The sequence below is a fragment of the Devosia indica genome (genome assembly GCF_003056405.1).
In the GTDB taxonomy this organism is placed as follows: domain Bacteria; phylum Pseudomonadota; class Alphaproteobacteria; order Rhizobiales; family Devosiaceae; genus Devosia; species Devosia indica.
Genome location: NZ_PYVZ01000017.1, coordinates 54195 through 105980, shown reverse-complemented (window position 1 = coordinate 105980; position 51786 = coordinate 54195). Strand labels below are relative to the sequence as shown.

Annotated in this window: 49 protein-coding genes (1 of these 49 cut by a window edge); 22 read left to right on the top strand and 27 right to left on the bottom strand. The window is 62.1% G+C overall.

All coding sequences use genetic code 11. From position 1 onward, the window contains the following. Nucleotides 1-200: 200 nt before the first annotated feature. Nucleotides 201-5681 (bottom strand): apolipoprotein A-IV repeat region-like domain-containing protein, encoded by a 5481-nt coding sequence (locus tag DDE76_RS15795; protein WP_104893910.1) that lies wholly within the window; start codon nucleotides 5679-5681, stop codon nucleotides 201-203. A 357-nt stretch (nucleotides 5682-6038) separates the two neighbouring features. Between DDE76_RS15795 and DDE76_RS15790 the strand changes: the two genes are divergently transcribed. After that, nucleotides 6039-6431, top strand: coding sequence for an Hpt domain-containing protein (locus tag DDE76_RS15790; RefSeq protein WP_104893911.1), 393 nt, complete (start codon nucleotides 6039-6041; stop codon nucleotides 6429-6431). Between the two features lie 49 nt (nucleotides 6432-6480). Here DDE76_RS15790 and DDE76_RS15785 read toward each other — a convergent pair whose 3' ends face one another. Next, nucleotides 6481-7137, bottom strand: coding sequence for an outer membrane protein (locus DDE76_RS15785; RefSeq protein WP_104893912.1), 657 nt, complete (start codon nucleotides 7135-7137; stop codon nucleotides 6481-6483). A gap of 219 nt (nucleotides 7138-7356) precedes the next feature. Here DDE76_RS15785 and DDE76_RS15780 point away from each other — a divergent pair, with 219 nt between their 5' ends. Beyond that, the gene (locus tag DDE76_RS15780) at nucleotides 7357-8493 is read left to right on the top strand and encodes an epoxide hydrolase family protein (RefSeq protein ID WP_104893913.1); all 1137 of its coding nucleotides are present in this window, start codon (nucleotides 7357-7359) and stop codon (nucleotides 8491-8493) included. Nucleotides 8494-8495: 2 nt separating this feature from the next. Here DDE76_RS15780 and DDE76_RS15775 read toward each other — a convergent pair whose 3' ends face one another. Beyond that, nucleotides 8496-9179, bottom strand: coding sequence for a helix-turn-helix transcriptional regulator (locus DDE76_RS15775; RefSeq protein ID WP_104893914.1), 684 nt, complete (start codon nucleotides 9177-9179; stop codon nucleotides 8496-8498). A gap of 172 nt (nucleotides 9180-9351) precedes the next feature. On the opposite strand from DDE76_RS15775, the gene DDE76_RS15770 reads away from it, so the two are divergent. The 10 genes from DDE76_RS15770 to DDE76_RS15725 all read left to right on the top strand — a co-directional run bounded on the left by DDE76_RS15770 (nucleotide 9352) and on the right by DDE76_RS15725 (nucleotide 19726). Then, nucleotides 9352-10956 carry a peptide chain release factor 3 gene (locus DDE76_RS15770; RefSeq protein WP_104893915.1) on the top strand — a complete coding sequence of 535 codons (1605 nt, stop codon included), beginning with the start codon at nucleotides 9352-9354 and terminating at the stop codon, nucleotides 10954-10956. After that, the gene (locus tag DDE76_RS15765) at nucleotides 10953-12122 is read left to right on the top strand and encodes a class I SAM-dependent methyltransferase (protein WP_104893916.1); all 1170 of its coding nucleotides are present in this window, start codon (nucleotides 10953-10955) and stop codon (nucleotides 12120-12122) included. Before DDE76_RS15770 ends, DDE76_RS15765 begins: the two co-directional genes overlap by 4 nt. Before the next feature lie 22 nt (nucleotides 12123-12144). Next, nucleotides 12145-12465: a 2Fe-2S iron-sulfur cluster-binding protein gene (locus DDE76_RS15760; RefSeq protein WP_104893917.1), complete on the top strand. Its 321-nt coding sequence runs from the start codon at nucleotides 12145-12147 to the stop codon at nucleotides 12463-12465. Between the two features lie 189 nt (nucleotides 12466-12654). Then, nucleotides 12655-14055, top strand: a complete 1401-nt coding sequence (cysG, locus tag DDE76_RS15755) for a siroheme synthase CysG (protein ID WP_104893918.1) — start codon at nucleotides 12655-12657, stop codon at nucleotides 14053-14055. A 2-nt stretch (nucleotides 14056-14057) separates the two neighbouring features. Next, nucleotides 14058-14381 carry a DUF2849 domain-containing protein gene (locus DDE76_RS15750; protein ID WP_245891983.1) on the top strand — a complete coding sequence of 108 codons (324 nt, stop codon included), beginning with the start codon at nucleotides 14058-14060 and terminating at the stop codon, nucleotides 14379-14381. After that, nucleotides 14368-16026 carry a nitrite/sulfite reductase gene (locus DDE76_RS15745; protein WP_104893920.1) on the top strand — a complete coding sequence of 553 codons (1659 nt, stop codon included), beginning with the start codon at nucleotides 14368-14370 and terminating at the stop codon, nucleotides 16024-16026. Before DDE76_RS15750 ends, DDE76_RS15745 begins: the two co-directional genes overlap by 14 nt. Further along, nucleotides 16013-17293, top strand: coding sequence for a phosphoadenylyl-sulfate reductase (locus DDE76_RS15740; protein WP_104893921.1), 1281 nt, complete (start codon nucleotides 16013-16015; stop codon nucleotides 17291-17293). The genes DDE76_RS15745 and DDE76_RS15740 overlap by 14 nt, the downstream gene beginning before the upstream one ends. A 155-nt stretch (nucleotides 17294-17448) precedes the next feature. Continuing rightward, nucleotides 17449-18474, top strand: a complete 1026-nt coding sequence (locus DDE76_RS15735; protein WP_104893922.1) for an NAD(P)/FAD-dependent oxidoreductase — start codon at nucleotides 17449-17451, stop codon at nucleotides 18472-18474. A gap of 78 nt (nucleotides 18475-18552) precedes the next feature. After that, on the top strand, nucleotides 18553-18873 hold the full coding sequence (locus DDE76_RS15730; RefSeq protein WP_104893923.1) for a 2Fe-2S iron-sulfur cluster-binding protein: 321 nt from the start codon (nucleotides 18553-18555) through the stop codon (nucleotides 18871-18873). A gap of 85 nt (nucleotides 18874-18958) precedes the next feature. Continuing rightward, nucleotides 18959-19726 carry an EAL domain-containing protein gene (locus DDE76_RS15725; RefSeq protein ID WP_104893924.1) on the top strand — a complete coding sequence of 256 codons (768 nt, stop codon included), beginning with the start codon at nucleotides 18959-18961 and terminating at the stop codon, nucleotides 19724-19726. Here the strand turns inward: DDE76_RS15725 and arsH are convergent. The 4 genes from arsH to DDE76_RS15705 are packed head-to-tail and all read right to left on the bottom strand — an operon-like array spanning nucleotide 19723 to nucleotide 23304. Beyond that, nucleotides 19723-20448 carry an arsenical resistance protein ArsH gene (arsH, locus tag DDE76_RS15720; RefSeq protein ID WP_104893925.1) on the bottom strand — a complete coding sequence of 242 codons (726 nt, stop codon included), beginning with the start codon at nucleotides 20446-20448 and terminating at the stop codon, nucleotides 19723-19725. The genes DDE76_RS15725 and arsH overlap by 4 nt on opposite strands. Beyond that, on the bottom strand, nucleotides 20445-20804 hold the full coding sequence (locus DDE76_RS15715) for an ArsR/SmtB family transcription factor (protein WP_104893926.1): 360 nt from the start codon (nucleotides 20802-20804) through the stop codon (nucleotides 20445-20447). Before DDE76_RS15715 ends, arsH begins: the two co-directional genes overlap by 4 nt. Nucleotides 20805-20836: 32 nt before the next feature. Beyond that, entirely contained in the window at nucleotides 20837-21856 is a 1020-nt protein-coding gene (locus DDE76_RS15710) for a YcjF family protein (RefSeq protein ID WP_104893927.1), read from the bottom strand. Beyond that, complete coding sequence (locus DDE76_RS15705) at nucleotides 21853-23304, bottom strand: YcjX family GTP-binding protein (RefSeq protein ID WP_104893928.1); 1452 nt, start codon at nucleotides 23302-23304, stop codon at nucleotides 21853-21855. The genes DDE76_RS15710 and DDE76_RS15705 overlap by 4 nt, the downstream gene beginning before the upstream one ends. Nucleotides 23305-23473: 169 nt before the next feature. On the opposite strand from DDE76_RS15705, the gene DDE76_RS15700 reads away from it, so the two are divergent. Next, entirely contained in the window at nucleotides 23474-25456 is a 1983-nt protein-coding gene (locus DDE76_RS15700; RefSeq protein WP_104893929.1) for a PhoX family protein, read from the top strand. A gap of 48 nt (nucleotides 25457-25504) precedes the next feature. Here DDE76_RS15700 and DDE76_RS15695 read toward each other — a convergent pair whose 3' ends face one another. Continuing rightward, on the bottom strand, nucleotides 25505-26416 hold the full coding sequence (locus tag DDE76_RS15695; RefSeq protein WP_104893930.1) for a homoserine O-succinyltransferase: 912 nt from the start codon (nucleotides 26414-26416) through the stop codon (nucleotides 25505-25507). A 72-nt stretch (nucleotides 26417-26488) separates the two neighbouring features. After that, nucleotides 26489-27355 (bottom strand): ATPase, encoded by an 867-nt coding sequence (locus DDE76_RS15690; RefSeq protein WP_104894990.1) that lies wholly within the window; start codon nucleotides 27353-27355, stop codon nucleotides 26489-26491. Nucleotides 27356-27601: 246 nt separating this feature from the next. On the opposite strand from DDE76_RS15690, the gene DDE76_RS15685 reads away from it, so the two are divergent. The 3 genes from DDE76_RS15685 (at nucleotide 27602) to DDE76_RS15675 (ending at nucleotide 33289) form a co-directional block, all read left to right on the top strand. Further along, entirely contained in the window at nucleotides 27602-29377 is a 1776-nt protein-coding gene (locus tag DDE76_RS15685; protein ID WP_158672417.1) for a flagellar hook protein FlgE, read from the top strand. 67 nt (nucleotides 29378-29444) lie between these two features. After that, nucleotides 29445-31292, top strand: a complete 1848-nt coding sequence (flgK, locus tag DDE76_RS15680; RefSeq protein WP_104893932.1) for a flagellar hook-associated protein FlgK — start codon at nucleotides 29445-29447, stop codon at nucleotides 31290-31292. A 14-nt stretch (nucleotides 31293-31306) separates the two neighbouring features. Continuing rightward, nucleotides 31307-33289: a hypothetical protein gene (locus DDE76_RS15675; protein WP_104893933.1), complete on the top strand. Its 1983-nt coding sequence runs from the start codon at nucleotides 31307-31309 to the stop codon at nucleotides 33287-33289. A 101-nt stretch (nucleotides 33290-33390) separates the two neighbouring features. On the opposite strand, the gene flaF is transcribed toward DDE76_RS15675, so the two are convergent. The 8 genes from flaF to DDE76_RS15635 form a co-directional block, all read right to left on the bottom strand. Then, nucleotides 33391-33765, bottom strand: a complete 375-nt coding sequence (gene flaF / locus DDE76_RS15670; RefSeq protein WP_104893934.1) for a flagellar biosynthesis regulator FlaF — start codon at nucleotides 33763-33765, stop codon at nucleotides 33391-33393. Next, entirely contained in the window at nucleotides 33716-34141 is a 426-nt protein-coding gene (gene flbT / locus DDE76_RS15665) for a flagellar biosynthesis repressor FlbT (RefSeq protein ID WP_104893935.1), read from the bottom strand. The genes flaF and flbT overlap by 50 nt, the downstream gene beginning before the upstream one ends. Before the next feature lie 114 nt (nucleotides 34142-34255). After that, nucleotides 34256-35866, bottom strand: coding sequence for a flagellin N-terminal helical domain-containing protein (locus DDE76_RS15660; RefSeq protein ID WP_104893936.1), 1611 nt, complete (start codon nucleotides 35864-35866; stop codon nucleotides 34256-34258). Nucleotides 35867-36054: 188 nt separating this feature from the next. Next, a complete protein-coding gene (locus tag DDE76_RS15655; protein ID WP_104893937.1) occupies nucleotides 36055-37578 on the bottom strand; it encodes a flagellin N-terminal helical domain-containing protein in 1524 nt (507 codons plus the stop codon). 213 nt (nucleotides 37579-37791) lie between these two features. Beyond that, nucleotides 37792-38142 carry a hypothetical protein gene (locus DDE76_RS15650; protein ID WP_104893938.1) on the bottom strand — a complete coding sequence of 117 codons (351 nt, stop codon included), beginning with the start codon at nucleotides 38140-38142 and terminating at the stop codon, nucleotides 37792-37794. 99 nt (nucleotides 38143-38241) lie between these two features. Further along, nucleotides 38242-38709 (bottom strand): flagellar protein FlgN, encoded by a 468-nt coding sequence (locus DDE76_RS15645; RefSeq protein WP_104893939.1) that lies wholly within the window; start codon nucleotides 38707-38709, stop codon nucleotides 38242-38244. Then, nucleotides 38706-39050 carry a rod-binding protein gene (locus tag DDE76_RS15640; RefSeq protein ID WP_104893940.1) on the bottom strand — a complete coding sequence of 115 codons (345 nt, stop codon included), beginning with the start codon at nucleotides 39048-39050 and terminating at the stop codon, nucleotides 38706-38708. The genes DDE76_RS15645 and DDE76_RS15640 overlap by 4 nt, the downstream gene beginning before the upstream one ends. Then, nucleotides 39050-40168 (bottom strand): flagellar basal body P-ring protein FlgI, encoded by a 1119-nt coding sequence (locus DDE76_RS15635; RefSeq protein ID WP_104893941.1) that lies wholly within the window; start codon nucleotides 40166-40168, stop codon nucleotides 39050-39052. The genes DDE76_RS15640 and DDE76_RS15635 overlap by 1 nt, the downstream gene beginning before the upstream one ends. Nucleotides 40169-40406: 238 nt before the next feature. Here DDE76_RS15635 and DDE76_RS15630 point away from each other — a divergent pair, with 238 nt between their 5' ends. Both DDE76_RS15630 and dksA read left to right on the top strand, forming a co-directional pair. Beyond that, the gene (locus DDE76_RS15630; RefSeq protein WP_157955854.1) at nucleotides 40407-40826 is read left to right on the top strand and encodes a flagellar assembly protein FliX; all 420 of its coding nucleotides are present in this window, start codon (nucleotides 40407-40409) and stop codon (nucleotides 40824-40826) included. A gap of 166 nt (nucleotides 40827-40992) precedes the next feature. Beyond that, a complete protein-coding gene (gene dksA / locus DDE76_RS15625) occupies nucleotides 40993-41409 on the top strand; it encodes an RNA polymerase-binding protein DksA (RefSeq protein WP_086469818.1) in 417 nt (138 codons plus the stop codon). 63 nt (nucleotides 41410-41472) lie between these two features. Here dksA and DDE76_RS15620 read toward each other — a convergent pair whose 3' ends face one another. From DDE76_RS15620 to DDE76_RS15605, 4 genes are all read right to left on the bottom strand, one after another. Continuing rightward, on the bottom strand, nucleotides 41473-41895 hold the full coding sequence (locus DDE76_RS15620; protein WP_104893943.1) for a YciI family protein: 423 nt from the start codon (nucleotides 41893-41895) through the stop codon (nucleotides 41473-41475). Between the two features lie 164 nt (nucleotides 41896-42059). After that, entirely contained in the window at nucleotides 42060-42473 is a 414-nt protein-coding gene (locus tag DDE76_RS15615; RefSeq protein WP_104893944.1) for a curlin, read from the bottom strand. Nucleotides 42474-42656: 183 nt separating this feature from the next. Then, nucleotides 42657-43037: a curli-like amyloid fiber formation chaperone CsgH gene (gene csgH / locus DDE76_RS15610; RefSeq protein ID WP_104893945.1), complete on the bottom strand. Its 381-nt coding sequence runs from the start codon at nucleotides 43035-43037 to the stop codon at nucleotides 42657-42659. A 59-nt stretch (nucleotides 43038-43096) separates the two neighbouring features. Next, nucleotides 43097-43531 carry a curlin gene (locus DDE76_RS15605; RefSeq protein WP_104893946.1) on the bottom strand — a complete coding sequence of 145 codons (435 nt, stop codon included), beginning with the start codon at nucleotides 43529-43531 and terminating at the stop codon, nucleotides 43097-43099. A gap of 363 nt (nucleotides 43532-43894) precedes the next feature. Here DDE76_RS15605 and DDE76_RS15600 point away from each other — a divergent pair, with 363 nt between their 5' ends. After that, on the top strand, nucleotides 43895-44206 hold the full coding sequence (locus tag DDE76_RS15600) for a DUF4168 domain-containing protein (RefSeq protein WP_157955853.1): 312 nt from the start codon (nucleotides 43895-43897) through the stop codon (nucleotides 44204-44206). Between the two features lie 47 nt (nucleotides 44207-44253). Here the strand turns inward: DDE76_RS15600 and DDE76_RS15595 are convergent, their stop codons facing one another. From DDE76_RS15595 to flgF, 6 genes are all read right to left on the bottom strand, one after another. Next, the gene (locus DDE76_RS15595; RefSeq protein ID WP_104893948.1) at nucleotides 44254-45747 is read right to left on the bottom strand and encodes a carboxypeptidase M32; all 1494 of its coding nucleotides are present in this window, start codon (nucleotides 45745-45747) and stop codon (nucleotides 44254-44256) included. A gap of 52 nt (nucleotides 45748-45799) precedes the next feature. After that, nucleotides 45800-45970 (bottom strand): glycine zipper domain-containing protein, encoded by a 171-nt coding sequence (locus tag DDE76_RS19790; protein WP_198650933.1) that lies wholly within the window; start codon nucleotides 45968-45970, stop codon nucleotides 45800-45802. A 228-nt stretch (nucleotides 45971-46198) separates the two neighbouring features. Further along, the gene (gene flgH / locus DDE76_RS15585) at nucleotides 46199-46945 is read right to left on the bottom strand and encodes a flagellar basal body L-ring protein FlgH (RefSeq protein WP_104893950.1); all 747 of its coding nucleotides are present in this window, start codon (nucleotides 46943-46945) and stop codon (nucleotides 46199-46201) included. A 16-nt stretch (nucleotides 46946-46961) separates the two neighbouring features. Next, nucleotides 46962-47909: a flagellar basal body P-ring formation chaperone FlgA gene (gene flgA / locus DDE76_RS15580; RefSeq protein ID WP_104893951.1), complete on the bottom strand. Its 948-nt coding sequence runs from the start codon at nucleotides 47907-47909 to the stop codon at nucleotides 46962-46964. Between the two features lie 11 nt (nucleotides 47910-47920). Further along, nucleotides 47921-48706 carry a flagellar basal-body rod protein FlgG gene (gene flgG / locus DDE76_RS15575; protein WP_104893952.1) on the bottom strand — a complete coding sequence of 262 codons (786 nt, stop codon included), beginning with the start codon at nucleotides 48704-48706 and terminating at the stop codon, nucleotides 47921-47923. 18 nt (nucleotides 48707-48724) lie between these two features. Next, entirely contained in the window at nucleotides 48725-49462 is a 738-nt protein-coding gene (flgF, locus tag DDE76_RS15570) for a flagellar basal-body rod protein FlgF (protein ID WP_104894991.1), read from the bottom strand. 286 nt (nucleotides 49463-49748) lie between these two features. On the opposite strand from flgF, the gene DDE76_RS15565 reads away from it, so the two are divergent. The 3 genes in view from DDE76_RS15565 to DDE76_RS15555 are tightly spaced (each overlapping or abutting the next) and all read left to right on the top strand, a layout consistent with a single transcriptional unit that may run on beyond the window. Continuing rightward, entirely contained in the window at nucleotides 49749-50246 is a 498-nt protein-coding gene (locus DDE76_RS15565; RefSeq protein WP_104893953.1) for a flagellar basal body-associated FliL family protein, read from the top strand. Then, nucleotides 50246-51436 carry a flagellar motor switch protein FliM gene (gene fliM / locus DDE76_RS15560; protein WP_104893954.1) on the top strand — a complete coding sequence of 397 codons (1191 nt, stop codon included), beginning with the start codon at nucleotides 50246-50248 and terminating at the stop codon, nucleotides 51434-51436. The genes DDE76_RS15565 and fliM overlap by 1 nt, the downstream gene beginning before the upstream one ends. Beyond that, a protein-coding gene (locus DDE76_RS15555) for a DUF6468 domain-containing protein (protein WP_104893955.1) crosses the window boundary here: on the top strand, nucleotides 51433-51786 show its 5' portion. 78 nt of this gene lie beyond the right edge of the window; the window shows 354 of its 432 coding nt (coding positions 1-354); its start codon is at nucleotides 51433-51435; the stop codon falls past the right edge of the window. The genes fliM and DDE76_RS15555 overlap by 4 nt, the downstream gene beginning before the upstream one ends.

The following is a 51786-nucleotide window of genomic DNA, read 5'->3' as shown; positions in this document are numbered from 1 at the left end:
GGGGCCATAATCGGACTTATGTGGTCTAAAGGTTGGAGCGACGAACAAGACCGCTAAGCGTGTGCCAAAGCTACACGTCTGCATTCGCCCACTACTGACGTAAAGCAGACAGTCCGATAACCACCCCAAATCTGCCTCTGACTCGAACAAAGGCCCCGGATTGCTCCGGGGCCTTTTGCATTTCCTGGCTCTCAACAGCCTCAGCCGAGGCGGCCGCTGGCGTGGGCGAGGGTGGTGTAGACCTTGCCCTTGTCCGAGAGCAGATATTCGCGGGTTTCGGCGGCCGGGTTGGGGCCGGCGGCGGCGCGTTTGAGGAGTTGTTCGAACTCGCTCATATAGGCCTGTGCGGTCCGGGCGAAGTCGGCGTCGCGCTGGATGCGCTTGCGCACTTCGTCATAGGTGCCCTGGCCGGTGAGCGTATAGATGCGGCGGGTGAACACATTGCTTTCGCCGGCCTGGTAGCGGGCCCAGGCTTCGCCCAGGGCCGCATCGTCGATGGCGCGGGCGATTTCCTCGCTGAGGCCGGACAGGGCCTGCGGGGCGGAGCCGCCGGCCTGCTTGGCCGAGGCGTTGCGCAGCACATCGCGCAGCCAGCCGCCGCCTTCGGCTTCGGTGGCTTGGCGCGGTGCAGGCGAGGGCGTAGGCGCAGGGGCGGCCTGTTGCGGCGCGGGCGCGGGAGCAGGGGCGGCCTGTTGCGGCGCGGGCGCGGGAGCAGGGGCAGCGGGTGCCGGGGCGGGCGCGGGCTGCTCGACAATAGCGGCCGGGCGGATCGGATCGACCAGCGTCTGGCGCGGGGCTTCGGCGCGATAGGTCTCACGCGGCGGCTCGGGCTGGCGCGGCGGTGGCTGATAGGCCGGGGGCTCGGGCGTACGCGGGGCCCGCTGGCTGGCGCGGCGGTCGGTCAGGTCGTGGCTGGCCGGTTGGCTGCGCACGATGGCGTTGAGCTCGGAGAGGGCCTCGATCTGCTCGGCCACGACGCGGCGCATGGCGGCGGCGCTGGCGCGGGTTTCCTCGGGCAGCTCGTTGACGCCACGGGCCAGTTCGGCGCGGGTGGATTCGAGCTCGGTACCCACTTCGCGGGCCGTTTCGCGCATGGCGCGGGCGGTGTCGGCAAAGCGCTGGGTGGCTTCTTCGATGGCGCGCTGCATTTCGGTGACCATGCGCTGCTGGGCTTCCTGCAGGGCCTGGTTGGCGCGGCGGCCTTCGCTGTCGGCGACCTCGTGGAACTCACCCAGCTTACCGGTGACTTCGCCGGTGGTCTCGTCCAGCGCGCGGCGAAGCTGCCCGGTATTGGAGGCAATGGCATTGCGCACCGAATTGGTCGAGTCCGAAATGGTGTCGGCCAGGGTGCTGGTGGTGGAGGTGAGAACGTCGGTCACGCTGCCCGCAGTCGAGGCGAGCACGTCGCTGACGCGGCTGGCATTCTCGTCCAGGGCCGAATTGACCCGGCCGGCATTTTCCTGGAGGGCCGAATTGACCTGGCTGGACTGTTCGCTGAGGGCCAGGCGCACCGACTGCGAGGTCTGGTTGAGCGCAGCGGCTGCGGCTTCGGCGGCGCGCTGAACGGCGTTGTCCATCTCCGAGACATTGCTCTGCAGCGTGGTCGAGAAGCGCTCGTTATTGGCATAGAGCGCATCGTTGACACTGTTGGCGTTCTGCTCAAGCGCCTGGGTGACGGTGGCCGTGGTCTGGCTCAGGGCGTCGGTGACCGCATGGGTGGTGCCGTTCAGGGCTTCGTCCATGGCGCGGCGGGCGCCGATCAGGCGGCGTTCGGTGTCGTTGACCGTATCGGCAATGGACTGGGCGAACAGGCGCATGCGGCCATCGATATCGTCGGCACGGGCGGCAAAGCTCTGCGCCAGCGCATCCATTGCGCCGCGCCGATCCTCGAGATTTTCCAGCGCATTGGAGCTGGAGGCGTCGAGCGTCTGTGCCGCCTGGGTGAGGCCGGACGCCTCGGCGTCGAGACGGCCAAGCATCGTGGAAAACTGCTCGACCATGCCGGCAATGGTGGCCTGCAGGGCGCCGACATGCTGGGTGACCATGGTGCCGGCCTGCTCGGTCTGGCCCATGGCTTCGCGCATGGTGTTGGAATAGTTCGCGGTCTGCTGGGCGACGCTGGTTTCCAGGCTCGCTAGATTGGCGGTCGAGGCGTCCAGCACGCGCTGCAGCAGCAGGTTGGAGTCGTTGAGCTTGTTGAGCGCGCTGGTGACGTCGTTCAGGATGCGCGACGTGGAGACCGACATGATCTCCTCGGCCTCGCGGGCGTTTTCGCCCAGGGCATCGCGCAGCAGATTGCCGTGGCTGGCCAGGGCGGTTTCCAGTTGCGCGGACTTCTCGGTGACCAGGTTGGCGAAGGCGTTGGTGTGCTGTTCGACGGACTGATTGATGGTGGTCAGGCGCCCTTCGATGGCGTCGGCGGCGCCAACGGCCTTTACCGAGACCAACTGGTCGATATTGCTGGCGGCCATGCGGATCTGTTCGAGCGCATTGCGCACCGCGGAGTCCATGCGGTTGGCGGTGTTTTCGACATCGGCCGAAATGGTGCTGGTGGCCGCGGTGATGCGGGTGGCGATGGTCTCCTCTATGCGGTCGGCGCCGGCCTCGAGATCGGCCATGGACTGGGTGATCGAGGTGCTGATCGAGGCGTTGAGCGCGGCCAGGCGCTCGGCCGTGATATCGGCGCGGGCGGTGATGGCCTCGGGCAGGGTGCCCAGGCGCTGGTCGACCATGTCGATGACCGCCTTGCGGGCCGAGGTAACGCCGGTCTCGATGAGTTCGGCGGCCTGGCGGGCGCTTTCGCCCACGGTTGCGCTGGCGCTTTCGATGCGGGCGGCAACGCCCTGCTCGGCATCGGAGATGCGGGCAATGGCATTGTCGAGACCGGCACCGAGGGTGTCATTGACCTCGGCAACCTTGCCCGAAACGCGCACCGACATGTCGTCGAGCCGGGTTTCCATGGTCGCGGTGACTTCGCGCAGCGAGCCGTCAATGCTGTCGCGGGCCTTGGCGCCATGCTGGTCGAGGGTTTCGGCCAGCTCGGCGGTATGCAGGCCGATGGTCTCGCCGATAGAGGCGGTGTGGGTCGAGAGCGTGTCGGACAGCGCCTGGGTGCGGGCGTTGAGCGCGTCGGAGAGCTGCTGGGTGCGGGTGTTGACCGCGCCTGCCATGTCCTGGGTGCGTTCGTCGAGGCGCGAGATGAGGCCTTCGGCACGCTCGTCGAGTTGCGCGGTGAAGGCACCGGTGCGCGCATCGAGACCGGAGTTGAGGGCCGTCGTGCGCTGATCGAGTTCGGTGGTAAGCGTGGCGGTACGCTGGTCGAGCTCGGTGGCTAGGGCGCTGGTGCGCTGGTCGAGCTCGGAGGTGAGGGTGCTCGTGCGTTCGTCCAGCCGGGATACCAGGGTGCCGGTGCGCTCGTCGATCTGGTTGGCAAAGTCGCCGGTGCGGGTTTCCAGCTCAAGCGATAGCGCATTGGTGCGCTCGGAGATGGTTTCGCTCAGGATCTGGGTGGTCTGGTTGAGCGTGGTCTCGAAGCGTTCGGTCTGCCCGGAAAGGGTTTCGGCCATGCGCTGGGTGCGGCCGGCAATGGCCTTGTCGAAGGCCTGAGTGCCGGTCGAGAGTGTCTCGCCCAGTTCCTGGGAGCGCAGGCGAATGGCCTCGTTGACCTCGGCGCCGCGGCGGGCCAGGGTCTGCTCGAGCTCACCAGTGCGCGCAATGATGGCGTCGCTGACCTCGATGGTGCGGCTCGAGAGCACTTCGTCGAGCTTGCCGGTGCGGCTGTCGAGCGCTTCGGTGAGGATTTCGGCGTGGCCGTCCAGGCTGTCGGAGATTTCCTGGGTGCGGTTGGTCAAGGTCTCGGTGATGGCCTTGGTCTTGGCGCCGATCACTTCGCTCATTTCGCGGGTGCGATCGGCGACGATATCGTTGAAACGGCCCGATTCCTCGTTCAGCGCCATTTCCAGAACGTTGGCACGAGCGGCGAAATTGACACCCTGCTGGTCAAGGCGCTGCACCAGGCTCTCGCCCTTGTCGCCGATGACATTGTCGAGGGCGTGGAGCTTTTCGTCGAGCAGGCCGGTGATTTCGGTCAGGCGGGTGTCGAACAGGCTGAGCGAATCCTGGCCCGCCGTGGACAGGGTTTCGCGCGCGCGCTCGGAGGTATCGTCCAAGGCGCCATTGATCTCGATGATGGCCGATTGCAGCCGGCTATCGAGCGCGTTGAGCTGGATCGATACGGATTCATCGAGCTGGCGGGTGAGAGTGGCCAGGAGCAATTCGGCCTCGGTGGCACGGCCGCTGATGTCGCCGGAGACGCGGGCACCAATCGACGCCAGGGCCTCGCTGACTTCCTCGCCGCGGGTGCGGAGCTGTTCGAGCAGCGAGGTGCCGCCATCGGTGAGGAGGTTGGAAAGGGCAGCGGTGCGTTCGTCCAGAGCCGTCGAGAGGTTGCCGGTGCCCGTTTCGATCAGGCCGGCAATGGTGCGGGTCCGGTCTTCAAAGGTACCGGTCAGGACCTGGGTGCGTTCTTCGAGTTGCTGGGTGCGCGAATCCATGGCCAGCGCAATGCTGTCGGCATGGTGGTCGAGTGCCTGGCTGAGCTTGCTGATGCGGCTCTCAATGCCGGCATTGATCTCGGCGGCCCGCTCGTCAAGCGACTTGCCGATCGCGGCTGCGTTATCTTCAAAGCCGAGCGACAGGCGTCCAGTGCTCTCGTCGAGGGCGCCGAGGAAGTCGGACGTACGGTTATCGACCAGGGCAACAAAACCGTCGGCGCGTTCGGAGAAGCCGGTGGTCAGTGTATTGCCCGCAGTCTCGAGCGCGCGGGTGAGATTGCCGCCGCTTTCCACAATGGTGCCGGCAATGCGCTGGCTGATCATGTCGAGGTCGAAGACGAGGCCGGTGTGGCTCTCGGTAATGGCTTCGCGGACCCGCTCGGTATTGGTCAAGACGCTCTCGCGCTGGCTGGCCAGTTCGGCGATCAGAGCACGCATGCGCGACTCATTATCCGAATAGGTGCGTTCGAGCGCGGTGACCTCGTTGTGGATCATCACTTCAAGCTCGCCGGCGCGCGACAGGGCGCGCTCCAGGCCATCACCAAGCGCGTTGACTTCGCGGCGCACGGCCTGACCGACCGAGGCCACCTTGTCGGCAGCAGTCACTTCGGGTTCAGCCAGGCGAATGGCGGCCTGAGTAATGGAGGAGGCGGCATTGCGCAGGTCGGCGGCGCGGCGGAACAGGGTCGCCACGGCAAAAAAGCCCAGAACGGGCACGACCATGATGGCCAGGGTGGCGACAAATTCGATCGTGCCGGCAAAAGTGCCGAAATCGAGCATCTGCGTGCCGAAGCGCATCCAGGCAACGGTCGCAACAGCAGTGATCCAGAGCACCGAGAGCAGCAGGGCCAGCCAGGTCGGGGTGGCCGAGGACCGGCTCTGCAGGCTGTAGAGAAGCTTGGAGGCGGAGACGCGGTCGTCATTGGCCACGGTGCCGGCCTGCTGGGCAATGCGGTCGGCGGCGCGCAGCCGCTCGGAGCGCGCCGGGTCAGGCTTCTTTTCGGTCTTTTTTTCCTGAGCGGGCTGGGCCGGCGGATCCAGATTGAACACGGAGTCCTTGAGGGCATCCTCGACGGCCGAGAAGGCCAGCGCGGCCGGATCGTTCTGGGGTGTCGGATTTTTCGCCATACTCTTTACAACTCTCGCGTCGGCACAACAGCGTCACGGCGGACAATAGGAGTCGTCATGGCATAATGGCCCTTTCCGGGCCGGTCGCCAAACCGGAACAATTCGATGCAAATGCCCCGCATCGTCCCCACAAACCCTCGCCGCCGCGCGCTGGTTCAAAGCTCATTCATACATTCAATTTTATGCAAACCGAACGGTTTCTTACCCAAAGGTTAATTTTTGGGTGGGAAACGTTAAGGACTGGACGGCCAAACAAAGGCAAAGATGTGGCTTAAGCCCCTGTTCACGCCCTGGGCCTTAGGCTTGTGCACAAGGCAGGGGCCATGGCACCTGCCGGTGTAGGCAGGAGTAGCCAGAATGGCGCAAAGAGCGATTGCCGAGGAAGCGCTTCCTCAATCCCAGCATCGGCCGGTCCGGCCCGTCGATTTGGTGCATCTGGCCAAGCAGTGCCTGGGGGATGAAAATCTAGAACTGGAAGTGCTGCGCCTGTTCGACACGACGCTGTCCACTTATTTCGGCAGGCTCAAGCTCGCCACGGCCTATGACGACCTCGCCATCAACCTGCATTCGATCAAGGGGGCGTCCGCCGGTGTCGGTGCCTGGAGCGTTGCCGATCTGGCGCAGCGCCTTGAAAAAGATCTCGAGGGTGGCCGCCCGCTCCGTGCCGAGCAGATCGATGACCTGGGCATGGCGGTGGAGGAGGTGCGCGACTTTGTTGCGCGGATGCTGGCCAATAGTCCGGAAGATTGACCGGCACGCATAGCCTGGCGGAAGAGGGGGCGAACCCCCTCAGTTCCCATCAGAAGCGATAGCCGATACCGGCGCGCAGGGCGTGAGAGGTTGCGGCCACTCCCGGATAGACGACATCGAAGGTCATGTCGCGTGATCCAAGATCGGTGTAGCGGTATTCCGCCCGGCCGAACCAGCTTTCATTGAAGGCAATTTCGGCGCCGGCACCGACGGTCCAGCCGAAACGGACCGAAGAGTCGTGATATTCGACATTGGCCGGGCTGGTGGTCGAGCCGCCGGCATGGGCGACCGCGAGACCGGCGGTGCCATAGACATGGAAGCTATCCGTCGCCATACCCAACCGGGCGCGCAGCGAGCCCTGGAAATTCACATAGCCCCGGCAGGTCCAGGCCGGGTTGGTGCAGGCAATCGACTGGTCGAAGCTTGACCATTCGGCGTCGGCCTCCACGCCATAGACCAGACTTTCCTGATGCACATTATAGCCGGCGAACAAGCCGCCGATGAAACCATTGTCCTGCAGGGTGCCTTGACCCGGCACGTCGATACGCGTGCGTTGCCCGCCAATAGTGGCGCCGAGATACTGGCCGCCCCAACCGCCATCCGACATGGCGTAGTAAGGTTCGGGTTCGTAAGGCATAAACATGTCCGCAGCGAGCGCCGGCGACGCCAATAGCAATGCGGCAGCAGCCACCATGAGTTTGCGCATAAGTACCTCCTGCGTCTGAAACTAGTTGTCGGCGCTTATGCTTAATGCCGGCTTAATTTTGCCGCAGACGGGCTTTGGTCGGGCAAGGTGACCATGAGGGGTGCAGAGGCCGTCTCACCAGCATGCGATTGTCGGAAATCTTCAAGATGGCGGGCGGGGGCTTTCCTAGAACAGGCGCATGGCCAGACGACAAAGGCCGCCACCTGAGAGGACAGACCGATGAATGTAACGCCCTTCACTATTGCCATTGCCGAGTCCGCGATTGCCGATCTGCGCCAGCGTCTGACGCTGACCCGTTTTCCCGATGCCGTCAGCGACGACTGGAGCCAGGGGCAAAAGCCGAGCTTTGTACGGACGCTGACCGCGCAATGGCTCGAAGATTTCGACTGGCGCGCCTGGGAGCGCCGGATCAACGCCTATCCGCAATTCCTGACCGAGATCGACGGGCAGACCATTCACTTCCTGCATATCCGTTCCTCCGAACCCAATGCCATTCCGCTGATCCTGACCCATGGCTGGCCGTCCAGCTTCCTCGAGTTCATCTCGGTGATCGGGCCGCTGACCGACCCGAAGGCGCATGGCCGCGAAGGCGCGGCGTTTGATCTGGTCATTCCCAGCCTGCCCGGCTACGGATTTTCCACGCCCCTGGCCGGTCCGGGCTGGGATCCGATCCGCACGGCCAAGGCGTGGGACACATTGATGAAGGGGTTGGGCTATAAGCGCTATGGCGCTGCCGGCGGCGATGCCGGGGCCCTGGTGACCCGCGAGCTGGCCATTCTCAAACCCGAGGGCCTGCTGGGCGTGCATCTGCAGCAGGTGTTTGCCTTTCCCTCGGGCGCAGAGGGCGAGATGGACAGCCTCAGCCCGTTCGAGCTGGCCGGCTTTGCTAATCTCGAAAAGTTCCAGCAGTACAATGGCTATGCGGAAATTCAGTCCAAGCGTCCCGGCACGCTGGCCTATGGGCTGGTCGATTCGCCGGTGGCGCAACTGGCGTGGAATGCCGAGCTGGCCTTCGGGTTCGAAGGCGAGGCGGCCAACAGCTTCGACCGCGACCTGTTCCTGGCCAATACCTCGCTCTACTGGTTCACCTCGACCGGCAGCGGGCAGGGCAGCTTCTATCTTGAAGGGGCCAGGACCGGAGGCGGCTATCGCGAGATCCCCACCGATGTGCCGACGGCGGTGGTGTCCTTCCCCGGCGACTTCCGTTCTGTGCGCAGTTTTGTGGAACGCTCGTTCAGCCGCATTGAAAGCTGGACCGAAATGGAGAAAGGCGGGCATTTCGGGGCGCTCGATGCTCCCGAGGCCTTTGCAGGCGATGTCGCCGCTTTCTTCTCGAAGCTGACCGCTGTGGCCTGACCTCAGGTCCGATCCGAACTGGACGCCCGGGCAATCTGTCCGGGTGTCATGCCCATATAAGTCCTGAGGGAGCGGGTGAGGTGGGGCTGGTCGGCATAGCCGAGAGCCGCCGCTACCGCAGCGGGCGCATCGCCCTGCCGGAGCAAAACCAAAGCCTGCCGCGCCCGGGCAATCTGGTGATAGGTCTTCAACGTCAGCCCGGTCGTCTTGAGAAAATGCCGCTGCACCGTGCGCTCCGTGGCCGCCAGTGGCGCGCCATGGGTGATGGAGGCGACAAGAGTGTTTGACGTGACCGCTTCGCGCCTGAGCAGGCGGGAGACAAAATCTTCCACATTGTCGATGCGGGGAATTTCGAAGCTGTCGCTGTCGAGCAGGAAACGATCCGGTCCGGCAGTGTCGAGCACGACACCTTCGTCGCGCATGCGCTCACCGGGCAAGATCGGCATGAAGGCATATGGCTGAAAGGCTATCGAGAAATTCTCATCGCCTGGCTCGAAATCATAGGTCACCGGGCGCGTGGTCAGGCCGGTGCGGAGCACGGTCAGGCCATGGCGATTGCGGATGAAGGTGATGTCCCAGCACTGGTCGGGCAGGAATTGCAGACTGCCGGTCTGGGAGAAGATCGTGCGCGAGACCGATTGCACCAGCGGGTGGACGTCATTGCGCTGCTCCCGGGATGCATACACGGATCGTCCTCCGCAGTGGCGGGATGGGTCTTTCCATCACGATAGTGCGCACCCATGTTCTGCGCAACGGCCTCCGGGTCCCGTCATTTGACCGGGCAACGGCCATTCTCTATAGAGCAGGCCACTATGACGCGCGTGCCGATTGTCCGGCACCCCATGCCCAAAAGTTCCCATGTCGACACAGTCCCTTGCAATCGAGGCTGCGCCTCGGACCAATCTCGAACCGTTCCAGACCCGCCGGACCTTTGCGATCATTTCGCACCCGGACGCGGGCAAGACCACGCTGACCGAGCGCCTGCTGGCGGCGGCCGGGGCGATCCAGTCGGCCGGCATGGTGCGCGGCAAGGCCGGGGCACGTTCGACCCGTTCGGACTGGATGGAAATGGAGCAGCAGCGCGGCATTTCAATCACCTCGTCCGTGATGACGTTTGAATATGACGGGCTGACACTGAACCTGCTCGACACGCCGGGCCACTCGGACTTTTCCGAGGATACCTATCGCACGCTGACTGCGGTGGATGCCGCGATCATGGTGATCGACGCGGCCAAGGGCATTGAAAGCCAGACGCTGAAGCTGTTCGAAGTGTGCCGGCTGCGCGACATTCCGATCATCACCTTCATCAACAAGGTGGACCGCGAGGGCCTCAGCCCGCTCGAGCTGATCGACGAAATCCAGGGTAAGCTGGCGCTCGACCTGACGCCGGTATTGTGGCCGATCGGGCAGGGCGTGGACTTCGGCGGCTATATCGACCTCATCGAGAAGCGTGTGCTCAATCCACAGGGCAAGATCCTGGCCGAATACGAGGTGCTTGAGGACCTGCTTGAGGTCGAGGACCTGATCGACAATCCGGTGTTCATGAATGCACTGGAAACGCTGGAAATGGCGCAGGCCATGCTGCCGGGCTTCGATCTCAAGACCTTCCATGAAGGGCATCTGAGCCCGGTGCTGTTCGGCTCGGCGCTCAAGGGCGTGTCGGTTGCCGAATTGCTGCGCACGCTGGGTGACTGGGGGCCAGAGCCACGGCCGCAGCCGGCCCTGCCGGCGCCCATTTCGCCTTCGGACAAGAAGGTGAGCGGGTTCGTTTTCAAGGTGCAGGCGAATATGGACGCCAATCACCGCGACCGCATTGCCTTTGTGCGGCTGTGCTCGGGCAAGTTCGAGCGCGGCATGCGCCTCAAGAATGTCCGCTCGGGCAAGGACATGGCCGTGTCCAATCCGATGTTCTTTTTCGGCAGCAATCGCGAGCTGGCCGAAGAAGCCGTTGCGGGCGACATTGTCGGCATTCCCAACCATGGCACGCTGTCGGTGGGCGATACGCTGACCGAGGGCGCCAATATCAATGTCACGGGCATTCCCAATTTTGCCCCGGAAATCATTCGCCGCGTCCGCCTCACCGATGCGATGAAGACCAAGCAGATGTCGAAGGCGCTGAACGATCTTGCGGAGGAGGGGGTGACCCAGGTCTTCCGCCGGATGATGGGGGCCGACTGGATCGTGGGCGTGGTCGGTCAATTGCAGCTCGAAGTGCTTTCGGCACGGGTGGCCAAGGAATATGGGGTGCCGATCACCTTTGAGAGCCTGGGCTTTGAAGTGGCCCGCTGGGTCGAGTGTGAAGACGCCGAGGAACTCAAGCGCTTCATCGCCGCCCAGAAGACCAACATGGTGGAAGACCGCAATGGCGCGCCGGTGTTCCTGGCGCAGAATGCCTGGTGGGCGGATCGGGCCAAGCAGGACTGGCCAAAAATCGAGTTCCTGACCACCAAGGAACGGCATTGAGCGCGCCCGCGCGTATCGCCGAATTTGTTGCGGCGCTGCGTGATGTCTTCGGAGACGGCTCGCTGATCCGGCTCAAATGCGGCGGTTATCATGGCGCGGAAGCCGAGCTGAAATCGGTCGAGGCGCGCAAGGTCTCGATCAAGGCCGGCGAGCGGCTGAGCTTTGTGTTTCGCTACAAGACGCGCGACATCACCAAGAATCTGACTTTGGACGAGGCTGCGGGCTTTCTTGAGCACGGGCTTGCTGCCGAATGGCGCTCCGCCCGATTGGAAGCGACCGGATTTGACCTGCAGTTTGAACGGCAGGGCGACAAGCAGCGGCTGAAGCGAACAGAGACCAGTGGGCGTGCAGCGCCCGAAGCCAGTCATGACCGGGCCAAGAACCGGCCGCTATCAGACACTTCTGCGGTGTGGCTGCATGCGCTGGGGATCACCGGCAAGGACGGCCAGGTGCGCAATGACGCGCAGGACAAGTTCCGCCAGATCAACAAGATGGTGGAAATCTTTGCGCCTCTGATTCAGGGGCTTAAGGCAGAGAATCCGACGATCCTCGATATGGGCGCGGGCAAGGGCTATCTGGATTTTGCGCTTTATGACCATCTGCAGGCGCAAGGGCGAAGCGCTGAGATCATTGGCGTCGAGCTGCGGCCGGCGCTGGTGTCAGCGGGCAACGCGCTGGCGCAAAAGAGTGGCTTTGCCGGTTTGCGGTTCGAGGCGGGGTCAATCCTCGACTATGACGCCTCTGGGGCCGATGCGGTGATTGCGCTGCATGCCTGCGACACGGCGACCGACGACGCGATCTTCCGGGGCATCGCGGCCGGGGCGGGGCTGATTGCCGTGGCGCCGTGCTGCCACAAGCAGATCCGACGCGAAATGAGCACTGGCGCGGCCGATGACCGGCTCGAGTTCCTGCTGCGCCATGGCACCTTCATGGAGAAGCAGGCCGAGATGGTAACGGACGGGTTGCGGGCGCTGCTGCTGGAGGCGCATGGCTACAGGACCAAGGTGTTCGAGTTCGTCTCCGACGCCCATACGCCCAAGAACAATCTGATCGTTGCACAAAAGGGCAAGGCAGCTTCCCGCCAGTCGGTGCTTGACCGGATCGCGGCGGTCAAGGCTATGTTCGGTATCGACAAACATTATCTCGAAGGCCTGCTCGGCCTTTGACCCGACGTTCTACAGGCACCCCATGACCAAGATCACCTATATCACCAACGATGGCGAACGCATTGAAACCGAAGGGGAAAATGGTTCGACCGTAATGGAAACGGCAATCATGAACGCGGTGCCGGGGATCGTGGCGGAATGCGGCGGGGCCTGCACCTGCGCGACCTGCCATGTCTATGTCGACGAAGCCTGGCGCGAGGTGGTCGGCGGCCCCTCGATGATGGAAGAGGACATGCTGGATTTCGCCTTCGACGTGCGGGAAAACAGCCGCCTCTCCTGCCAGATCAAGGTGCGGGACGAGATCGACGGCCTTGTGGTGCAGGTGCCAAGCCGCCAAGGCTGAGCGCGGCACTTAAGCAAAATTTTCGTGCATCGGGGCCGCAAGGGATTCTTTTGGCGGCTCACTGGACATGCGGCGCTTGGCTTTCCACGGCAGCCAAGTGCAGGGAAATATAAAAGCTATTGATTTTCAACGTCTTGTTGGACAAGCGCGTTTTGGACTATTTTGTTCCATCTCTCAGACAGGACGATTATGGGACTTCTCAACACATTTCCGTTGAGCTTCAAGGTCAGGGGCAAGCGCGTCATCATCGTCGGTGGCACCGACGAGGCCCTCAACAAAGTCCGGCTGGTTGCTAAGACGACTGCGTCGATAGAGATTTATTCCCGCCAGATCGAAGCCGATTTCTCCGCCTTTCCCGTCGCGGTCTTCGAGCGTGCGCTGCGCGTCGAGGACATTGCCGGGGCGGCGCTGGTGTTCGTGGCGGAGGTAGGCGCGGATGCCGAACTGGCCAAGGCCGAGGCGCGGCGGCTGAATATTCCGCTCAATGTCGTCGATGTTCCCGCTGAATGCGACTTCTACACCCCATCTATTGTCGATCGCGCGCCGCTGTCTGTTGCCATTTCGACAGAAGGTGATGCGCCGGTGCTGGCGCGGCTGGTGCGGGCGCAGATCGAAGCGCTGCTGGCGCCGGGGATCGGGAAAATCGCGAGTCTGGCCGGAGGGTTGCGGCATCGGGTTGAGAGCCTGATTCACGACGGCGCGGCGCGGCGGCGTTACTATGAGGCGCTGGTGTCATCGCCCGCTGTCGAACAGGCTGTGGCCGCCAGTCCCATTGCCGGGATTGCCGAGGCTGAAAAGCTCTTGTCCGCCCATGCGGCTGACAGGAGCGGGCAGGGTGTCGTATGGCTGATCGGCGCCGGACCGGGCGCCGAAGACTTGCTGACGCTGCGCGCGCAGCGGCTGTTGCAGCAGGCCGATGTGATCGTACATGACCAGCTTGTGCCGGCGGCCGTCGTCGAGATGGGCCGCCGCGACGCCGAGCAAATCTGCGTCGGCAAGGCGCGGGGACATCATTCCTTCTCACAGGCGCAGATCAATACCCTGATCGTCCGCCTTGCCGGTGAAGGCAAAAAGGTTGCGCGCCTCAAATCGGGCGACCCGATGGTGTTCGGGCGCGCGGGCGAGGAAATCGCTGCACTGCGCAAGGCGAGCATTGCCTATGAAATCGTGCCAGGTGTCAGTGCGGCCCTTGCTGCTGCGGCGGACAGCGCGACGCCGGTGACGCTGCGCAAGGTTTCGAGCGGCTTCGTGATGGCGACGGCGCATGGTGCCGATGACAGCGACCTGGCCCATTGGGCGGCCCTGTCGCAGTCAGGTCTTACATTGGCGCTTTACATGGGCAAGGCGATTGCCGCCGAAGTTGCCGGGCGGCTGGTGTCATTCGGGGCTGCGCCGGACCTGCCGGTGGGCATTGTGGTCAATGCCGGGCGCGCAAACCGCACGCTCTATGCGGCATCGCTGGGGCAATTGGCAGCAGGCGCGGTGGATTTTGTCGATGGACCGGCGGTCATTCTGGTTGGCCGGGCCGTGGCTGAAGGCGATTGGGCGGGCGCCGCCGATGCGGCCGCAAGCAGTTTCAAGGTAGCGTGACTATGAACATCCTGACAGGCAATGAACTGATTTCAGGGGCGACCGTCTATCTGGACGGGCATGGCAACTGGATCGAAGATCTGCAGGCAGCACGCCTGTTCTCCAAGGAGGACAAGGCCGAACTCGACAGCGCGATCGTCGCGACCAAGGCGACCGGCCGCGTGATCAGCGTGGAAGCTGAAGAGGTTGAGCAGGTGGACGGCACGATCGTGCCCAAGCGCCTGCGTGAACGCATTAGGGCGGCGGGCCCCACCGCTCCCCTGACTCTCAATGGGCAGGCGTATGATCGCCAGCACTTAGGTGAAGACGGGCATGTATCGATATGACGAATTCGACGCCGCTTTCGTAGCGGGTCGCACAGCACAATTTGCAGACCAGGTGAAACGCCGCCTTTCGGGCGAGCTTTCCGAGGACCAGTTCCGGCCGCTGCGGCTGATGAATGGGCTCTATCTGCAGCTCCACGCCTATATGCTGCGCATTGCCGTGCCCTATGGCACGCTGTCGTCCAGGCAGATGCGCAAACTGGCCCATATTGCGCGCACCTATGACCGTGGCTACGGTCACTTTACCACGCGGCAGAACATCCAGTTCAACTGGCCCAAGCTCAAGGACATTCCGGTGATCCTGGAGGAGCTGGCGAGCGTGGAAATGCACGCCATCCAGACCTCGGGCAATTGCATTCGCAATGTCACCACCGACCAGTTCGCGGGTGCCGCGGCCGACGAGATCATCGATCCGCGGCCGGTGGCCGAGATCATCCGCCAGTGGTCGAGCCTGCATCCCGAATTTTCCTATCTCCCGCGCAAATTCAAGATCGCCATGACGGGTTCGCCCAATGACCGGGCGGCGATCCGTTTCCACGACATCGGCCTGCAGGCGGCGGTGAATGGGGCCGGCGAAATCGGCTGGGAAGTCTGGGTCGGTGGCGGGCTGGGGCGTACGCCCATGGTGGCCAAGCTGATCAACAGCTTCGTGCCGAACGAGCATCTGCTGGCCTATCTCGAGTCCATCATGCGCGTTTACAACCGCTATGGCCGCCGGGATAACAAGTACAAAGCGCGCATTAAGATCCTCGTGCACGAAGAAGGCCTTGAGAGCATCAAGGGGCAGGTCGAGGCCGAGTTTGCCGAAGTGCGCGGCGGCGTGCTGACCCTGCCGGCCGAAGAACTCGACCGGATTACCGCCTATTTCGCGCCGCCAGACTTTGCCGACCGCTCGGGCGACAAGGTGGGTGTGGCTTATGAATCGATCGTCGACCCGGCCTATGGACGCTGGCTCGACAATAATCTACATCCGCATCGGGTGCCGGGCTATGCCTCGGTCACGATTTCACTCAAGCCCGTGGGTGGCGCGCCGGGCGATGCCACCGATACGCAGATCGACGTGGTCGCGGACCTGGCCGAGAAATACTCGTTCGACGAGTTGCGGGTGACCCATGAGCAGAACCTGGTTCTGCCCCATGTGGCCGTTGCTGATCTGCGGGCGGTGTTCGATGTTCTGGTCGCCAATGGTCTGGCGGAAGGCAACAACAATCTGATCACCGACATGATCTGCTGCCCGGGCCTGGATTTCTGCGCGCTGGCCAATGCCCGCTCGATCCCCATTGCACAGGAAATTTCCCACAAGTTTGCCGCGCCCGAGCGGCAGAAGGAAATCGGCGATCTCAAGATCAAGATCTCGGGCTGCATTAATGCCTGCGGGCATCACCATGTGGGCCATATCGGCATTCTGGGCGTCGAGAAGAAGGGGGGCGAGCTCTATCAGATCACGCTGGGCGGCGACGCCACGGAAGGCGCATCGGTGGGCAAGATCATCGGACCCGGCTTTGAGGCAGAGCAGGTGCCCGGCGCCATCGAGAAGCTGGTGGATTTCTACATTGCCAACCGCACCAGCGCGGATGAGCCGTTCCTGGATGCCTATCGGCGGCTGGGTGAGGCTCCGTTCAAGGAGGCGCTTTATGGCACAGTCTAGTCTGGCACCGGCGGCGGCGCCGGCCGCCCATGAGAAGCTGAAGGCGCTGGGGATACTGGCGCTCAACGGCATGTTCGATGAGATGGATGCAGTCAGCGTGCTGCGCTATGCCATCACCGAAGTGCTGCCGGGCGACATGGCGATTGTCTCGTCGTTTGGCGCGGATTCGGCGGTGCTGCTGCATATGGTGGCGCAGGTTGATCCGTCGCTGCCAGTCTATTTCCTTGAGACCGGCAAGCATTTCCCGGAAACGCTCAACTATGTCGAGACGCTCAAGACGCAGCTTGGCCTGCTCAATGTGCACGCCATTCACCCGAATGCGGATGATGTGAAGCGTTTCGACCCGAATGGCGATCTGTGGGAGACCGATCCGGATTCGTGCTGCCATATCCGCAAGACCGAGCCGCTTGAGCCGATCACCGAGCAGTATGGCGGCTGGGTGACCGGCCGGAAACGCTACCAGACTGCCGAGCGCGGGGTGTTGCCGCATTTCGAATTGACCAGCGATGACCGGATCAAGGTCAATCCGCTGGCCTATTTCTCCGATGCCGATGTCATCGAATATCGGCAGGCGCACAGCTTGCCCGAGCACCCGCTCTATGCCAAAGGCTACAAGTCCATTGGCTGCGCGCCTTGTACTTCGGCGGTGGCCGATGGTGAGGACCCGCGCGCCGGACGGTGGCGCGGCCTCAACAAGAAGGAGTGTGGCATCCACTACGATTTCAACGGAGCCATTGCCTCCCCGATGAGTGCCGCTACACGCCACACGCTCTGGAAGGACGGGGCCTTTATTGCCGACCCGTTCAAGGACTGGGCCGAAGGCACAGATCCGTCCGAGGCGCGCTATGTTCATGTGCCGATGGCCGAGTTCCTGGCCAATCGGGACGCCTATCTGGCCAATCCGCATCCGCTTGGGCTCAAAGTCTTGCCAGGGGACGCCATTGAAGAGGTTGCCGGAGATCTGACGCGCTTTGCCTCGGTTGCCATCAGCTTTCCTGCCTTTACCGATGGTCGTGGCCATTCCACGGCGCGCCTGCTGGTGGAGCGGCTGAATTATGCCGGGGAAATCAGGGCTGTAGGCGATGTCTTGCAGGATCAGATTCCGCATATGTGGCGCTGCGGCTTCAATGCGCTGGTGGTGACCCATGAGCCGACCCGTGAGGCGCTCAAGGAAAAGCGGCTGCCGGAAATGGCGCTGTTCTACCAGCCGGTGGGGCTTTCTGAAGTGCCCATGGGCACGCGCCCCTTCCTTCGTCGTGTCTCCTGAGATAAGTGGAGCGCATTAGTCGCCTTTGAGGCAAGAGCCGGGGCCGCTGGTGACAGCGGCGGTTCCCATGAGAGCAATGCGGGGCGGCGCGCCCCGATGGGACCGAAATTCCGGGGCTGCGACGCAGTACCGGTCTGAATGGACTTGAGACAAGCATGAGCACTGAAATCACCACCGATGTCGTTGTCATTGGCGCGGGCCCCTGCGGGCTGTTCGCGGCCTTCGAACTCGGGCTGCTCGACATCAAATGCCATTTCATCGACATTCTGGACCGGCCCGGCGGCCAGTGCGCCGAGCTCTATCCCGAAAAGCCGATCTATGACATTCCGGCGTTCCCGGTGGTGACCGGGCAGCAATTGACCGACAATCTGATGGCGCAAATCGCGCCGTTCTCGCCCGAGTTCCATTTCTCGCGCATGGTCAATTCCATCGAGAAACTGGAAGACGGCTCGTTCAAGCTCACGACCGATGCCGACGAGACCTTTTTCACCAAGGTGGTGGTGATCGCGGCTGGTGGCGGCTCGTTCCAGCCCAAGCGCCCGCCGGTGCCGGGCATCGAAGAATTTGAAAACAAGTCGGTGTTCTATGCTGTCCGCAAGATGGAAGATTTCCGCGATCAGGACGTGGTGATTGTCGGCGGTGGCGACTCGGCGCTGGACTGGACGCTGAACCTGGCGCCCATCGTGCGCACGCTGACCCTGGTGCACCGCCGCGATGCCTTCAAGGCGGCGCCGGCCTCGGTCAACAAGATGCGGGAACTGGTGGCGGACGGGAAGGTGAACTTCCAGCTTGGGCAGGTCGCCAAGCTCGATGGCGAGAATGGCATGATCAATCATGTCCACCTCACCACCGAGGCGGGGGATCTCTCGATCCCGGCCACGCGGCTGCTGCCGTTCTTCGGCCTGACCATGAAGCTGGGCCCGGTGGCCGATTGGGGCCTGGAGCTCAACGACAACACCATTGTGGTCGATACCGAAAAGTTCGAGACTTCCGTGCCCGGGATCTTTGCCATCGGCGACATCAATTATTACCCAGGCAAGCTCAAGCTGATCCTGTCCGGCTTCCATGAGGCGGCGCTGATGGCCCAGGCGGCCAAGGCCATCGTCTCGCCGGGTGAGCGCGTGGTGTTCCAATATACCACCAGCTCGACCAAGCTGCAGAAGAAGCTGGGCGTGGCCTAGGCCGAATTGCCCACGGGCCCCGCTCTTGCAGCGGGGCTTTTTGAGGGGTATGGACGCCCCGCTGTTGAGGAGCGCCCCATGAAGATCAATGTTACCGACCAGGCAGGCGAAGTGCACGAGCTCGAAGGGCTCGAGGGCTGGCGCGTGATGGAAGTCATTCGCGACTGGGGGCTCAACATCAAGGCCGAATGCGGCGGCGCGCTGAGCTGCGCCACCTGCCATTGCTATATCGACAGTGACTGGCTCGACGCCGTTGGTGCGCCAAGCGCGGAAGAAGAAGACATGCTCGACAGCGTGGGCGATGTGAAATCAAACTCGCGCCTGTCCTGCCAGATCCTGTGTTCGGACGAACTGGACGGCTTGAAGCTCACCCTGGCGCCGAGCGCCGCGAAGGATTAGATCCTTCAGGAGCAGAGATCCTTAAGGGCTAAGAAGGCAATATTGGCGTAGCGTCAATGTTGAAATCTTCTGAGCGCTTGAGAAAATGTCTGAATCCGGTTGTGTTGGATGCCGCAATGCCGACGCCAATGCGTTTGCACTTCCCTTTACCATGGCTTTTCAGCCCATTGTCGATGTCCCGGCCCAGCGCATCTGGGGCTACGAGGCGCTTGTGCGTGGCGTGGGTGGCGAGAGCGCACAGCAGGTGCTGAGCCACGTTACCGACGCCAATCGCTATGCGTTTGACCAGGCCTGTCGGGTCAAGGCCATCGAGCTGGCCGGTCGTCACATTGCTCAGGGAGACGCCAGGCTAAGCATCAATTTCATGCCCAATGCGGTGTATGAACCGAAGGCCTGCATTCGCGCCACCCTGGATGCTGCCAGCCGGATGCAGTTCGATCCGCGTCGATTGATGTTCGAATTTACCGAGAACGAGCACATGAGCGATGTGGCGCATGTCAGCAACATCGTGTCCGAATATCGCCGCATGGGCTTTACCACCGCGCTTGATGATTTCGGAGCCGGCTATGCCGGGCTCTCTTTGCTGGCACGCTTCCAGACCGACCTGATCAAGCTGGACATGGAACTGTTGCGCGACATCGACTCCAGTCCGGTCAAGCAGGCCATTGTCCGTGGCCTTGTGGCGATCGCCTCCGAGCTTGGCATCACCCTACTTGCGGAGGGGATAGAGACCGAGGCGGAGCTCGCGGTTCTCAGGCCCCTCGGCATCCACCTGTTCCAGGGCTACCACTTTGCGCGGCCGCAGGTGGAGACGTTCCAGAGCTTTGGCCAGTTGGGCGCCAGGACCCACTAGGTCGCGGCGCTCAGGTTTACGCGCTTGTTGAGAGCTTCTGCACTTTCAACGCGCTCAGAGTAGCGGTCGACCAGATAGTCCGCGCGGTCGCGGGTGAGCAGGGTGAATTTCATCAACTCCTCCATCACATCGACGATGCGGTCATAGAAGGATGAAGGCAGCATGCGCCCCTCGGCGTCGAACTGCTGAAAGGCCTTGGGCACCGAGGACTGGTTCGGAATGGTGATCATCCGCATCCAGCGCCCGAGTTGACGCAATTGGTTGACGGCATTGAAGCTCTGCGAGCCGCCGCTGACCTGCATCACGGCCAGGGTACGCCCCTGGGTCGGGCGGACCGAGCCGGAGTTGAGCGGGAGCCAGTCGATCTGGGATTTCATGACACCCGTCATCGCGCCATGGCGCTCGGGGGAACACCAGACCTGCCCTTCGGACCAGAGCGAGAGTGCGCGCAATTCCTGCACCTTGGGATGATCGGCCGTCGAGTCATCGGGCAAGGGCAATCCATTGGCATGGAAGATGCGCACTTCGGCTCCAAGGGCTTCGAGAATGCGGGCGGCTTCCTGGGTGGCGAAGCGGCTATAGGAGCGCTCGCGCAGGGAGCCGTAGAGCATCAGGATGCGCGGCTGGTGCGTTGACAGTTTCGGCGTCAGCAAGCGATCGGCTTCGGGCAGCATGAATTGGTCTGCTGCAAGGGCAGGCATGGTTTCGGCGAAATCGGTCATTCAACACACTGATCTGGTCTGGGGGATGAGGCTTGCGCCAGGAGTGCCGCCACCGGCGTACAGGCCTCGGTGCGGCCAGCGCAGCAATCTTCGAGCAGAAAGCCGACAAGCCCGCCGACGGCCTCGAAATTGGCCCGGTAGATCACGTGCCGGCCATCTCGCACGCCGCTGACCAAACCTGCACGGTCCAGCACCGACAGGTTCACCGATGTCGTGTTTTGCTTCTGGCCAAGCTGCTCACCGATGCGCCCCGCGGGGATTCCATCGGGTCCGGCGGCGACGAGCAATCTGAAAATGGCAATGCGCCCAGGGTGAGACAGGGCGGCGAAGGCCTCGATCGCATCGTTTGTATCCATATATCATGATATATTGATTTGAATGGTCCGGGTCAAGCCGATGGCTTGCTGGCATCGGTTGTGACCTTGACCAATTCCGGAATGAAGTCGCGCACGGAGGGCTGGGGCAGGGTTGCAAAGGGCAGGGGGCGGACGACGCGCATAGCGGCGATGCCGACGCGCACGGTCATCAGCCCGTTGACCACGCCTTCGCCCAGCCGGGCCGAGAGCTTGGCGGCAAGGCCCTGGCCCACGAGTTGTTCCACCACGCCATCGGTGAGAACGAGGCCGCCTGTGACGGCAAGATGGGCCAATATGGAACCGGCCAGCCGCCAGAAGCCGAACAGGCCCGGACGGGCGCCGTAAAGCGCGGCAATGGCCCCGGCGAGGCGGATGCTTTCATAGATGACGAAGGCGATGTCGATGAGCGCGCGCGGTGAGACGGCGGTGACCAGTGCGACGCGCCGGGCCGATGCTGCGACCAGGGCGCGCGAGCGTGCATCGAGCGGGGTCATCAGGCTGCGTTCGGCCAGGGCGATGACTTCGGTGCCATCGAACAGATCGCCAGCCTGGTCTTTGAGGCTTTCGCGGGCCCGGGCCAGATCGGGCCGGGCGGCATAGACGCCATTGAGATGATCGAGGACCGCGCCGGCGCGCTTGCGGTCGTTGTCGGCATGAGCGCGGGCGGCCTCAGCACGTACCGTGTCGAGGACGGACAGGCGCCGCAGGGCGGCCATTTCGCGAATTATCAGGGCGCCGACCGCCACAAGGAAGGCGCCGAGGATGCCGAGACCCGCCCAGCCCAGCCATTCGTGGCGCGCGAACAGGTCGCGGATCAGTCGGTCAGCCGCCAGGCCCAGCCCGGCCGACACCAGGATGCCCCCCGTGGTCCAGGCCAGGCGGCCCAGCCAGCCCATGCGGCGGGGTGCAGGCGCGACAAGATCAGGTTCAGACTCTGTCGAGAAAGCGACTTCGACGATCTCGGCGCGGTCGGGCGTGAAGGCGCGGGGCACGCGGGTGCGTCCGGCAGACGTTTCGTCCTTGGTGACGGGGTGGGCTACGGGGCGCTTCATGCCATCCAGTCTCCGATCAGGTAGTCGAGCGCCCGGTCGAGCCGGATATGGGGCAGGACGACATCGCCGGAGGCATTCCGCTCCAGCTTCTGGGGTGGGGTGAAGCGCAGGAAATTGAGAGCGACCGGACTGCCATTCTCAAAAAGTGAATCCGGTCGCGCCGGCAAGTCACCAGGAAACAAAGCGATTTCGGTCCTGCCGTCATAGCTGGTGCCGTCGAGAATTTCGCCGTCGAGCGGGGTGCCGACAAGCGTGGGCAGGGTATCGCCGCCTTCGCGAATGGTGCCCTCGCTGGTGGCGCGAATGCCCGCCATGGCGATGGACTTCGTCTCTGCCCCGGCAAAACTGGCACGCTTGCGGGCATTGGCAACCAGGCGATTGAGAATGGCTTCCAGCCGGTCATGGCTGGTGTGATGCACATGATCGGCCTTGGTCGCCGCAAACAGGATGCGGTCGATGCGGCGGGAGAAGGGGCGCAGGATCGGGTTGGCCTCGCCCTGGCGGAAACAGGCCAATACCGATGTCAGCGCCGTTTCCAGATCATTGACAGCGGCTGGGCCGGTATTGAGCGCGCGCAGGGTGTCGACCAGCACCACCTGCCGGTCGAGCCGAGCGAAGTGGTCGCGGAAGAAGGGCCGCACCACCTGGGCCTTATAGGCCTCGTAGCGGTTCTCCAGCATGGCGTGGAGGCTGCCGCTGCGCCTTGATCCGGCCAGAGGGGGCAGGGGAGCAAATGTCAGGGCCGGAGAGCCTTCGAGATCGCCCGGCAGCAAGAAACGTCCCGGCGGCAGGGTCGAAAGTGCACCGTGTTCACGGCTGCGCCGGAGATAGGCGGTGAAGGCGCTGGCCAGGCGCTCGGCGTCCGGGTCATTCGCGTCCTTGGAAATATCGGTCTGGTCCAACGCGGCGAGGAATTCTGCGGCCTCGTCTGCGTGGCCCGGCTGGCGGGCCCGCTCGAGGGCCTCAGCGCTCCATTCAGCAAAGCTGAGGCCAAGCAAGGGCAGGTCGAGCAGCCATTCGCCGGGATAATCCACAATGTCGAGATTGAGCGTGGCGGGGCCCGTCATGCCGGCCCACCATTTGGCGGACTGGAATTTCAGCACCAGGCGAAGCTGGGAAATGCGGCGTGTGCTCTCGGGCCAGACCGGGGGATTGGCCGAGAGCGCGGCCAGATGCTGCTCATAGGCAAAGCGGGGAATGGTGGCGTCGGGATATTCGGCCAGCCGCGCGCCAATGAAGCGGCCATCGGCCAGCGGCGCAAAACCGGGCAGGCGCCCTTGTGTCAGCAGGTTGTGCACCAAGGCGGTGATGAAGATGGTCTTGCCGGCACGACTGAGACCGGTGACTCCGAGCCGCAAGGTGGGCGTCAACACGCCCGTCGCGGTATCGGCCAGATTGGACAGGGCAATGCCCAGTTCGTCGGTAATGGTGGTCGGCGGCTGCGGCAAAGAACATGTCCCCGTGTCCTGGCAAGGTAGGGTCTGGTGCAGCGAATGCAAGGACCCTCAAGGTGTCATCCAACTGTCTTGAAGATGTATCCGTTCCGTTAATTGGCTGGCCTATGGATCGGGAGGTGCCCCGGCCCGAACAGGGCCCGTTTTGCTGTGAGGAGCAAAGATGAACGAGAAACCGACTTTTCCCACCCAGGGTCTTGAGTCCGCTGAGTTCGACCCCACAAACCACTCTGCCAATCGCACGATGGGCGAGGTTATTGCCGCGCGGTTCTCGCGCCGCGGGTTTCTGCAGGGTTCTCTGGCCGTGTCGGCCATTGCCGCCACTGTCGGGCCAGCCGCTCTGTTGAGCGCCCCGCGCGCCGAAGCGCAGGAAGGTGGTTCGGTCTTTTCCTTCCCCGAAGTGACCGCCGGCGTCGACGCCGATCACCATGTTGCTGAAGGATATGATGCCCAGGTGCTGATCCGCTGGGGCGACCCGGTCGTCTCGGGCGCTCCGGAGTTCGATCCGAACAACCAGACAGCCGAAGCGCAGGCTGGCCAGTTTGGCTACAACAACGACTATGTGGGCTATATCCCGCTCGACGGTTCCGACGAGCATGGCCTGCTGGTCGTCAATCACGAATATACCAACCCTCACCTCATGTTCCCAGGCCTGGTGCAGGTCGTGGATGGGGCCGCCGTGCAGGGCGACCTCAGCGAAGAGCAGGTCAATATCGAGCTTGCCGCGCATGGCGGTTCGATCATCGAGATCGAAAAGGTCGACGGTGTCTGGCGCCGGGTGGCCGACAGCCAGTACAACCGTCGCATCACCGGCACGACGGAAACGCTGGTGACCGGCCCGGCCGCCGGCCACGACCGTCTCAAGACGAGCGCTGATGCAACCGGCACCAAGGTGCTTGGGACTCTCAACAATTGTGCGGGCGGCGTGACCCCTTGGGGCACATATCTGCTGGCCGAAGAAAACTTCCACGGCTATTTTGCCGGTGAGCTTGCCGCGGACCACAAGGAAGCGGCCAACTATGCCCGCCTCGGCGCGCCGGGTGGCTGGTACCAGTGGCACAATTTCCACGACCGTTTCGACGTCTCCAAGGAACCCAACGAGATGAACCGCTTCGGCTATATCGTCGAAGTGGACCCGATGGATCCAAATTCTGTGCCCAAGAAGCGCACCGCAATGGGCCGCTTCAAGCACGAGGGTGCTGAATCCATCGTCGCGCCGAATGGCCAGGTCGTGCTGTATTCCGGCGACGACGAGCGTTTCGACTATGTCTATAAGTTCGTAACTGCAGGCACCTACAACGCCGAAGATCGCGCTGCGAACATGGACCTGCTCGATGAGGGGACACTGTATGTCGCCCGCTTCGATGAAGACGGTTCCATGGAATGGATGCCGATGGTTCACGGCGTAGGCCCCCTGACGGCCGAAAACGGCTTTGAAAGCCAGGCCGATGTGGTGATCGAAACCCGCCGCGCTGCCGATCTGCTCGGTGCGACCAAGATGGACCGTCCGGAGGACATCCAGCCCAATGCCACCAATGGCAAGGTCTATGTGATGTTGACCAATAATTCCCGCCGTACGGAAGAAGACGTCAACGCAGCCAATCCGCGTGCAGCCAACGCTTTCGGACATATCATCGAGATCGCCGAAGCCGATGGTGACTTCGCGGCCACCTCCGGCACCTGGGAAATCCTGCTCAAATGCGGCGATCCTTCGATCGCCGAGGTCGGGGCGACTTTCTCCACCGATACCACTGAAAATGGCTGGTTCGGCATGCCGGACAACGCGGCCATCGACTCCGACGGGCGTCTCTGGGTATCGACGGACGGCAACAACCCCACCGATACCGGCCGAACCGATGGCTTGTGGGCCGTGGATACTGAGGGCGCTGCCCGTGGTACGTCGCGCCTGTTCTATCGCGTACCGGTGGGTGCAGAAATGTGTGGCCCGGTGTTCACCGACAATGGCGAATCCCTGTTCCTGGCGATCCAGCATCCCGCCGATGGTGGCGAGGACTGGGACGGCCATGCCCGCCCGTCATTCTACGAGGATCCGTCAACCCGCTGGCCCGATTTCCGCGACGACATGCCGGTGCGTCCCGCAGTCGTGGTGGTGACCAAGCAGGGCGGCGGCAAGATCGCGGTCTGATCCCGGCACGCAAGACGCATATGGAAAAGGGCCCCGCGGGGCCCTTTTCTACTTGCCGATCATGTCCAGCTCGAAGGGCGTGGTCTGGTAGATCTGGTTGATCCAGTTCTGGAACAGGAGATGGGCGTGGCTGCGCCAGCGGTTTTCCGGAACGGCGCTGGTGTCGCCATTGGGGAAGAGGTTCTCCGGCGGCGGCGTGTCGAGACCGGCGGCAACGTCCCGCTCATATTCATCGGCCAGCGAGCGGTTGTCATATTCGAGATGGTTGAGGAAATAGACGGCCCGCTCATTGCGGTCTCCCAGCATGCAGAGGCCAATCTGATCGTTGTCGATCAGCACTTCAAGCTCGTCGCCCAGGCTCTGTCGGTCGATGTCGTTGTAGCGCGAGACCGGGATCATCGGGCTGTCCGACATGCCGCGCAGGAAGGGTGAGCGAGGGCCGGTCACCTTGTGGCGGAAAACGCCGAAGGCCTTCTTGTCCATGCGATAGCGGCGGGCGCCATGGAAATGGTGCAGGGCCGCCTGGGCGCCCCAGCAGATGAACATGGTGTGATGCACATTGGTGCGCGTCCACTCCATGATCTCGAGCATTTCGGGCCAATAGCGCACTTCCTCGAAGGGCATGTTGGCGATGGGCGCGCCAGTAACGATGAAGCCGTCGAACTTGCGCTCCTTCACCTCCTCCCAGGTCTGGTAGAAGGTGTTGAGGTAGTCTTCCGGGGTGTTCTTGGACTGGTGGTCGGTCACCCGCACCAGGCTCAGATTGATCTGCAGTGGGGTGGCGCCGATCAGCCGGGCGAACTGGGTTTCGGTCCGCTCCTTGTTGGGCATCAGGTTGAGCAGGCCGAATTCGAGCGGGCGGATGTCCTGCCGCGCGGCGCGGCTGGAGTCCATGACATTGACGCCCTCTTCTTCAAGCGTCTTGCGAGCCGGCAGGTCGTCGGGAATTCTGATAGGCATGTCAGCCTCTTAGCGAGTTGCAATGAGAAAACGATTCAGGCTGGCGCACGGCGTCCACGGGGGCGCCGCGCGCTAGCGCATTCGCTTCTCGATTGCGGCGGCGATCAGATCGACAAATTCATCGCCATCACGCGCGGTGGCGAGATCGGAGGCCTCGACGACATAGCCGAAATTGTCGGCCAGCGCTTCATAGCGGGGCAGGCGATCATGCAGCAGGGCTTCGAAACCCCAGGCACCGAAACCGGCCGGATCGACATCGTCATCATTGAGTATGCCGTTGATCAGCTTGTACTCCCCCCACTTCTCGACGAGAAATTCGGGTCGATAATACATCGGCTTGGGTGACTTCTTGAAGCGCCTGACCAGTTCTGTGGCGTCCTTGCCGGTGCCGCGGATGAAGATCAGCGCGGTGTGGGCCGCAAGCGTCTTGATCACCGGGTCTTCCGGGTCGCTGGGATCAACGACCTCGATCAGCGAACCGCCGGTATCGGCGATGAAATCGTCATAGCCGTAGAGATCCTTGGCGCGATCGATGAAATAGGGCACGTCGCACAGCGCCGCGATCTCGGCCACGCGATGCTGCTCCTGGCGGCGCTGGTATTCAGCCAGCGGCAGCCCCCCCTGATCGACATTGCCCGGCGTGCCCAGATAGGTCGAGAGCGGATCGAGATTGTCGAAGGTGATGTTGGACGAGATGTAGATCGAGTCCGTGCGCAGAAGCTGGGCCAGGAAGGGCACCTTCATGGCTTCGCGCTTGAAATTGTCGACGATGAACTCGCCCATATAGCGCGTGCCGATGCGATAGTCGGCCGAGTAGTGGAACCAGTGATTGGCGCGCAGCATATTGGACAGCCGCGTCTTGCCTACGCCGGCCATGCCGAACACAGTCACCGCGCGCCGCGGGGCCTTCACAAACTCATCGACGCTGGAAAACAGCATAGTCAGACGCTCCGATGGCCGGAAGCGGCCAAACTGCATGGGTTGCGTTTAGCGCAAGCCAGCGGCGATCTCAAGCAACCGGCAAAATCTGCCGCCGGCTCGGACTCATTTGCCGCCTTGTCGCCATGATCTGGACCCGAAACCTGAAAAAAGCCAGCAAATTCAACGGTTGATCCAGTTGGCACCGGGTTTGCATTGAAGCTTGCGAGCGCGCCGTGCGGCGCAATGGGGATTACGGAGTTACAGATGGGTATCTATGGGGCTCTTTCCAGTGCGGTGACCGGCCTGCGGGCACAGTCGCATGCGCTGGAGAATATTTCGGGCAACATCGCCAATTCGCAGACCACTGGCTACAAGCGGATGGAGACGAGTTTTGTCGACCTTATCCCCGATGCGCCGCTGCGGTCGCAGGTGCCGGGTGCGGTGCTGGCCCAGTCGCGTGCCACCAACAATATCCAGGGCGATATTCAGACCAATTCGAACGAGACCTATATCGCGCTGAATTCGGCCGGTTTCTTCGTTGTGGAGCCCAAGGTTGGTCAGTCGGACGGCAATTCGGTGTTTGCCGGCTCGAACTATTTCACCCGTCGCGGCGATTTCGAAATCGACAAGGATGGTCTGCTGGTCAATGGGGCGGGCTATTACCTCAAGGGCCTGCCGATCGACCCGGCGACGGGCAATATTTCGGGTTCGGTGCCCGAGGTGATCGAGCTCTCGAACGCCTTCCTGCCGGCCAATGTGACGACAACGATCAACTACCAGTCCAACCTGCCGCAGCTTCCCAAGACGGCGAGCTACAATTCGACCGTTTACAACAGTGAGTTGCTGGGTGCGGAGAATTTCGGTGCTGCGGCCACGACTGCGGCTGCCAATGGCACGGTTGATCTGGGCGCCGGCGCCGGCGCTAACCTGGCCACAACCGTTTTTGCCGACGCGCAGGAAATGACGGTGACCGTCAATGGTGCTCCGGTGACGTTCAAGTTCTATGAATCGCCATCCGCGGCGCCGACAACCGGCGTGGGGATCAATCTCGATGCCCCCAAGACGGTTCAGGACGTGCTGGACGAGATGCAGGATGGTCTGCGCGACTTTGGTGGCGGCGCTGCGGCCTCAGCGACTGTGGGGTTGAATGGCAGCAACCAGCTCGCCATCTCGCTGGGGACGGACTACCACGCCTCGTTCTCGATCAGCGGCACAACGCCAGCCCTGGCAACCGCTCTCGGCCTGGGTGAACCGCAGGCCTCCTCTGCCCCGACCCTGGGCACGGTCAATACCATCTCGGCCGATGATGCCGATGATTTCGTGGCCAATTCGATCTCCGGCGGCGCCATCACCGTCTATGCCAGCAATGGTGCGCCGGTGAACGTACAATTGCGCTGGGCCAAGGTGGACAGTGCAGCATCCGGCGGGTCGGACCAGTGGAACCTGTTCTATCTCTCGGACAGCGCGGCCGTTGGCGGCTCGACCGCCTGGACCAATATCGGCCAGGATTACGACTTCAACAGCAATGGTTCGCTGGCCAATAGCGTGCCGCAGGCCACCATCAGCAATCTGCGCGTCAATGGCGTGCTGATCGGCGATGTGGTGTTGCAGCACGAGACCAATGGCGTGTCCCAGTTTGCCGACGTCAACGGCACCGTGACCGTCTCCACGCTCAACCAGAACGGTTATGGCGCGGGTGAATTCCTCTCGGTGGCCATTACCGACTCCGGCCGCGTGGTTGCCACCTATTCCAATGGTGAGCGCATCGAAATGGCGCAGGTGGTGACTGCCCAGTTCAATGGCGTCAACTCGCTCAAGCGTCTTGATGGCGGCGTCTATGAGGCCACATCGGAATCCGGTGAGCCGATCTTCGACCTGTCCGGTTCGGGCGTTATCGGCGGTGCGCTTGAAGCGTCCAATACCGACATTTCCGACGAGTTCACCAAGCTGATCATCACCCAGCAGGCCTATTCGGCCGGCACCCGCATCGTCTCGACTGCCGACGAGATGCTGCAGGAAGCCCTGAACATGATCCGCTAGGGCGGAAATTGAGTAAGGGTCCGGGGCAGGGTGTCCCGGACCTCAGTCCAGTTTGAGGGCCGCTTGCATGGGTCTGGTATCATCGCTTTCAAATGCCGTGTCGGGTCTGCGGACCAGCCAGGATTCGATCTCGATCCTGAGCCGCAACATCGCCAATTCCGGCACCCCCGGATATCACCGCCAGTCGCTGAACATTATCGACTACTCGTCGATCAACAGCACCTATGCGCGGACCGAAGGGGTCAATCGCGCCTTCAACCAGAGCCTGCAGACCTATTACAATCGCCAGGTATCGGACACCTCGATGTCCAATGTGATGGGCGACTATCTCAACAAGCTGCAGGGCTATCTGGGCAAGCCGGGTGATGCCGGTTCGCTCGATACGATGTTCGGCTCGTTCAGGAATTCGCTGCAGGCGCTGGCGACCAGCCCGGACGACTACCCGACCCGCGCCAATGTGGTGGCCGAAGCACAGGCCATGGCGCGGCAGCTCAATTCGCTCTCCAATTCGATCCAGCAGCTCCGGCAGGAGACCGAGACACGCATCTCCAACGATGTGTCCGAAGTCAACGCCATGCTCATCTCGCTCGATGAGGTGAACAACCGCATGCTCGACCTGGGCATGACCGATACCGCACGTGCCCAGCTCTATGACCAGCGCGACCGGCTCGTGGCCTCGGTCGCCGAAGTCATCGACGTGCAGGCCGAGTATCGCGCCGATGGCACGGTGGCCCTGATGACGCGGTCCGGTGTCGGCCTGCTCGACAACGGCTTTTCGACCTTCAAATTCACCACGGCCGGGGCGCTGTCGGCGACATCGCAGACCAATGTCGACACCGCGCAGAGCAAGGTCGGCAAGCTGACGCTGACCACGCCTTCGGGGCTCACGATTGATCTGGTGCAGCAGGGCGTGTTGCAGGGTGGTGAGCTGGCGGGCCTGGTCAACCTTCGTGACAAGATTCTCGTTGAGGCCCAGAACCAGCTCGACGAAATTGCGGCTGGCATGGCTGCGATCTTTTCCACGATCACCACGCCGGGCACGGCTGCCGATGATGGCACCGGTGCGACCGGGCTTTCGGCCGATATTTCGCATCTCAAGCCCGGCAATGACATCCTGCTCAACTACACCGTCAACGGGGCCGAGCAGCGGGTTCGCGTCATCAACAGCACCAATGGCGAAGACTTTGTCGACGCCAGCGGCCAGCGCGTGATCTCGGTGGATTTCGGCGATCCTCCGGACGCGACAGCCGTTGCCGCAGCACTGCAGGCGGAACTGCCGGGCCTGGCGATCACAAGCCCAAGCGCCGGCGTGTTGCAGGTGCTGGATGATGGTACGGGTGGCACGCGGGATGTGACGGCGCTGACCACGCGTGGCACGGCCAGCGGAACCCAGCAGGGTGAACTGGCCATGGCGCTGTTCGTCGACCAGGGCAATTCGGCCTTCACCGACAATCTCGATACCGATCCACCGCAGATCGTCGGCTTTGCCTCGCGCATTTCAGTCAATCCGGCCGTGATCTCGGATAACCGGCTGCTGGTGCAGTTCGATATCGACCAGACATTGGGCGATGCCGCACGGCCCGAATACATTCTGGATCAGCTTGGCTCGATGACCTTTGTGTCGGGCAGCACCCCGGCAGCCAATGCCGGGCGGCACCAGCTCAACGGCACGGTCGAACAACTGATCGAGCAGGTGCTGAACTATCAGGGTACCAGCATCGGCTCGGCGCTCAGTGCGCAGAGCAACCGGCAGCTCACGCTCGATACCATCACCACCCAGATGGAGAGCGAATATGGCGTCAATCTCGACGAGGAAATGGCGCGCCTGACCGAATTGCAGAGTGCCTATGCCGCCAATGCCCGTGTGGTTTCGGTGGTCAAGGAATTGCTCGACACCCTGTTTGCCTCGACCTGAGGGAGTAGCCTGACATGATCGTCAACAAGTCCATGTATCCGCTCACGACGGGTTTCTCCATCATCTCCAAGATGCAGGACAAGTTCGCGCAGTTGCAGATGCAGCTTGGTACAGGCGTCAAGGCGCAGACGCTTTCGGAAATGGGTCGCGACCTGCCGGTGTCGCTCTCGGTGCGCTCGCGCCTGACCACGATGGCCGGCTACAATGCCAGCATCGAGCAGGTCGATCTGCGCATGAGCTTTTACGATAATGCGCTGACGCGCCTGGACGAGATCGAGGGCGAGGCCCGCAATTCGGCGGTGCAGGGGCAATACGGCTCGAACAATATCAACATGGCGACCATCTCGGGCCTATCCAAGGCGCGGCTGGACGAAATGGTGACACTGCTCAATTCCGACATTGCCGGGCGCTATCTGTTTGGCGGCTCGACGACCGACAAGGCACCCTTGCCGACTACGACCGAACTGCTCGACGGCGCAGGGGGACGGGCCGGCTACAAGACCGTGGTCACCGAGCGCCAGATGGCCGATCTTGGCTCGGCCGGGCTGGGGCGGCTGGAAACGACGATCACCCCTGCCGTGCCGGCCCTGCAGACCGATCCGGTGACGGTCTCTTTGGCCGAGGATGGGGACCACCCATTCGGCTACAAGCTGTCCACCGTGTCCGCCATCGGCGCCAATATCGGCATTGCTTCTGACTTTGCGGCTTCGCCTGCCAATGTCGATTTCACGTTTCCGGGCGACCCGGGGACCGTGGAAGAGGGAGACAGTGTCACTCTCGGGTTCACCTTGCCCGATGGTACCGAAACCCAGATTACGCTCAAGGCTGTCAGCGCAGCCAACGCCACAGGCGCCACGGGGGAATTTGTCATCGGTGATGATCCGTTGACGGCGACCATCACCACGGCCACCAATTTCGACACTGCTCTCAAGGCCGCGTTGCAGGAGAGTGCAGAGAGCGAGCTGAAGGCCGCATCGACCTATGCGGCGGGACAGAACTTCTTCAACGCTGCCGGTGAGCCGGTATTGCGGGTCGAAGGGGCCGATCCATACACCTCGACCAGCCTGCGCGTGGCCACCTCCACCGACACGGTGATGTGGTATAGCGGCGAAACCGCTGCGGTTTCCGCCGTTGGCATGGGGCGCCTGACTGCGGCGCGTGCTGCCGAAACCGTGACGCTGACCGAGAACGTTCCGGTGTCCTCGGCGCATGGTTTCCAGATTTCGGCCGTGACCTCCGCTGTTGCCAATGCCGGCGCTTTGACGGCAACCCACACGCCCGGCGATCCGGCGTCGATGACTGTCGCCTTTGACGACACGTTTGCACTGACAGCAGGCGACAGTGTCACCGTGACCCTGACCGAGCCTGGCGGCAAGACGCGTGAGGTGACGCTGACGGCAGTTACCGGGCGCGCCGGGCCGGGACAGTTCACCATTGGCGCGGACGAGGCGGCCTCTGCCGAGAACTTCGAAAAGGCCATGATCCGCTCGGTGTCCGAAGCGGCGACTGCGGCAGAAGGCAATCCGCGCCAGTCGGTCACTGCGGCAGTCGAGGATTCGGGGCGGGTTGCCTATGGCATGCAGGCCAATGAAAGCGGCTATCTGCGCATGATCCGCTCGATGGCGGCGATGACGGTCGAGACCTATCCCGAAATCACCAATGCGGCAGACCCCAATTCGGTTGATCTAGACCCGGCCAAGGCGCGGTTCGACGCCATGGCGCGGCGGCAGCAGCTTGAGTTGTCGGAAGGGCGCAATTCGGAACGCGGCTCGATCGAGCTGATCACCATGGAGTTGGGTGTGGCCCGCGCCGCCCTGCAGGCTGCCGGTGAGCGGCACACCAATTACACCGCGCAGTTGGAGAACCTGCTGAGCGATGTGGAGACGGTCAGCAAGGAGGATGTGGCCATGGAGATCCTGGCGCAGCAGACCCGCCTCACCGCGAGCTATCAGATGACCTCGATGGTCAGCAAGTTGAGCCTGGTAAACTATCTGTAGTCTGAGGACGGGCCCGGCCCGTCTCCAATTCCTGGCATCTACCGACAAACGAAAAGCCCCGCATCGCTGCGGGGCTTTTCTACGATTAACGGTCCAGCGGCTTACATACCGCGCAGGCCCGCCGCAATCTGTCGGTTGAGCTGGACCAGAACCGTGAGGTGATCGGTCACGGATACGTCCTCATAGAGAATTTCGCGGGTCTGGTTCATCACGAACATGCCCAGATTGGCGATGTTCTGACGGATTTCCTGGGGCAGGGGGCTGTCATCCTGGGTGACGGCCGACATGAAGATAGTCCAGAGCTTGCGATTGAAGGTGAGGGCGGAGCGGAGTTCCTCGGTGGTCGAGATGTCCCACTCGTCCTTGACCTTCTGCAGGCCTGCCGCGGCCTTCATAAGCAGAGCGGATTCACGCTGGCGGGGATTTTCAACGACCTTCGCCGTCTGCTGGTACGCCTGGGCGCCGTGCTGATGCATGTTTGAGCAGGTCCTGTTCGTATTCAATAAGCCTTTGGGAGGCCTTGAGAGCCTTGTACAGGGACCCGGTTAATATCTCGTTATTGATTTGGTCCACAATCGGTAGAGAACTGGGCACTGCGGCCACAAAGTCTCTGGACATCTCATTGTAGGTTTCCGTCGCCCGCTCGGAGTCTTCGGCGATATACATCAGCTGCACGGCCAGATAGATGCGCTTGGCCGGCGTATTGGCGGTCTCGGATGTCAGGATATCCTTCTCGCGCAGGATCGGCGCATTGCCATCGATAAACAGGCGCGTGCGCTGGTCTGAATTGGTGATGATGCAGTTGCCCACCAACAATTTCTCGCCGGGCTTCAGTTCGACCTTCAGGGCCATGAGACCAATCTCCGCGGACTCGGGGAATACCTGAACTGTCTAGCCCCAGATTGCGGCGAAAACAACGAAGGCGGGCCCTTGGCCCGCCTTCTTAAGATCCGCTTGGTAAGCGATTTACTGCAGAAGCTGCAGGATCGACTGATCGGCCTGGCTGGCCAGCGAGAGCGAGTTCTGCGAAAGCTGCTGGCGGGTCTGCAGTGCCAGCAGGTTTGCGGCTTCAGTGTTCATGTCCGCCAGGGTCAGATTGCCGGCGCCGGTTTCGAGCGTGTTGATCATGGATTCGGTGAACGACTTGCGGTTCTGCACGATCGAGAGGTTCGAACCGAATGTCGAGGCCTGCGAACGGACTTCGTCCAGGGCGGCCTTAACATCGGTCAGGAGACCATCAATGGTGACGTCGCTGTCGAGCTGTTCTTCCTCAAGCTGGGTCGGCACGCCCAGATTAAAGGCGTTGATGGTTTCGCCATTCTCGGTCTGGATATCGATGGCCGATGTGCCGGTCTCGTTGAAGGTGATGGTCAGCTTGTCGCCGCGCAGCAGGTTGATGCCGTTGAAAGAGGCGTCGTCGGAAAGCTTGTCGAGCTGGTCACGCAGTTCGTTGAACTGATTTGTCAAACCGGCACGAACCGAGTTGCCCAGAATGGAGCCATTGCCAGTCGCGGTGCCATCGACGGCGCCGCCCGCAGTCGTGCCATCAACCGTCAGGTCCTGGGTCGACTGGTTCTCGATGCGCAGCTTGCCATTGTCATTGGATGCGCGAACCTTGCCGAAGAAATTGCCCGACTGCAGGTTGATCTCGGAAACGAGTTCGTCGACGGTCTTGGCGGTGTATTCCTTGGTCGTGGTCTGATCGGGGGCAGGATTGTTGAATCCGAAATCGGCAAGTGCGACCGCTGTACCGCCGACGCCGTTCGCTGCGGAACCGTTCGATAGAACGATGTTTGCGTCGCCATAGGGCTCGTCAGCGGGGCCGGTAAATGAGAGTGCGTTTGTGGCAGACAGTTCAACTTCAACACCAAGCGAACCCATATCGAATGCACCGTTCATAGCTTGAACGATCTCAGCACGGGTGGTTGCGGTAGCGTCTGTAACATCCAGTTCGAAAGTATCTGTGCCCACGGTGACAGCAATTTTGTCCGGATCAGCGTGGCCGCGCACCTGTACGGTCACAGCAGCTCCACCATTGACCTCGATGTCGAAGTCCAGGCCGTCACCTGCCTCGTCGAGGTCAAATGTCGCGTTCATCGCGTTGTCGAGTTCGGTGGTTGCGGTTGCGCCCTTGAGCAGATTGACTTCCTCGACATCGGTGCCGAAGGCGCCGCCGGTCAGGCTGAGCACCTTTGCATCGGCAGCGGTGTCATCAGTGACGCCGGTGGTCACATCTGCTGCATTCAGCGTGTAGGAGGCGGTCTGGAAGGACTTGTCCTGGCGTGCCTGGCGGAGCGTGGACTGCATCGATTCGAGCGTCTTGGTCATGGCCGAGAGGCCATTGTCCGCCGCTTCCAGGGTCTGGATGCCGTTGGCCATCGAATCGATCAGGGCGCCCAGATCGCTGGCGCGATTGGTCAGGCCCTTGGCGGTGAACCAGTTTGACGGGTTATCCAGGGCCGAATTGACCTTGTTGCCGGTGGCGAGACGATTCTGCGTCGTCGCCATCATGTCGGCTGTACCCTTGAGGGAGAGTAGGTTGGCCCGAACGGCCTTCGAAAGTGAGATATCCGCCATCTAATGCAATCCTTGCCTCAGGCCAGCTTGGCCCCTTGCCCAAAGTGTTAACCGCCTTTTCTTAAAGGGTCGTTAACCATGCGGATTGACGGCTTATAAACCATAATTTTTCGAGACTTTGCGGGCGAAACGCAAAAAGGGCGGGTCTTGCGACCCGCCCTTCGTGTTTTGTGCTGTAGCTGAACCGATTAACGGATGAGCTGCAGGATCGACTGATCGGCCTGGCTCGCCAGCGAGAGCGAATTCTGCGACAGGGACTGACGGGTCTGCAGAGCCAGCAGGTTCGCAGCTTCCGTGTTCATGTCGGCCAGGGTCAGGTTGCCGGCACCGTCTTCGAGGGTGTTGATCATCGAGTCGGTGAAGGTCTGGCGGTTCTGGACGATCGAGAGGTTCGAACCGAAGGTCGAAGCCTGCGAGCGGACATCGTTGAGGGCCGACTTCAGCTTGGCCAGTTCGGCGTCGATGTTGTCGTCGCTGTCCAGATCGGCTTCTTCGAGCGTGGTCGACACGCCCAGATTTGCCGAGTTGATGGTCTCGCCACCTTCGGTCTGGATATCGATCGAGGACGTACCAGTTTCGTTGAAGGTGATGGCCAGCTTGTCGCCGCGCAGCAGGTTGATACCGTTGAACGAAGCGTCATCGGCGAGCTTGTCGAGCTGGTCGCGCAGTTCGTTGAACTGATCGGCCAGGCCGGCGCGGACGGAGTTGCCGAGGATCGAGCCGGCACCGGTCGTGGTGCCATCGACAGCACCCAGAGCGGTCACGCCATCAACGTCGAGTTTCTGGGTGGACTGGTTCTCGATGCGCAGCTTGCCGTTGTCGTTCGACGCACGAATCTTGCCTGTGAGATCAGCGTTGACGTTGATCTCGCTGACGAGTTCGTCGACGGTCTTGATGTCGCCGCCATCGGCTGCGCCAGCGGTGCCGTTGATGGCAGCGGTGAGCCCCGTATTGGCCAAGGTCAGGCCGGTCGAGCTCGTGTCCGCGTCGGTCAGAACACCGATCGTGGTGTTCACGTCGGAGGTCGTGCCAGTAGAGTTCGAGGTGATGGTCAGGTTGTTGCCTGCGAACGAGACGGTCGCGCCGGTGATCTGATTCTGGATCAGCTCGGCATATTCTTCGGCATTCTCGATCTGGGCATCGCCGTCGCCGGCCGCGGCAATCGTGGTGGCGTTAATGGTAACGGTCTGCGCCGAACCGCCATCCACAGTAACGTCGAAGGTGATGCTGTCACCGGCATCCGCTTCGAAGGCAGCGCCGCCAAAGGTGATGCCGGCCGTACCCGCTGTTGCCTTGGTCAGGTTGATGTCAACAGCAGTGGTGCCGACGGCGCCGCCGGAGAACGAGATCTGGTCGCCAGTGCCCAGGCCAGTGGTCGGGACGGTGTAGGATGCGGTCTGGAAGGACTTGTCCTGACGGGCCTGACGCAGCGTCGACTGCATCGATTCCAGGGTCTTGGTCATGGCCGAAAGGCCATTGTCAGCGGCTTCAAGGGTCTTGACGCCGTTGGCCATGGAGTCCAGCAGCGAACCGAGATCGGAAGCGCGGTTGGTGAGGCCCTTGGCGGTGAACCAGCTGGAGGGATTGTCCAGAGCCGAGTTGACCTTGTTACCGGTCGCAAGACGGTTCTGGGTGGAGGCCATCATGTCGGCAGTGCCCTTGAGGGACAGCAGGTTCGAGCGGACGGCTTTCGAGAGAGAAATATCGGCCATTTTGGCAGGGTCCTTTTCTAGGATTACGCATACTAAGACGCCTCTCCTGAGGCAGGCCGATCCTCATCCGCCAGGCTATAAAGAAGCGTTAAGCGGATGCCGAAACTTTGGGCAAATACTTGTCGGGAATTTATCGATCAGAACGTAGAAAAGCCCCGGAAACCGGGGCCTTTCGCGTCTGGTCACGTCGGGAGGAAATAGGGAAATGTTAACTTAGGCGAGCAGATCCCGGAGCCGTGCCTGGAACTCCTGCGGGATCTCCGCAGTGCCGATGCGCCGGATCAGCTCTTCCATGGATTGCGGGGTCGGGGGCAGGGCTCCAGCAATGACGGCGGCGGCGAAATCGGCGGTGCGATTGCGCTCCGGTTCTGCCGGACGCTCCTGCTTCTGCTCGGGACGCTCGAAGGGCAGCTTGCCGTCCTTGTCGCCCGGCCTGGCGCTGGTGGGTGATTTCTGCGTGCTGTCTTGCAGCATTGTGCGCTCGCCCATGGCCGGGCGATAACGGTATTCGCTTAGATTTGCGGAGCCCGGAGAAACGGGCTCGACGGTGAGGCTCGCAACCATAACCTTGTCCCCCGAATGCACCTATTCGCGGAAACACTAAGTTCCGGCCCTTATCCTCACGTAACCATGGCGTTGCGCATTTTATTCAAATGCCACCGGTCAAAGGGCGCGATTGACCGCGATGCCCTTGGCCGATGCATTGGGGTCGGTGGCGACCGTGCCGGCAGTCCCGTAGGTCCTGGCGCGGTTCTGCTGGCCGACCATGCGCGCCACGTCGGTGAGGACGTCTTCCGTGACCGTCTTGGCCGTGGCCAGGACACGCAGGTTTTCTGCCATCTGGGTGGCCAGGCTTTCATGGCCGGCACGGAGCCGCTCCATGGCTTTGGGGGCTTCGGCATTGAGGCGCGCGGCCTGGCGCTGGATGGAGCGGGCAAAGCCGACATAATCCTGCGCCAGGCGTGTCTTGTCCGGCGTCAATTGCCCGGCCTGACGCAGGTGACCGGCGCGCAGCAAGGTGGTTTCCTGGTTCATGACATCGACCAGGGCAGCAAGAGCCTGTTCGGCATGATTGCACAGCTCTTCTGCCGGCAGGGCGTCAAGGGCGGCAAGGCGGGCGGCTGCGGTCATTTTCCGTACACTCCGGCACTGGGAACATTATTGTTGTAGCTATTGGCAGCGCGGCTGGCATTGGCTGCTTCCTGCGCGGCGATCATCTGGCTCATCAGATCATCGGCAATGCCGACGCCGCCGCTGCTGGCAATGGAATTGGCAAGCTGCTCGGCCTGCATGGAGCGCCAGGTTTCCTCGCCAAAGCCGCCGCCGCCGAAATTCTCGTCGCTTTTGACTGTGGCGAACATTTCCTTGGTCAGCATGTTGAGAAAGACGCCTTCGAGTTCCTCGGCCTGGGCGCGCATGCGCTGCATCTGGACCGGGGTGATGGTGGAGCCGGCTTCACGGATCGTGTTCATCACAGCACCTCGATTTCGGCCTGCAGGGCGCCAGTGGCCTTGATGGCCTGGAGAATGGCGATGAGATCGCGCGGGGAGATGCCCAGCGCGTTGAGCCCGTCGACAAGCTGCTGCAGGGTTACCGATTCATTGACCACCTGCAGGGCGGTATCGGACTGGTTGACGTTGAGATTGGTGTTGGGCTCGACCGCCGTTTCCCCAAGCGTCAGCGGATTGGGCTGCACCACTTCGGGATTTTCCGCGATCGTGACGGTGAGGTTCGACTGGGCCACGGCGACGCTCGACACGCGCACATCCTTGCCCATGACGATGATGCCGGAATTTTCGTCGATGACGATCTTGGCGGTCTGGTCCGTCTGGACAATCAACTGCTCGATATCGGTGAGCAGGTCGACAATATTGCCGTTGAAATTGCGGGGCAGGGTGAGGCGTACCGTGGCCGGATCTTCCGGCACGGCGGTGGGCGCGCCGATGAAGTCGTTGACCGCCAGGGCGATGCGGCGGGCCGTGGTCAGGTCGGGATTGCGCAGGGCCAGCCGCAGCGTGTGCTGGGAGCCCAGGTGAAAGTCGATTTCGCGTTCGATCAGGGCGCCGGAGGAAATCCGGCCAGTTGTGGGAACGCCGGAGATGACGCTGGCCGCGTCGCCCTGAGCACTGAAGCCGTTGATCAGCACCGGGCCCTGGGCGATGGCATAGACTTCACCATCGGCACCGAGCAGCGGCGTCACCAGCAGCGTGCCGCCCTGCAGGCTGTCGGCATCGCCCAGGGCGGCGACCGACACATCCATGCGCGACCCTTGCGTGGAGAAAGGCGGCAGGTTGGCCGTGACCATGACGGCGGCAACATTTGCCGTGCGGACGTTTTCACCCTGGGTGTTGACGCCCAGCCGTTCGAGCATGGATTGCAGCGACTGCTTGGTGAAAGGTGAATTATTGAGGCTGTCGCCGGTGCCGTTGAGGCCGACCACAAGGCCATAGCCCACGAGCTGGTTCTCGCGAACCCCCTCCATATCCACAATGTCCTTGATGCGGGCAGGCGCCGCCTGCACGGACGTCATGGGCGACAGGATGAGCGCAAGGCTCAGCGTGGCGGCGGCTATGGTTCGGATCAGGCGCATGGTCAAATTCCCCGAGTGATGCCGCCCCATCCCCATGGCGCGACCTTCACTGGGGTAAATGCCAGAACCGTGCCAGATTGTTGGTTGTTCTCTAAAGCATTGATTTTGAAGGGTATTGCGGTAGACGTGGCTGGGGTTTATGCTGCGACCGAGCAATTCTTGCCGGGTGCGTTAAGGGTCTGTTAACCCGAGTGGGCAGAATTTGCCGGCATTCGACACGCCAAGTGAGTCAGGCCTTTTGCGCATCGACGCAACCAATCGCAGTGGCAATGTTGCCGGCCGGTCATCGACGGGCAAGGCGGGTAATGGTCCTGCCTTTGTGCCTGCCGGAGAGCAAGGGCCGCAGCGGGTCAATGCGACCGCACCGTCTACCCCGACCACCGGGATCGATGCGATTCTGGCCCTGCAGGCCAATGGCGATTTTTCCGAAAGCCGCCGCAAAGCCGTCAGGAAGGGCACCAGGCTGCTCGACCTGCTGGAGGATATGAAGGCGGACCTGCTGATCGGGAGGGTGGCGCCGGAGCGCCTCGACACCATGGTCACGCAATTGCGCACGCTGCGCGAACGGGTGGAACCGGAACTGGATGCAGTTCTCGACGATATCGAATTGCGGGTTCTGGTGGAGCTGGCCAAGCTGGGGCGATATCCCCAGATTTGATCGGGTCACGATTTGACTATCCGTCATCAAGTTGTAGCCGATTTCGCGCTATGCGCCTGACGCGCCGCAGTTTCTTGCGTTAACGAGTGGTAACTTGTGTGCTTGCGGGTGAACGGCGAGGCGCATATATAGGCCGCCAAGGGCGCATTGGAGGTTGAGTCTGCTGATGTCTTCGGTTGAACTTACGGATTATCGGCCCAGCGAGGACGAGCCGTTTATGAACCCGCGCCAGCGGGAATATTTCAGGAACAAGCTGCACGCCTGGAAGGACGAGATCTTGCGCGAAAGTCGCCTGACTCTCGAAAACCTCCAGGAAGAGAGCCAGAACCATCCGGACATGGCCGATCGCGCCAGTTCGGAAAGTGATCGCTCGCTGGAATTGCGGACCCGCGATCGCCAGCGCAAGCTGATTTCCAAGATCGATGCCGCGCTCAAGCGCATTGACGACGGGACCTACGGCTATTGCGAGGAAACCGGCGATCCGATTGGCCTGGCGCGGCTTGATGCCCGCCCGACCGCGACGCTGAGCCTGGAAGCCCAGGAACTGCACGAGCGCCGCGAAAAGGTCTATCGCGACGAGTAGTCCAAGAGATGAACTGAAAAAGCCCGCAGCAATGCGGGCTTTGTCCATCATGGCTTTTGTCATTCAGCTCCCGGGTGTGCGTTCCGCATTGCGATCGTGGATGGCCTGAACTTCAGGCGTCATTTCGCTGGCAAAGTCGGACATTTCGAACACCGGGCGGATGTCGATATCGCTTTCGGTGAACATGGGGTTGGGGCAGCGCTTGACCCATTCAACCGCCTCGTCCATGTCACGCACTTCCCAGATCCAGTAGCCGGCGACAATTTCCTTGGTTTCGGCAAACGGCCCGTCGATGACCGAGCGGTCCGAGCCGGAAAAATGCACGCGCTTGGCATATTTGGTGGCCTTGAGCCCATCACCGCCCAGCATGATGCCGGCATTGATCAGTTCCTCATTGTACTTGCCCATGGCCTCGAGCAATTCGGTCGTGGGCATGACGCTGTTTTCACTGTCCGCAGTGGCTTTGACGAAAACGACTACACGCATTTTTCTCTCCTGTTTTTGCTGCAGGCCGCAAAGCCTGTCTGAAAGGCCGACGAGCGGCAGCGGAAGGCTTCGACAAACTTTCTCGCAGATTGTTCGACAAGGACAGGAAAAAGCAAAAAAGCGGGGCCCGAAGACCCCGCCTTGGGTGATGGATTGCCTCTGGATCAAAAGCCGATGACGGTGGTGATCCCGCTCTGATTGTCCCCGTTCTGCAGGCATTGCGCGTTGGTGGCTTCGCCAAACTGGAACAGGCCGCAGCTATTGTTGTTGCCGTTCTGGTTGATGGTGCCGTTATGGCCATCGCCTTCCTGCCAGATCAGGCCGTGATTGCCCGAGCCGTTCTGATTGAAGCCGGCTGAATTGCCCGAGCCGTTCTGGTAGCCATTGGCGCCGCTGGCCGAGAGCCCCTGCATCAGCGAGAACATCTGCAGCCCCACGCCCAGGGCCTGGGCCTGATCGGGGTCGGATGGGGCAAAGCCGATGGCGATCTGGCCGCCGGCCATGGCGGGCGCTGCCGACAGGCCGAGCATGGCGGCGGTGAGGGTGGCGGCGATGGTGCGGGTGAAGCGGGTGGTCATCTGTGTTCTCCAATAACTGTGTTTGCGTTCCCTTGCTGCTGGTCTTCCCAGCGCTTGAGATCACCCTAGTCCCGCGGTCCTGAACCGGTTTGGAGCGGGCCGTTCAGACAGCGTTCAGCCAATGGGTCCGGGCAAAAAAACGCCCCGCCGAAGCGGGGCAGTGGGGAAGGAAGGGGGCTGCTTTCAGGTATGGGTGAGCAGTGGCGCGGAGCAATCGAGCCGCTTGCCGTCGGCAGAGATGGTGAAGTCGACATCAATCGATGCCCTGGCATTGACCATCACCTTGCCGAGCGAGACCGAGGTGCCGGGCGCTACGGAGAATTGCCCGCCCTGGCTGATATTGCTGGAGCCGCCGGCGCCCTGGCTTTTGAGTGCGAAACGATATTCTCCGCTGAGCGCCGTGGGGCTTTCGACAATGCCTTCAATGGCCAGCAGACCGCGTTCGGTCTGGGTGGAGATGCCGCAATTGAGGTCGGCGTCATTGCTGGTGGCGTGCGCGGCAGCGCCGGCCAGGGCCAGGGAGCCAAAGGCCAGAAGGCCGATGCGAAGCGTGGAGTGAACCATATTGTCCTCCTCTCAAGGATGGGGTGGGACCGGCTTTGGCCGGTCCCGGCGCGTTCGGGTTACGGGCAGACCTGAACGAAGGCGCTGACATTGTTCGAGCCGTGCTGGACCATATTGGCATTGCAGCCATTGCCCACCTGCACGCCGGCGGCGGTGTTGCCATTGCCGTCCTGGGTCAGGATCGCGTTGTGATCGTCGCCGAACTGGGCGACGCCGCCCTGGTTGTTCCAGCCGTCCTGCCAGACATCGCCATAGTTGTTGTTGCCGTCCTGGCCGATGGCGGAGGTGTTGTTGCCACCGTTCTGATTGGAAATACCGGTGTTCCAGTTGCCGTCCTGATATGCGCCAAAGGTGTTGTTCCAGCCGGACTGGCCACCGCCGACGGCGTTGCCGAAGCCGTATTGTTCAATGAACAGGCTGTTGGCCATGGCGGGGGCAGCAGCACCGGCGATGACAGTGGCGGCCAGGGTGGTGATGAGAAGCTTGCGGATCATTGGTCGTCTCCTTGGGTTTTGGCTGCGGTCCCTCCGACCGCGTCGTTGATGGAGACTGTTCTAGGGGAGTGATTTGGAACGCTCACTGAAGCAGGGGTTCATGTGGCGTTCAGGCAGTGGCGGCCTGATCGGGCTAGATATGCGCCGGAAATAAAAGCGGATCACATTTTCGTCGCTTCGGTCTTCTAGAGAGTATTTTCGTCGTCATAGGGCGGCTGCACGGGCCATGTCCCAAGCAGAAATTCACACGAGCACTCAGGATAAATTATGATCCCGAAAAATACTATTCGCGCTATTCTTGTTTCTTCGGCTCTTTCGATTGGATTGATTTCGTCAGGTAGCGTTTTGGCACAAGATGCAATGATGCAGGACGCGCCCTCTACTGCCCTTACTTCGGCTGATTTCGATGGCGCGGAACTCGATTCGTTTGTTGAGGCCTATGTCGAGGTGAACATGATCGGCCAGGCCTTTGCGCCGCAGATGCAGTCGGCCGCCACGCCCGAAGAGCAGATGCAGGTGCAGACCGAGGCCAGTGAGCAGATGATGGGCGCGATCGAGAATGTGGAGGGTATCAATCTCGAGCGCTACAACGAAATCATGGCCGTGGCGCAGAACGACACCGACCTGGCGACACGCATCAACACACGGCTCGAGGCAGCCGCGACGGCTCAGTAGTCAGTTTTTCGGCCGTCCCGGGTGAACGGGGCGGCCGACTCCTGTTCCTAGCCGTAGCGCTTCTTTAGGTGGGCCTTGAAGTAGTCGGCATTGAGCGGCTCGCCCGTGGCGCGGGTGATCAGCTCGGGCGTCGAGTAGCGCGAGGCCTCGGTCCAGACCTTGTCGGCGCGCCATTGATTGATTGCACCGAACTCGCCCTTGCGGATCTGCTCGCGCATGTCGGGCAAGTCCTTTTCCATTGCGGCGGACAATTGCGCGGCGATCATGGCGCCAAGCGTGTAGCTGGGAAAATAGCCGAATGCGCCGCCGGGCCAGTGCACATCCTGCATTGGGCCGTCCTTGGGATCGTTGATGGTCGAAATACCAAGATATTCGATCATCTTGGTGTCCCAGGCCTCGGGAATCTGGCTGGCCTCGAGCTTGCCCGAGACGAGGTCCTGTTCCAGTTCGTAGCGCAGGATGACATGGAGCGGGTAGGTCACCTCGTCGGCGTCGACGCGGATATAGCCGCGCTCGACGAAATTGACCTCATTGAGCACATAGGCCACCTCCCAGCCGGGAATCGCTGTGTCGCCCAGATACTGATGTACCAGGGGCAGCATGAACTCCCAGAATTCGGGGCTGCGGGCGAGTTGCATTTCCACGAACAGGCTCTGGCTTTCATGCATGCCCATGCCGCGCGCCTTGCCCAGCGGCCAATGCGACCAATCCTTGGGCAGGCCCTGCTCGTAAAGGGCGTGGCCGGTTTCGTGCAACACGCCCATCAGCGAGGAGAGGAATTCGTCGGTGCGATAGCGCGTGGTCATGCGTACATCGGTCGGCACGCCGCCGCAGAAGGGGTGGTGCGACACAGCCAGTGAACCATGGGTGAAATCGAAACCGACCGCGCGCATGGCCGCCAGGCCGAGCTCGCGCTGCTTTTCGATCGGGTAGGGCGCATTGAGTGGCTTGCGCGGATGCTGGCTGAGGCGCTGCTCCTGAACCGAGAGGGCGTGGGGTACGAAGTCCTTGAGGCAAGTCTTGAGATCGGCAAAGACACCATCGATCTCAGCGGTACGATTGCCCGGATCGTATTGGTCCATCAGAGCGTCATAGGGGGCCAGGCCGGTCGCGGCCGAGCGCAGCGCAGCTTCCTCGCGCACCAGCGCAATCACCCCTTCGAGGGCAGGCAGGAAGCTGTCCCAATCGCCCTTGGCCCGCAGGTCCCGCCAGAGCTGTTCGGAGCGCATGGTTGCAGCGGTGCGCCGCTCGACAAATTCGGTCGGCAGGCACGTCGCATTGACATAGGACCGTTCGAACTCTCCCAGTGCGGCCTGCTGCATATCTGAGAGGTCTTCGTTCCTGGCGGCGTCGATCCAGTCGGCGATCTGGGGGGCGGTGGCCTGGGCGTGATACATGCCGGCGAGATTGGCCATGGCTTCGGCCCGCTTCTCGCCGCCACCGACCGCCATGTGGGTGGCTTCATCGGCACCCAGAATGGACAGGGCGTGTTCGAGCGACTCGAGCTTGCGACCGAGTTCATCGAGTTTTTGGAAGGACATGGCTGGCTCCGGAGGTGGGATGGCAGATGTGTTCCACAGGAGCCCCGGCGGATCAAGGCTTGCCGTCGGGCGGATCCTTGTCTGAGCGTGCGGCATTGGCCGCCCCGCCCAGTCCGGCCCCGATGGCGACGCCAATCGCAATCCCCATGGCGATATTGTCCATCGCAACGCCTATGCCTGCGCCAATAGCGATTCCGACGGCAATTCCTGTTGCAAAGCTCATTGCAAACCTCCTTGTTCCGGATCCAACCCGAATGTCCGCCATCGGGTTGCCAAAAAAGGAAGAGGCGCAGCCGGGGAAGCTGCGCCTCTTGGGGATGGGCTCTGTGCCTGGGGAAGCAGGAGCCTTCAGGAAAAGGCCCGGCGCCTTCTGCGCCTGGGGCCGTGCCATTCCATTCTGGACTGGCTGGGGAAACGGCGGCGCGATGGGGATTGCGCCGCCGAAACTTTCTTAGAAGGGCAGGATCGCGTCCATGGCCTGCTGGCCATAGCGAGGCTGCTGCACGTCGGTGATCTGGCCGCGGCCGCCGTAGGAGATGCGGGCTTCGGCGATCTTGGTCGAGGGAATGGTATTGTTGGCCTGGATATCGGAGGGACGCACAATGCCGGCCACGATCAGGTCACGGACCTCGAAATTCACGCGCACTTCCTGACGCCCTTCGATCACCAGATTGCCATTGGGCAGGACCTGGGTGACGACAGCGGCGACCGAGGTTTCCAGCGCTTCGCTGCGATTGACCGAGCCGGCGCCAGCATCGTTGATGCCCGAGGTGAAATCGATAGCGGCCTGCGGGTCGACATTGAGCTCGGCCGCGTCGGTGGCGTTGGAGAACACTGCGCCGAACAGCCCGCCCATGCCGGCGCTGTTGGTGGAATTGCGCGAGCGCTGGGTGTTGTTGTTGATCTGGGCGGTGTCGTCGATGGTAACGACCACGGTCAGGATGTCACCCACCCGGTGGGCGCGTTCGTCCTTGAAGAAACCCTTGGCCGAGGTGCGGTAGAGCGAGTTGGCCTGATAGGTATCGGCAATCGGCTCTGGCATGGGCATGCGCACCGGCTGGTAGCCTGCCGTTGTGGTCGGGTCGGCAATGGCGGTCAACACGGGGGCCTGGCCGACGCTGGCGAGGCGATCCATGGTGTTGCAGGCGCCTAGGGCTGCGGTCAGGGTCAGGATGGTGGCGATCTTGGCGATGTTCATTTTCATCTGTCCCGAATTAGAGGCCGGCAAGAGTGACGGGGCTGGTGGAAACTTCCACGGCACCCGGAGCGATGGCCGTGGCGCTGATGACCCGCTTGGAGATCAGGTTCAGCACTTGCAGGGGCGCACCCTCGGCAGCGCCGGTGATGGCCTGGCCCTTCACGGTCAGGGTCATCAGGCCCTTGCGATAGTAGATGGTCACCAGATCATTCTTGGCGATTGAGAGCGGCGTGCTGACATCGCTGACGCGCAGCAGCATGCCGTCCCGGCTCTGGCGGTTGAGCGCCATGCCCACGAGCTGGTCGAGCGAGGCAATACCCTGTGCGTCGGCCTGCTGGATCGGCAATGGCCGCATGATGATGTGGTCGGGGCGCAGCACCGTGCCGGCGGGCAGGCCAGCGGCAAGATGGGGGGCCTCGATGCTGATTTCGATGGAGCCGTTGAGGTCCAGCGGCTGGGCCTGGCCGGCCAGCGAGAACCGGGCGGAGAAGGTGCCATTGCCGGGCAGGTAGCGCAGGTTTTCGAGCTGGGCGGGGGTGTCGCTGGCCGCCACGGTAATGGTTTCGGGCGGGTTGGCGAACAGCATATTGGCCGTCATGCCATCGCCCAGAATGCCGCGATGGCGCAAATCCTGGGTGATGAGGTCGGCCAGAAGGGTCTGGTCGACGATCGAAGCGGCGCGGGAGACCCGAACCTGGGAGAGACCGTTGATGTCGAACCGGGTCAGGCCGATCCGGGCGGTCGCGGAGCGGACGGCGGCAAGGTCGACATTGCCGGTGGTGCCCGGAAGGGGCGAGCGGAACAGGGGCTGTTCGGCCAGCACGCCGGCATCGTCGAACATGTCGCCGACAGTGACCACCGGGGCGCTGACGGTGATTTCGGCCCGCAGGACCGGCGCGGCTGAAGCAATGCCGGAAGACAAAATCATGGCCAGGGTCAGGCTGATGGCGCGGAGCGATTTCATGGTCAATCTCCCTAGCTAAGCTGGCTGGTGGCCTGCATCATCTGGTCGGCGCCAGAGATGACACGGGCGTTCATTTCATAGGCGCGCTGGGCGGCGATCAGGTCGGCGATTTCGGTGACCGAATTGACATTGGCCATTTCCAGATAGTTCTGCAGCAGGTCGCCGGTGCCGTCGGTGTTGGGCACATTGACCTGGGCCGGGCCGCTGGCGGCGGTTTCGAGGAACAGATTGTCGCCCATCGATTCCAGGCCCGTCTTGTTGACGAAGCGAGCAAGCTGCAACTGGCCGAGCTGGGTCGGCGCGGTATCGGTGCCGATATAGGCCTCGACCGTGCCGTCGGGCGAAATCGCCACGCCACGTGCATTGCCTGGAATGGTGATGCCGGGGTCGAGCGGGTGGCCGCTGGACGTCACCAGCGTACCTTCGGGATTGCGCTCGAAGGAGCCATCGCGGGTATAGCCCGTGCGGCCATCGGGCAGTTGCACCATGAAGAAGCCTTCGCCGCGAATGGCGACGTCGAGTTCGCCTTCGGTGAGGTTGACCGAACCCTGGCTCATCACCCGCGGGGTTGAGATGGTTCGCACACCCGAGCCGATTTCGAGGCCCGCCGGGACCATAGTGCCCTGGTCCGAGGTCTGTGAGCCGGCGCGGGTGATCTGCTGGTAGAGCAGGTCCTGGAACTCTGCGCGCTGCCGCTTGTAGCCGGTGGTGCGCATGTTCGCGATATTGTTGGAGATGACTTCGACATTGCGTTCCTGGGCGCCCATGCCGGTCGATGCGATATAAAGTGCTTTCATGGCGATTGCTCCTCAGGTTCAGGCGTTGGTGTCGCCCAGGCGCTGGATGGCGTTTCGGCGCATCTCGTCCTGTTTCTGGGCGAGGGACGCGACGGATTCATAGGCGCGCTGCACACGGATCATTTCGGCCATCTCGGCGACGCCCGAGACGTTTGAGCGCTCGATATGACCCTGCATGACGCGGGTACTGGTGTTGAGCTCGGGGGTGCCACCGGAGAACAGGTTGGAGCCTTCACGCACCAGCTCCTGGGCATTGGCGAACTCGACGATGCGCAACTGGCCCTTGGCGCCGGCGCTGGACGAAATCGTGCCGTCGGCAGCGATGGTGATGCCGGTTTCCTCGGGGCCGAACTGGATCGGGCCGCCATTGCCGAGCACCGGATTGCCGGTCTGGTCGACCAGCGTGCCCTGATTGTTCAGACCGAATGCGCCGGCGCGGGTCCAGCGTTCGCCGCCCGCAGTTTCGACGGCAAAGAAACCTTCGCCGTTGAGCGCGACGTCGAAGTCATTTCCGGTCTGGACGATGGCGCCGCCGGTCAGGTCATGGACGGTGGCCCAGTCCTGCACATAGGAGAGGGGCTGGTCGAGCGAGGGGAAGTCATTGTGCCGGGCCGTGGGCATGACATATTCCTCGAACAGGATCTGTTCTGCCTTGAAGCCGGTGGTGTTGAGGTTGGCGATGTTGTTTGCCACCACATCCATCTGGCGCCGCAGTGCGATCTGCCGGCTGAGGCCGATGAGTTGCGCGTTCTCGATCATGGCATTCCCCGATTTGGTCCCCGAGACGGCCCGCTTCCCCAAGCTGGTCGCCTCGGCATTTACTTTGCAGAAACCATGCCAGAGCAGCAATTTTAATAAAATCAATGACTTAGTTTGTCGGGGTGGTTTACTCCCGGTAGGCTGCATTGTTGCATTGGGCAAAAGCTGCCCGGCAAAAACTGCCGGTTCGGGTGAGTTTGTAACCTTTCGTTAACCAACTGGGCCTTAGCTGGTCGGCAAGCCGGAATCGTCCGGAGATGCAGGCGTTTGACAGGGCCACTTTATGACCGCGGAAGCCGAAGCCGGTACGGAAGCGCCCGCAAAGAAGGGCATTCCCAAGCTCTTCATCATCATTGGGGCCGCACTTGTGGTGCTGCTGCTCGCGGGTGGCGGCCTGTTCTTCTTCCTGTCCTCGTCGGGCAGCTCTGAAGAGGGCGCGGGCGATCATGGCGCCGCCGCGACCGCCGAGGTGCACGACACCTTCATCTTCAACCTGCAGCCGATGATGGTGAACCTGTCCTCGGAAGAAGGCAGCCAGGGCTTCATGAAGCTCTCCATCGCGCTTGAAGTGGCCGATGAGGAGATGATGACCGAGATCCAGCCACGGCTGGCCAAGGTGATCGACGCCTTCCAGGTCTATCTGCGCGAACTGCGCAAGAGCGACCTCGAGGGCTCCGCCGGCATTTACCGGCTCAAGGAAGAACTGCTGCGCCGGGTCAATCTGGCGATCTATCCCGCCCATGTGGAGAGCGTGCTCTTCAAGGAAATCCTGGTGCAGTAATGGCCGGACCCAGTGATCAGGACAAGCTGGCAGACGATTGGGGGCTCGAGGATATCGGGTCGGCCGATACGCCTGCAGCACCGGTCGACGAAAGTGAAATGAGCGAGGAAGAGCGCGCCGCCGCGGCCGCTGCCGAATGGGCTGCCATGCTCGAAGGCGGCGATGGCGATGGCGAGGGCGGGGCGGATCGTGTTCTCAACCAGGACGAGATCGACAGCTTGCTCGGCTTTGACTCAAGCGCCGGCAGCAATGTCGAGCTGACTGGCGTTCAGGCTCTGATCAACTCGGCGCTGGTGTCCTACGAACGCCTGCCGATGCTGGAGATCGTCTTCGACCGGCTGGTGCGGCTGGCGACGACGTCGCTGCGCAATTTCACCTCCGACAATGTCGAGGTGACCATGGATTCCATTTCGTCGGTGCGCTTTGGCGACTATCTCAATTCCATACCGCTGCCGGCCATTCTCTCGGTTATCAAGGCCGAGGAATGGGAGAATTATGGCCTGCTGACGGTCGATTCCAACCTGATCTATTCGATGATCGACGTGCTGCTCGGCGGGCGCCGCATTGGCGGCAATATCCGCGTCGAGGGGCGGCCTTACACCACCATCGAAATGGCTCTGGCGCGCAAGATGATCGAGATCATTCTCGAGGACACGCATCGCGCCTTCGAGCCGGTGACCCCGATCAATTTCAAGCTTGAGCGGATGGAGACCAATCCGCGTTTTGCGGCCATTTCGCGGCCGGGCAATGCGGCCATTCTGATCGAATTGCGTATCGAGATGGATGAGCGCGGCGGCAAGATCGAGATTCTCCTGCCCTATGCGACCATCGAGCCGATCCGTGAACAGCTCCTGCAGATGTTCATGGGTGAAAAGTTCGGCCGCGACCCGATCTGGGAGGGGCATCTGGCCACCGAGATCTACCAGGCCGATGTCGAGATCGAGGCGGTGCTGCACGAGCAGCAACTGCCGCTCTCGCGCCTGCTCAATCTCAAGCCGGGCCAGACGCTGATGTTTGAACGCGGTCCCAGCGACCCGGTGCGGCTGCGCTGCGGCGATGTCGAGCTGACCGAAGCCATTATGGGCCATATTGGCAAGAATGTTTCCGTGCGGGTCACCAGCCCGCTCAACCCGCCCAAGGTCACCATGGAGGCCTTTGAGGCAATCGACGATACGATGGAAGGACGATGATGTTGGGGCTGCCGCTTGGACTGTTTGTGGAAGGCGCCGTGGCAATTCTGCTGGCCCTGACCATTGGATATTGCGTTCTGCTCAACCAGCGCCTGAAGCGCCTGCATCAGGACAAGGACGCCATGGCCAAGATGGTGGCCGATCTGGTCAGCGCGACCAATCTGGCCAATCAGGCGATCAAGGAGCTCAAGGGCACCGCTGTCGAGGCGGACCTGACGCTGAGCGCGCGCATGGAAGAGGCCGAGCGCTTTGGCGTTGAACTGGCCAATCACGTGACGGCTGGAACCGTGCTGATGGAGCGTATCGCCAAGATCACCAGTGTGGCGCGCCATAGCCAGGCCATTGAGCCG

Coding starts and splice junctions, on each gene's coding strand:
- DDE76_RS15795 (WP_104893910.1), bottom strand. CDS start 5,681: ATGGCGAAAAATCCGACACCCCAGAACGATCCGGCCGCGCTGGCCTTC.
- DDE76_RS15790 (WP_104893911.1), top strand. CDS start 6,039: ATGGCGCAAAGAGCGATTGCCGAGGAAGCGCTTCCTCAATCCCAGCAT.
- DDE76_RS15785 (WP_104893912.1), bottom strand. CDS start 7,137: ATGCGCAAACTCATGGTGGCTGCTGCCGCATTGCTATTGGCGTCGCCG.
- DDE76_RS15780 (WP_104893913.1), top strand. CDS start 7,357: ATGAATGTAACGCCCTTCACTATTGCCATTGCCGAGTCCGCGATTGCC.
- DDE76_RS15770 (WP_104893915.1), top strand. CDS start 9,352: ATGTCGACACAGTCCCTTGCAATCGAGGCTGCGCCTCGGACCAATCTC.
- DDE76_RS15760 (WP_104893917.1), top strand. CDS start 12,145: ATGACCAAGATCACCTATATCACCAACGATGGCGAACGCATTGAAACC.
- cysG (WP_104893918.1), top strand. CDS start 12,655: ATGGGACTTCTCAACACATTTCCGTTGAGCTTCAAGGTCAGGGGCAAG.
- DDE76_RS15750 (WP_245891983.1), top strand. CDS start 14,058: ATGAACATCCTGACAGGCAATGAACTGATTTCAGGGGCGACCGTCTAT.
- DDE76_RS15745 (WP_104893920.1), top strand. CDS start 14,368: ATGTATCGATATGACGAATTCGACGCCGCTTTCGTAGCGGGTCGCACA.
- DDE76_RS15740 (WP_104893921.1), top strand. CDS start 16,013: ATGGCACAGTCTAGTCTGGCACCGGCGGCGGCGCCGGCCGCCCATGAG.
- DDE76_RS15735 (WP_104893922.1), top strand. CDS start 17,449: ATGAGCACTGAAATCACCACCGATGTCGTTGTCATTGGCGCGGGCCCC.
- DDE76_RS15730 (WP_104893923.1), top strand. CDS start 18,553: ATGAAGATCAATGTTACCGACCAGGCAGGCGAAGTGCACGAGCTCGAA.
- DDE76_RS15725 (WP_104893924.1), top strand. CDS start 18,959: ATGTCTGAATCCGGTTGTGTTGGATGCCGCAATGCCGACGCCAATGCG.
- arsH (WP_104893925.1), bottom strand. CDS start 20,448: ATGACCGATTTCGCCGAAACCATGCCTGCCCTTGCAGCAGACCAATTC.
- DDE76_RS15715 (WP_104893926.1), bottom strand. CDS start 20,804: ATGGATACAAACGATGCGATCGAGGCCTTCGCCGCCCTGTCTCACCCT.
- DDE76_RS15710 (WP_104893927.1), bottom strand. CDS start 21,856: ATGAAGCGCCCCGTAGCCCACCCCGTCACCAAGGACGAAACGTCTGCC.
- DDE76_RS15700 (WP_104893929.1), top strand. CDS start 23,474: ATGAACGAGAAACCGACTTTTCCCACCCAGGGTCTTGAGTCCGCTGAG.
- DDE76_RS15695 (WP_104893930.1), bottom strand. CDS start 26,416: ATGCCTATCAGAATTCCCGACGACCTGCCGGCTCGCAAGACGCTTGAA.
- DDE76_RS15690 (WP_104894990.1), bottom strand. CDS start 27,355: ATGCTGTTTTCCAGCGTCGATGAGTTTGTGAAGGCCCCGCGGCGCGCG.
- DDE76_RS15685 (WP_158672417.1), top strand. CDS start 27,602: ATGGGTATCTATGGGGCTCTTTCCAGTGCGGTGACCGGCCTGCGGGCA.
- flgK (WP_104893932.1), top strand. CDS start 29,445: ATGGGTCTGGTATCATCGCTTTCAAATGCCGTGTCGGGTCTGCGGACC.
- DDE76_RS15675 (WP_104893933.1), top strand. CDS start 31,307: ATGATCGTCAACAAGTCCATGTATCCGCTCACGACGGGTTTCTCCATC.
- flaF (WP_104893934.1), bottom strand. CDS start 33,765: ATGCATCAGCACGGCGCCCAGGCGTACCAGCAGACGGCGAAGGTCGTT.
- flbT (WP_104893935.1), bottom strand. CDS start 34,141: ATGGCCCTGAAGGTCGAACTGAAGCCCGGCGAGAAATTGTTGGTGGGC.
- DDE76_RS15660 (WP_104893936.1), bottom strand. CDS start 35,866: ATGGCGGATATCTCACTTTCGAAGGCCGTTCGGGCCAACCTACTCTCC.
- DDE76_RS15655 (WP_104893937.1), bottom strand. CDS start 37,578: ATGGCCGATATTTCTCTCTCGAAAGCCGTCCGCTCGAACCTGCTGTCC.
- DDE76_RS15650 (WP_104893938.1), bottom strand. CDS start 38,142: ATGGTTGCGAGCCTCACCGTCGAGCCCGTTTCTCCGGGCTCCGCAAAT.
- DDE76_RS15645 (WP_104893939.1), bottom strand. CDS start 38,709: ATGACCGCAGCCGCCCGCCTTGCCGCCCTTGACGCCCTGCCGGCAGAA.
- DDE76_RS15640 (WP_104893940.1), bottom strand. CDS start 39,050: ATGAACACGATCCGTGAAGCCGGCTCCACCATCACCCCGGTCCAGATG.
- DDE76_RS15635 (WP_104893941.1), bottom strand. CDS start 40,168: ATGCGCCTGATCCGAACCATAGCCGCCGCCACGCTGAGCCTTGCGCTC.
- dksA (WP_086469818.1), top strand. CDS start 40,993: ATGTCTTCGGTTGAACTTACGGATTATCGGCCCAGCGAGGACGAGCCG.
- DDE76_RS15620 (WP_104893943.1), bottom strand. CDS start 41,895: ATGCGTGTAGTCGTTTTCGTCAAAGCCACTGCGGACAGTGAAAACAGC.
- DDE76_RS15615 (WP_104893944.1), bottom strand. CDS start 42,473: ATGACCACCCGCTTCACCCGCACCATCGCCGCCACCCTCACCGCCGCC.
- csgH (WP_104893945.1), bottom strand. CDS start 43,037: ATGGTTCACTCCACGCTTCGCATCGGCCTTCTGGCCTTTGGCTCCCTG.
- DDE76_RS15605 (WP_104893946.1), bottom strand. CDS start 43,531: ATGATCCGCAAGCTTCTCATCACCACCCTGGCCGCCACTGTCATCGCC.
- DDE76_RS15600 (WP_157955853.1), top strand. CDS start 43,895: ATGCAGGACGCGCCCTCTACTGCCCTTACTTCGGCTGATTTCGATGGC.
- DDE76_RS15595 (WP_104893948.1), bottom strand. CDS start 45,747: ATGTCCTTCCAAAAACTCGATGAACTCGGTCGCAAGCTCGAGTCGCTC.
- DDE76_RS19790 (WP_198650933.1), bottom strand. CDS start 45,970: ATGAGCTTTGCAACAGGAATTGCCGTCGGAATCGCTATTGGCGCAGGC.
- flgH (WP_104893950.1), bottom strand. CDS start 46,945: ATGAACATCGCCAAGATCGCCACCATCCTGACCCTGACCGCAGCCCTA.
- flgA (WP_104893951.1), bottom strand. CDS start 47,909: ATGAAATCGCTCCGCGCCATCAGCCTGACCCTGGCCATGATTTTGTCT.
- flgG (WP_104893952.1), bottom strand. CDS start 48,706: ATGAAAGCACTTTATATCGCATCGACCGGCATGGGCGCCCAGGAACGC.
- DDE76_RS15565 (WP_104893953.1), top strand. CDS start 49,749: ATGACCGCGGAAGCCGAAGCCGGTACGGAAGCGCCCGCAAAGAAGGGC.
- fliM (WP_104893954.1), top strand. CDS start 50,246: ATGGCCGGACCCAGTGATCAGGACAAGCTGGCAGACGATTGGGGGCTC.